53 protein-coding genes, 2 tRNA genes and 1 pseudogene (1 of these 56 cut by a window edge) are annotated in these 56,911 nt (G+C 72.7%); 16 read left to right on the forward strand and 40 right to left on the reverse strand.

Going from position 1 to position 56,911, the window contains the following annotated elements:
• The 4 genes and pseudogenes from LCD33_RS11810 to rsfS form a co-directional block, all read right to left on the reverse strand.
• Positions 1 to 464: pseudogene (locus LCD33_RS11810) on the reverse strand (hypothetical protein); the annotation flags it as partial.
• 158 nt (positions 465 to 622) lie between these two features.
• The gene (locus LCD33_RS11815; protein WP_224977843.1) at positions 623 to 1,483 is read right to left on the reverse strand and encodes a DegV family protein; all 861 of its coding nucleotides are present in this window, start codon (positions 1,481 to 1,483) and stop codon (positions 623 to 625) included.
• A 27-nt stretch (positions 1,484 to 1,510) separates the two neighbouring features.
• Entirely contained in the window at positions 1,511 to 2,122 is a 612-nt protein-coding gene (locus LCD33_RS11820; protein WP_224961949.1) for a histidine phosphatase family protein, read from the reverse strand.
• Positions 2,119 to 2,502, reverse strand: coding sequence for a ribosome silencing factor (rsfS, locus tag LCD33_RS11825; protein WP_224977844.1), 384 nt, complete (start codon positions 2,500 to 2,502; stop codon positions 2,119 to 2,121). Before rsfS ends, LCD33_RS11820 begins: the two co-directional genes overlap by 4 nt.
• Positions 2,503 to 2,649: 147 nt before the next feature.
• On the opposite strand from rsfS, the gene LCD33_RS11830 reads away from it, so the two are divergent.
• Positions 2,650 to 3,144: a GNAT family N-acetyltransferase gene (locus LCD33_RS11830; RefSeq protein ID WP_224977845.1), complete on the forward strand. Its 495-nt coding sequence runs from the start codon at positions 2,650 to 2,652 to the stop codon at positions 3,142 to 3,144.
• A 157-nt stretch (positions 3,145 to 3,301) separates the two neighbouring features.
• The gene (locus LCD33_RS11835; protein ID WP_224961942.1) at positions 3,302 to 3,808 is read left to right on the forward strand and encodes a GNAT family N-acetyltransferase; all 507 of its coding nucleotides are present in this window, start codon (positions 3,302 to 3,304) and stop codon (positions 3,806 to 3,808) included.
• Between the two features lie 52 nt (positions 3,809 to 3,860).
• On the opposite strand, the gene nadD is transcribed toward LCD33_RS11835, so the two are convergent.
• Entirely contained in the window at positions 3,861 to 4,484 is a 624-nt protein-coding gene (gene nadD / locus LCD33_RS11840) for a nicotinate-nucleotide adenylyltransferase (RefSeq protein WP_224961940.1), read from the reverse strand.
• 93 nt (positions 4,485 to 4,577) lie between these two features.
• Entirely contained in the window at positions 4,578 to 5,894 is a 1,317-nt protein-coding gene (locus LCD33_RS11845; protein WP_374108123.1) for a glutamate-5-semialdehyde dehydrogenase, read from the reverse strand.
• A gap of 97 nt (positions 5,895 to 5,991) precedes the next feature.
• Here LCD33_RS11845 and LCD33_RS11850 point away from each other — a divergent pair, with 97 nt between their 5' ends.
• On the forward strand, positions 5,992 to 8,109 hold the full coding sequence (locus tag LCD33_RS11850) for an ATP-dependent DNA helicase RecQ (protein WP_224977846.1): 2,118 nt from the start codon (positions 5,992 to 5,994) through the stop codon (positions 8,107 to 8,109).
• A gap of 84 nt (positions 8,110 to 8,193) precedes the next feature.
• Positions 8,194 to 9,474: an MFS transporter gene (locus LCD33_RS11855; protein WP_224977847.1), complete on the forward strand. Its 1,281-nt coding sequence runs from the start codon at positions 8,194 to 8,196 to the stop codon at positions 9,472 to 9,474.
• On the opposite strand, the gene proB is transcribed toward LCD33_RS11855, so the two are convergent.
• The 4 genes from proB to rplU all read right to left on the reverse strand — a co-directional run bounded on the left by proB (position 9,471) and on the right by rplU (position 12,772).
• Positions 9,471 to 10,595, reverse strand: coding sequence for a glutamate 5-kinase (gene proB / locus LCD33_RS11860; RefSeq protein ID WP_224977848.1), 1,125 nt, complete (start codon positions 10,593 to 10,595; stop codon positions 9,471 to 9,473). The two genes, LCD33_RS11855 and proB, sit on opposite strands and share 4 nt — an antisense overlap.
• Positions 10,592 to 12,079 (reverse strand): GTPase ObgE, encoded by a 1,488-nt coding sequence (gene obgE / locus LCD33_RS11865; RefSeq protein ID WP_224961953.1) that lies wholly within the window; start codon positions 12,077 to 12,079, stop codon positions 10,592 to 10,594. Before obgE ends, proB begins: the two co-directional genes overlap by 4 nt.
• Positions 12,080 to 12,188: 109 nt before the next feature.
• Positions 12,189 to 12,449, reverse strand: a complete 261-nt coding sequence (gene rpmA, locus LCD33_RS11870; protein ID WP_224961931.1) for a 50S ribosomal protein L27 — start codon at positions 12,447 to 12,449, stop codon at positions 12,189 to 12,191.
• Positions 12,450 to 12,463: 14 nt separating this feature from the next.
• Positions 12,464 to 12,772, reverse strand: a complete 309-nt coding sequence (rplU, locus tag LCD33_RS11875; RefSeq protein WP_224961929.1) for a 50S ribosomal protein L21 — start codon at positions 12,770 to 12,772, stop codon at positions 12,464 to 12,466.
• Positions 12,773 to 13,192: 420 nt separating this feature from the next.
• Here rplU and LCD33_RS11880 point away from each other — a divergent pair, with 420 nt between their 5' ends.
• The 3 genes from LCD33_RS11880 to LCD33_RS11890 all read left to right on the forward strand — a co-directional run bounded on the left by LCD33_RS11880 (position 13,193) and on the right by LCD33_RS11890 (position 16,753).
• Positions 13,193 to 14,932, forward strand: a complete 1,740-nt coding sequence (locus LCD33_RS11880) for a hypothetical protein (RefSeq protein ID WP_224961927.1) — start codon at positions 13,193 to 13,195, stop codon at positions 14,930 to 14,932.
• On the forward strand, positions 14,929 to 15,882 hold the full coding sequence (locus LCD33_RS11885) for a glycosyltransferase family 2 protein (protein ID WP_224967261.1): 954 nt from the start codon (positions 14,929 to 14,931) through the stop codon (positions 15,880 to 15,882). Before LCD33_RS11880 ends, LCD33_RS11885 begins: the two co-directional genes overlap by 4 nt.
• Before the next feature lie 160 nt (positions 15,883 to 16,042).
• Positions 16,043 to 16,753, forward strand: a complete 711-nt coding sequence (locus LCD33_RS11890; RefSeq protein ID WP_224977849.1) for a hypothetical protein — start codon at positions 16,043 to 16,045, stop codon at positions 16,751 to 16,753.
• On the opposite strand, the gene LCD33_RS11895 is transcribed toward LCD33_RS11890, so the two are convergent.
• Both LCD33_RS11895 and LCD33_RS11900 read right to left on the reverse strand, forming a co-directional pair.
• A complete protein-coding gene (locus tag LCD33_RS11895) occupies positions 16,635 to 19,760 on the reverse strand; it encodes a translation initiation factor IF-2 N-terminal domain-containing protein (RefSeq protein WP_224977850.1) in 3,126 nt (1,041 codons plus the stop codon). The two genes, LCD33_RS11890 and LCD33_RS11895, sit on opposite strands and share 119 nt — an antisense overlap.
• 173 nt (positions 19,761 to 19,933) lie before the next feature.
• Positions 19,934 to 20,767: a TIGR03936 family radical SAM-associated protein gene (locus LCD33_RS11900; RefSeq protein WP_373689977.1), complete on the reverse strand. Its 834-nt coding sequence runs from the start codon at positions 20,765 to 20,767 to the stop codon at positions 19,934 to 19,936.
• Positions 20,768 to 20,998: 231 nt separating this feature from the next.
• On the opposite strand from LCD33_RS11900, the gene LCD33_RS11905 reads away from it, so the two are divergent.
• The gene (locus LCD33_RS11905; protein WP_224977851.1) at positions 20,999 to 22,360 is read left to right on the forward strand and encodes a S8 family serine peptidase; all 1,362 of its coding nucleotides are present in this window, start codon (positions 20,999 to 21,001) and stop codon (positions 22,358 to 22,360) included.
• A 15-nt stretch (positions 22,361 to 22,375) separates the two neighbouring features.
• Here LCD33_RS11905 and LCD33_RS11910 read toward each other — a convergent pair whose 3' ends face one another.
• Positions 22,376 to 24,334: a TIGR03960 family B12-binding radical SAM protein gene (locus LCD33_RS11910; RefSeq protein WP_224959667.1), complete on the reverse strand. Its 1,959-nt coding sequence runs from the start codon at positions 24,332 to 24,334 to the stop codon at positions 22,376 to 22,378.
• Positions 24,335 to 24,493: 159 nt separating this feature from the next.
• Entirely contained in the window at positions 24,494 to 24,904 is a 411-nt protein-coding gene (gene ndk, locus LCD33_RS11915; RefSeq protein ID WP_224959664.1) for a nucleoside-diphosphate kinase, read from the reverse strand.
• Between the two features lie 288 nt (positions 24,905 to 25,192).
• On the opposite strand from ndk, the gene LCD33_RS11920 reads away from it, so the two are divergent.
• Positions 25,193 to 26,293: a zinc-binding dehydrogenase gene (locus tag LCD33_RS11920; RefSeq protein WP_224977852.1), complete on the forward strand. Its 1,101-nt coding sequence runs from the start codon at positions 25,193 to 25,195 to the stop codon at positions 26,291 to 26,293.
• Between the two features lie 66 nt (positions 26,294 to 26,359).
• Here LCD33_RS11920 and LCD33_RS11925 read toward each other — a convergent pair whose 3' ends face one another.
• From LCD33_RS11925 to LCD33_RS11945, 5 genes are all read right to left on the reverse strand, one after another.
• On the reverse strand, positions 26,360 to 26,518 hold the full coding sequence (locus tag LCD33_RS11925) for a hypothetical protein (protein ID WP_224959660.1): 159 nt from the start codon (positions 26,516 to 26,518) through the stop codon (positions 26,360 to 26,362).
• A 69-nt stretch (positions 26,519 to 26,587) separates the two neighbouring features.
• Positions 26,588 to 27,016, reverse strand: coding sequence for a TA system VapC family ribonuclease toxin (locus LCD33_RS11930; RefSeq protein ID WP_224977853.1), 429 nt, complete (start codon positions 27,014 to 27,016; stop codon positions 26,588 to 26,590).
• Positions 27,013 to 27,258 (reverse strand): ribbon-helix-helix domain-containing protein, encoded by a 246-nt coding sequence (locus tag LCD33_RS11935; protein ID WP_224959657.1) that lies wholly within the window; start codon positions 27,256 to 27,258, stop codon positions 27,013 to 27,015. The genes LCD33_RS11930 and LCD33_RS11935 overlap by 4 nt, the downstream gene beginning before the upstream one ends.
• A 53-nt stretch (positions 27,259 to 27,311) precedes the next feature.
• A complete protein-coding gene (locus LCD33_RS11940; RefSeq protein ID WP_224959656.1) occupies positions 27,312 to 27,749 on the reverse strand; it encodes a DUF4233 domain-containing protein in 438 nt (145 codons plus the stop codon).
• Entirely contained in the window at positions 27,746 to 29,113 is a 1,368-nt protein-coding gene (locus LCD33_RS11945; protein ID WP_224959655.1) for a folylpolyglutamate synthase/dihydrofolate synthase family protein, read from the reverse strand. Before LCD33_RS11945 ends, LCD33_RS11940 begins: the two co-directional genes overlap by 4 nt.
• A 126-nt stretch (positions 29,114 to 29,239) precedes the next feature.
• On the opposite strand from LCD33_RS11945, the gene LCD33_RS11950 reads away from it, so the two are divergent.
• A complete protein-coding gene (locus LCD33_RS11950) occupies positions 29,240 to 29,629 on the forward strand; it encodes a hypothetical protein (protein WP_224977854.1) in 390 nt (129 codons plus the stop codon).
• Positions 29,626 to 29,958, forward strand: coding sequence for a type II toxin-antitoxin system PemK/MazF family toxin (locus tag LCD33_RS11955; RefSeq protein ID WP_224959653.1), 333 nt, complete (start codon positions 29,626 to 29,628; stop codon positions 29,956 to 29,958). Before LCD33_RS11950 ends, LCD33_RS11955 begins: the two co-directional genes overlap by 4 nt.
• Here the strand turns inward: LCD33_RS11955 and LCD33_RS11960 are convergent, their stop codons facing one another.
• Positions 29,959 to 30,186: a DUF397 domain-containing protein gene (locus LCD33_RS11960; RefSeq protein ID WP_224959652.1), complete on the reverse strand. Its 228-nt coding sequence runs from the start codon at positions 30,184 to 30,186 to the stop codon at positions 29,959 to 29,961.
• Between the two features lie 138 nt (positions 30,187 to 30,324).
• Positions 30,325 to 32,961 (reverse strand): valine--tRNA ligase, encoded by a 2,637-nt coding sequence (locus tag LCD33_RS11965; protein WP_224967268.1) that lies wholly within the window; start codon positions 32,959 to 32,961, stop codon positions 30,325 to 30,327.
• A gap of 123 nt (positions 32,962 to 33,084) precedes the next feature.
• On the opposite strand from LCD33_RS11965, the gene LCD33_RS11970 reads away from it, so the two are divergent.
• Positions 33,085 to 35,421, forward strand: a complete 2,337-nt coding sequence (locus LCD33_RS11970) for an FdhF/YdeP family oxidoreductase (RefSeq protein ID WP_224977855.1) — start codon at positions 33,085 to 33,087, stop codon at positions 35,419 to 35,421.
• Positions 35,422 to 35,521: 100 nt separating this feature from the next.
• Here the strand turns inward: LCD33_RS11970 and LCD33_RS11975 are convergent, their stop codons facing one another.
• Entirely contained in the window at positions 35,522 to 36,148 is a 627-nt protein-coding gene (locus tag LCD33_RS11975) for a hypothetical protein (RefSeq protein ID WP_224959647.1), read from the reverse strand.
• A gap of 635 nt (positions 36,149 to 36,783) precedes the next feature.
• Here LCD33_RS11975 and LCD33_RS11980 point away from each other — a divergent pair.
• Positions 36,784 to 38,001: a hypothetical protein gene (locus LCD33_RS11980; RefSeq protein WP_224959646.1), complete on the forward strand. Its 1,218-nt coding sequence runs from the start codon at positions 36,784 to 36,786 to the stop codon at positions 37,999 to 38,001.
• The gene (locus LCD33_RS11985; protein ID WP_224959644.1) at positions 37,998 to 38,495 is read left to right on the forward strand and encodes an NUDIX hydrolase; all 498 of its coding nucleotides are present in this window, start codon (positions 37,998 to 38,000) and stop codon (positions 38,493 to 38,495) included. Before LCD33_RS11980 ends, LCD33_RS11985 begins: the two co-directional genes overlap by 4 nt.
• 3 nt (positions 38,496 to 38,498) lie before the next feature.
• Here LCD33_RS11985 and ligD read toward each other — a convergent pair whose 3' ends face one another.
• From ligD to LCD33_RS12000, 3 genes are read right to left on the reverse strand one after another with little or no spacing between them, the layout of a single operon-like run.
• Positions 38,499 to 39,389, reverse strand: a complete 891-nt coding sequence (gene ligD / locus LCD33_RS11990; RefSeq protein WP_224959642.1) for a non-homologous end-joining DNA ligase — start codon at positions 39,387 to 39,389, stop codon at positions 38,499 to 38,501.
• On the reverse strand, positions 39,386 to 39,976 hold the full coding sequence (locus LCD33_RS11995; RefSeq protein WP_224959640.1) for a DNA polymerase ligase N-terminal domain-containing protein: 591 nt from the start codon (positions 39,974 to 39,976) through the stop codon (positions 39,386 to 39,388). The genes ligD and LCD33_RS11995 overlap by 4 nt, the downstream gene beginning before the upstream one ends.
• Positions 39,977 to 40,030: 54 nt before the next feature.
• On the reverse strand, positions 40,031 to 40,630 hold the full coding sequence (locus tag LCD33_RS12000; RefSeq protein ID WP_224967271.1) for a DUF1963 domain-containing protein: 600 nt from the start codon (positions 40,628 to 40,630) through the stop codon (positions 40,031 to 40,033).
• Between the two features lie 209 nt (positions 40,631 to 40,839).
• Here LCD33_RS12000 and fdhD point away from each other — a divergent pair, with 209 nt between their 5' ends.
• On the forward strand, positions 40,840 to 41,685 hold the full coding sequence (gene fdhD / locus LCD33_RS12005) for a formate dehydrogenase accessory sulfurtransferase FdhD (RefSeq protein ID WP_224959636.1): 846 nt from the start codon (positions 40,840 to 40,842) through the stop codon (positions 41,683 to 41,685).
• A gap of 20 nt (positions 41,686 to 41,705) precedes the next feature.
• Here the strand turns inward: fdhD and LCD33_RS12010 are convergent, their stop codons facing one another.
• The 8 genes from LCD33_RS12010 to LCD33_RS12045 all read right to left on the reverse strand — a co-directional run bounded on the left by LCD33_RS12010 (position 41,706) and on the right by LCD33_RS12045 (position 48,941).
• Positions 41,706 to 42,602: an alpha/beta hydrolase family protein gene (locus tag LCD33_RS12010; protein WP_224959634.1), complete on the reverse strand. Its 897-nt coding sequence runs from the start codon at positions 42,600 to 42,602 to the stop codon at positions 41,706 to 41,708.
• Between the two features lie 118 nt (positions 42,603 to 42,720).
• Positions 42,721 to 43,389, reverse strand: coding sequence for an alpha/beta hydrolase (locus LCD33_RS12015; protein ID WP_224967272.1), 669 nt, complete (start codon positions 43,387 to 43,389; stop codon positions 42,721 to 42,723).
• A gap of 181 nt (positions 43,390 to 43,570) precedes the next feature.
• Positions 43,571 to 44,851: an ATP-dependent Clp protease ATP-binding subunit ClpX gene (clpX, locus tag LCD33_RS12020; protein WP_224959630.1), complete on the reverse strand. Its 1,281-nt coding sequence runs from the start codon at positions 44,849 to 44,851 to the stop codon at positions 43,571 to 43,573.
• Between the two features lie 431 nt (positions 44,852 to 45,282).
• A complete protein-coding gene (locus tag LCD33_RS12025) occupies positions 45,283 to 45,912 on the reverse strand; it encodes an ATP-dependent Clp protease proteolytic subunit (protein WP_224959627.1) in 630 nt (209 codons plus the stop codon).
• A gap of 37 nt (positions 45,913 to 45,949) precedes the next feature.
• Positions 45,950 to 46,522: an ATP-dependent Clp protease proteolytic subunit gene (locus tag LCD33_RS12030; RefSeq protein ID WP_224959666.1), complete on the reverse strand. Its 573-nt coding sequence runs from the start codon at positions 46,520 to 46,522 to the stop codon at positions 45,950 to 45,952.
• 286 nt (positions 46,523 to 46,808) lie between these two features.
• Entirely contained in the window at positions 46,809 to 48,233 is a 1,425-nt protein-coding gene (gene tig / locus LCD33_RS12035) for a trigger factor (protein ID WP_224959625.1), read from the reverse strand.
• 254 nt (positions 48,234 to 48,487) lie between these two features.
• A complete protein-coding gene (locus LCD33_RS12040) occupies positions 48,488 to 48,715 on the reverse strand; it encodes a hypothetical protein (RefSeq protein WP_224959622.1) in 228 nt (75 codons plus the stop codon).
• 152 nt (positions 48,716 to 48,867) lie between these two features.
• Positions 48,868 to 48,941: transfer RNA gene (locus LCD33_RS12045), tRNA-Pro, on the reverse strand.
• Between the two features lie 126 nt (positions 48,942 to 49,067).
• On the opposite strand from LCD33_RS12045, the gene LCD33_RS12050 reads away from it, so the two are divergent.
• A tRNA-Gly gene (locus tag LCD33_RS12050) sits at positions 49,068 to 49,141 on the forward strand.
• A gap of 301 nt (positions 49,142 to 49,442) precedes the next feature.
• On the opposite strand, the gene LCD33_RS12055 is transcribed toward LCD33_RS12050, so the two are convergent.
• The 7 genes from LCD33_RS12055 to LCD33_RS12085 all read right to left on the reverse strand — a co-directional run.
• Positions 49,443 to 50,081, reverse strand: coding sequence for an aspartate/glutamate racemase family protein (locus tag LCD33_RS12055; RefSeq protein WP_224960913.1), 639 nt, complete (start codon positions 50,079 to 50,081; stop codon positions 49,443 to 49,445).
• Positions 50,082 to 50,092: 11 nt separating this feature from the next.
• Positions 50,093 to 51,421 (reverse strand): MmgE/PrpD family protein, encoded by a 1,329-nt coding sequence (locus LCD33_RS12060; RefSeq protein WP_224966785.1) that lies wholly within the window; start codon positions 51,419 to 51,421, stop codon positions 50,093 to 50,095.
• Positions 51,418 to 52,704 (reverse strand): MFS transporter, encoded by a 1,287-nt coding sequence (locus LCD33_RS12065; protein ID WP_224966786.1) that lies wholly within the window; start codon positions 52,702 to 52,704, stop codon positions 51,418 to 51,420. Before LCD33_RS12065 ends, LCD33_RS12060 begins: the two co-directional genes overlap by 4 nt.
• A gap of 91 nt (positions 52,705 to 52,795) precedes the next feature.
• On the reverse strand, positions 52,796 to 54,223 hold the full coding sequence (locus LCD33_RS29380; RefSeq protein ID WP_224966787.1) for an MmgE/PrpD family protein: 1,428 nt from the start codon (positions 54,221 to 54,223) through the stop codon (positions 52,796 to 52,798).
• Positions 54,220 to 55,032: a cyclase family protein gene (locus tag LCD33_RS12075; RefSeq protein ID WP_224966788.1), complete on the reverse strand. Its 813-nt coding sequence runs from the start codon at positions 55,030 to 55,032 to the stop codon at positions 54,220 to 54,222. The genes LCD33_RS29380 and LCD33_RS12075 overlap by 4 nt, the downstream gene beginning before the upstream one ends.
• On the reverse strand, positions 55,029 to 55,883 hold the full coding sequence (locus LCD33_RS12080) for a CoA ester lyase (RefSeq protein WP_224977856.1): 855 nt from the start codon (positions 55,881 to 55,883) through the stop codon (positions 55,029 to 55,031). The genes LCD33_RS12075 and LCD33_RS12080 overlap by 4 nt, the downstream gene beginning before the upstream one ends.
• Positions 55,880 to 56,911: the 3' portion of a CaiB/BaiF CoA-transferase family protein gene (locus LCD33_RS12085; protein ID WP_224966790.1), read on the reverse strand. The gene runs 180 nt beyond the window's last position; the window shows 1,032 of its 1,212 coding nt (coding positions 181-1,212); its start codon lies off the right edge, out of view; it ends in the stop codon at positions 55,880 to 55,882. Before LCD33_RS12085 ends, LCD33_RS12080 begins: the two co-directional genes overlap by 4 nt.

The following is a 56,911-nucleotide window of genomic DNA, read 5'->3' on the forward strand; positions in this document are numbered from 1 at the left end:
GGGGGGGGCGCGGCGGGGGCCGCGGCCAGCGGGAGCGGCGGGGTCGGCGCGGGCTCGGCGACGGGTCGATCCAGCCAGGTCGTGACCGCGACGGCGAGCAGCGCCAGCACGGCCGCGAGCAGCAACCCGATCCGCCCCGCGCGTCCGGGGTCGATTCTGGCGCGCAGCACGGAATCGGGCAGCCACCTCTGCAAGTGCCTGCGCATTCCGGCGAACTGCCCGTGGGACGGTTCACGGGCGGAATGCCTACCGGTGGAATCGGGTCCGGCGCGCGATTCCGGTTCGCCCGCCACATCGGGTGGATCGGTGATTTCGTCGTCGGACGGGCGGAACCGGAGCGCTCGCCCGGTGCCCGCACCGTCGCGCTCCGCCTGCTGCTTCAACGCCAGCAGGCGGCTGCGCGGGGTGTCGTCGGGGGCGGCGGAATCGTCGAGGATGCCGCGGAAGAGAGTGGGGACGGCCATGAATTCGACGGTAAGAACGGACGCCGACTTCGACCAGCCCCGAGTTCGACATCTGTGGATGGATCGCCGACCTGTGGACAACTCGGCGCAATTCATCACGAACAGGCGACGGAGAATTCCCCCGAAAGGAATCGAATCCGAATTCGCCTACTGGAAATTCAACGCGCGAGCCGCCAGCCACCGGGCAGCACCACGGCCCCGAGCGCACCGGGACCGATGTGCGCCCCCACCACCGGCCCCACCTCGGAGACCACGCAGTCCAGCGCGACCGAAGCCTGGCGCCGCAACTGCTCGGCCAACCGCTCCGCCCACTCCGGGGCGTCCAAGTGGTGGATCGCCACCGACAGCGAACCCGACTCCGCCCCCCGGGCCACCAGGTCGAGCAGGCGGGCGTGCGCGCGAGCCGTCGTCCGCACCTTCTCCAGCAGCTCCACGCGGCCCTCGTGGACGTGCAGCAGCGGTTTGATGGCCAGCGCCGTGCCCAGCACCGCCGCCGCGGCACCGATCCGGCCACCGCGGCGCAGGTGTTCCAAGGTCTGCACGGAGAACAACGTGCGGGTCCGCTGCGCGATCAAGGCCGCCCGGCTCTCCACCGCCGACAGCCCGGCTCCGGCCCGGGCGCTGTCCGCCGCGCCCAGCGCCGCGAACCCCAGCCCCATCGCCGCGGACCGCGAGTCGACCACCCGGATCCGATTCGGATCGACCTCGCGAGCCGCCAGCCGGGCCGCGTCCCAGGTACCCGACAACCGGCGGGACAGGTGCACCGACACGACGCCGTCCGCCCCGCTCTGCAGCGCTTCCCGGTAGGCGGTGGCGAACTCGCCCGCACTCGCGCCGGACGTGGTCACGCGCTCCTTGCGATCCCAGGCGGCCGTCAACCGGCCCGAGTCGAACTCGTGCTCCGGGATCGAATCGGCGCCCTGCACGCTCACGTGCAGCGGGACCACCCGGAGCGCGTGCCGCTGCGCGAAACCCGCGGGCAGGTACGCGGTCGAATCGGTGACGACGGCTACGGACACGCGCGCAACCCTAACCAGGAGCGGTGCTCAGGCGGGGACACCACCGTTGTACGTGGTCAGCCGCCACCGGTCGGTCCCGGTGCGGCGCGTCAGCACCACCCAGTGGCAGTTGGAGATCCCGCCGAGGCTCGGCCACAACTCCACCGGCAGCTCCAGCATCCGGGCGGTGAGCCCGGTGATGAGGCCGCCGTGCGCGCAGACCAGCGCGGTCTCCTGGTAGGTGGTGTCCAGCTCCGACACGACTTCGAAGGCCCGCTCCGCCACCTCGACGCGGGACTCGCCGCCCGGCGGGGACCAGGTGGCGTCCGAGCGCCACACGGCCATCGAGCCCGGCCAGCCGTGCTCCACCTCGGCGCCGCTGAGCCCCTGCCACTCGCCCAGGTGCGTCTCCCGCAACCGCTTGTCCTGGCGCACCGGCATCCCGGAGAGCTCGGTGAACGCGGCCGCGGTGGCGCTCGCGCGACGCAGGTCCGACCCGACCGCGACCTCCGGTTCGAAGGCCGCGACGACCGGGGCGGCCCGCTGCGCCTGCGCGATGCCCGCGTCGGTCAGGGAGGTGTCCAGGTGCCCCTGGATGCGGCCGGCGGCGTTGTAGTCCGTCTCGCCGTGCCGCCAGAGCACCAGGCGAGCCAAGCTCACTCGTCGCCGTCCCGCTGCTCGGCGCTGTCCACGAAGTCGATCCGCGGGCAGTCCTTCCACAGCCGTTCCAGCTCGTAGACGGCGCGTTCCTCGGTGTGCTGCACGTGTACGACCACGTCGACGAAGTCGAGCAGCACCCAGCGCCCCTCGCGGGCGCCTTCGCGCCGCACCGGCTTGGTGCCCGCGGCGCGCATCTTCTCCTCGACGTTCTCCACGATCGAATCGACCTGGCGCTCGTTCGCCGCCGAGGCGATCACGAAGCAGTCGGTGATGACCAGCTGCTCGGAGACGTCGAGCAGCACGAGATCGTTCGCCTTCTTGTCGGCCGCGGCCTGCGCCGCGACCAGGGCCAGCCTGCGGGCTTCCTCAGTGGCTGCCACGTCTCTCCTCTCAGGCGGGCACGGTTCCGCCCACGCGACCCAGGATAGCCAGCGCGTGCACGCCTCCCGCGACCCGCCGGGGTCGGACGGCGGAACGGGAAAACCGGTTGCCGCCGATCGGACACTGGAACGGTGCGAGGAGGCGAGATGCGGATACGTCCGGCGCGGCAGGACGACGAGCGGGCGCTGGCGCGGATCTCGCGCGCCGCGTGGACCCCGGAATCGTCCGTGTTCCCCCGACCCGCCGCCGACGCCCCGTTCTTCCGCGAGCCGGTCGTCCCGGAGAACGTGCTCGTAGCGCTCGCCGCGGACGAACCGATCGGCTTGATCAAGCTCGTCCCGATGGCGACCGCCCAGCCCAGGCTCGGCGCGGCCGCCGCGCACGTGCAGCAGATCTACGGCCTGTCCGTGGTTCCGGAGTACCAGGGCCGCCGGGCCGGGACCGAGCTCCTCGGGGCCGCTCGCGCGGAGGCGGTCGCCCGGGGCGCGCGGCGCATCACCCTGCGGGTGCTCGGCGGCAATCCGCGGGCGCAGCGGTTGTACGAGCGGCTCGGCTACCGGGTCGAGGGCGTCGAGCGCGAGCAGTTCCTCCTGGGCGGGACCTACGTCGACGACGTCCTGCTCGCCTTGGACCTGACCTGACGGCCACCCCGCGCAGTCGGGGCGGCGCACCGAATCCGGTGCTCGAGCGCGTACCGCTGCCGACAGCCCACCGGCCGAGCGCCCGGCACGGTCTTGACGGCGGCGAAGTGGTTCCACTACGGCCGCACGAGGGCTCCGGACCGCTACGTTGGCTTGCGTGACTCCGGAGCGGACGCCGCCACTCGAACCGGCGATATCGGCGGACGTCCACGGTCTCCACCGGCTTCGGCGAGAGCTCGAGGACTGGCTCCAGGCGAAGGACGTCGACCAGTGGCAACCCGGCGAAGTGAGCCCGCACGACATCGCGTCCCAGATCGCGCGACACGAGTGGTACGTCCTGCGAGACGCCGATCTCGGTCTCGTCGCCGCCTTGCGGATCCTCCGTGCCGACCCGGCCTTCTGGGGCGACGACCCCACGCCGGCCGTCTACGTCCACGGCCTCATGGTGAGTCGGCGGAAAGCGGGACACGGGCTCGGTTCTTCGTTGTTGCGCTGGGCCGGTGATCGAGGTCGGGCGAGTCGGGCTCGGTTCCTGCGGCTGGACTGCGACGAGTCGAACGAGGTCCTCCGCGCCTTCTACCGCGACCTCGGTTTCCGCGAGGTGGGACGCCGCGATTTCACCGACGGGCAGTTCAGCGTCACCCTGTTCCAGAAGGTGCTCTGACCGCGCCGGGGACGGCTCCCGGTCTGAGTTGTACCGAGGTCGTACCGGCTGCTCACGGCCCCCACTCCGGTGCGGGTCCGGCGTCGTCGGGGCGGTAGAGGCCGCGCTTGGTGATGTACTGGACGATCCCGTCGGGGACGAGGTACCAGACCGGCAGTCCGGCGTGGACGCGTTGGCGGCAGCCCGTGGAGGAGATCGCCATCGCCGGGATCTCCACCAGCGACACCGACCCCTGCGGCAGGTGCGCGTCGTCGAGCGAGTAGCCGGGACGGGTGACGCCGATGAAGTGGGCGAGCTCGAACAGCTCCTCCACCCGGTGCCAGGACAGGATCTGCTCCAGCGCGTCGGCGCCGGTGATGAAGTACAGCTCGGCATCCGGGTACAGCGCGCGCAGGTCGCTGAGGGTGTCGGCGGTGTAGGTGGGGCCGCTGCGGTCCACGTCCACCCGGCTCACCGAGAACCGCGGGTTGGAGGCGGTGGCGACCACCGTCATCAGGTAGCGGTCCTCGGCGGGGCTGACCGCCTCGTGACCCTTCTGCCACGGCTGACCGGTCGGCACGAAGATCACTTGTTCGAGGCCGAACTGGGCCTGCACTTCACTGGCCGCTACGAGGTGGCCGTGGTGGATCGGGTCGAAGGTGCCACCCATGACCCCGATACGGCGCCGACGAGACATGACTGCAGACCCTAAACGAGCGACGCCCCGACCAGCCCCGATGAACGTCGTGACGGTGACCGATCCCACCCCGGGGACGGGTCACCGGCGGACTCAGCCCGCGGGCCGCACGTGCCCGTCGCCGTACACGAGCCACTTGGTGGAGGTCAGCTCCGGCAGCCCCATCGGGCCGCGCGCGTGCAGCTTCTGGGTGGAGATGCCGATCTCGGCGCCCATCCCGAACTCGGCGCCGTCGGTGAACGCGGTCGAGGCGTTGACCATGACGGCCGCCGAGTCGACGCGGGCGGTGAAGGACCGGGCCGCGCGCACGTCGTCGGTCACGATCGCCTCGGTGTGCCCGGAGCCGTGCGCGCGGATGTGCTCGGTGGCGGCCTGCAACGAGTCGACGACGGCGGCGGCGATGTCCAGCGAGCCGTACTCGGTGTCCCAGTCGGAGTCCTCGGCGGCGAGGACGCCGGAACCACCGAGCCGGGCGACCTCCTCGTCGCCGTGCACGGTGACGCCCGCGGCGCGCAGTTCGGCGACGGCGCGGGGCACGAACTCGGCGGCGATGTCCCGGTGCACCAGCAGCGTCTCGGCCGCGTTGCACACGCTGGGACGGCGGGCCTTGGAGTTCAGCAGGATGCGCAGCGCGGTGTCGATGTCGGCGCGCGCGTCGACGTAGACGTGGCAGTTGCCGACGCCGGTCTCGATGGTGGGCACGGTGGACTGCTCGACGACCGTGGAGATCAGCCCGGCGCCGCCGCGCGGGATCACCACGTCGACCAGCCCCCGCGCGGTGATCAGATGCCGCACCGAGGCGCGGTCGTGGCTGGGCAGCAGCTGGATCGCGTCCGCGGGCAGCCCCTGCTCGACGAGGACGTCGCGCAGCACCCCGACGAGCGCGGTGTTCGAGCGCTCGGCGGAGGCCGATCCGCGCAGCAGCACCGCGTTCCCGGACTTCGCGGTGAGCCCGGCCGCGTCCACGGTCACGTTGGGCCTGCCCTCGTAGACGATGCCGACGACGCCCAGCGGCACCCGGACCTGCTGCAGCTGCAGCCCGTTGGCGAGCACGCTGCCGCGCACCACCTCACCGGTCGGGTCGGGCAGCCCGGCGACGGTGCGCAGGCCGTCGGCGATGCTCGCGACGCGATCGTCGGTCAGGCGCAGCCGGTCGATCAGCCCGGCGGCGGTGCCGTTCTCCTCGGCCCGCGCGACGTCGAGCTCGTTCGCCGCCAAGATCTCCGGGGCCCGTTCGACCAGCGCGTCGGCCATGGCGCGCAGTGCGGAGTCCTTGGCGCCGCGCGGCAGCAGGGCCAGTTCCGCGGCGGCGTCGCGGGCGGCGCGGGCCGCCGCGCGCACCTGCTCGCGGAGCTCGTCGCCGGAGGCCTGCGCGTGCTGGTCGGTGGAGGCATCGATGCTCGTCGTCACGCACCCCAGCCTAGTGGGGCGGCGCAACGGAGTTCCGCTGGTGAGGAACCGGCGGGCGGTGCCGGGCGCGTCGGGGCCGTCCGGTAGGAATCGTGGCGTGGACGAACAAGCCCTGCGGGAACTCGCCGACGAACGGCTCCGCGCGCTGGCCGGTCCGGACGCCGTGCTGCGCGACGACCAGTGGCGCGCCATCGAAGCGCTCGTGCTGCACCGCCGCCGCGCGCTCGTGGTGCAGCGCACCGGCTGGGGCAAGTCGGCGGTGTACTTCCTGGCCACGGCGCTGCTGCGCGAACTCGGCGAAGGCCCCACGGTGATCGTCTCGCCGCTGCTGGCGCTGATGCGCAACCAGGTCGAAGCCGCCGAGGCCGCCGGGGTCCGCGCCGCCAGCATCAACTCGGCGAACCCGCAGGCGTGGCAGGCCATCGAGGAGCAGATCGCCGTCGGCGACGTGGACGTGCTGCTGGTGAGCCCCGAACGGCTGAACAACCCGGATTTCCGGGACACCGTGCTGCCCGAGCTGACGCACAGCGCGGGCCTGCTCGTGGTGGACGAGGCGCACTGCATCTCCGACTGGGGCCACGACTTCCGTCCGGACTACCGCAGGTTGCGAACGCTGCTGGGCGAGCTCCCCGAGGGCGTGCCGGTGCTGGCCACCACCGCCACCGCCAACGACCGCGTCGTGCAGGACGTGTCCGAGCAGCTCGGCGTCGGCGGCGAGTTCAGCGACCCGCAGGAGACGCTGGTGCTGCGCGGCACCCTCGACCGGGAGAGCCTGCGGCTCGGCGTGGTGGAGCTGCCGACGGCGCAGGCGCGGCTGGCGTGGCTGGCGAGCAACCTCGGCGAGCTCACCGGTTCCGGGATCATCTACACGCTCACCGTCGCGGGGACCGAGGAGGTCGCCGGCTACCTGCGCGACCAGGGTTTCGAGGTGGCGTCCTACTCGGGCCGCACCGACCCGGAGGAGCGGCAGCGCGCCGAGGAGGACCTGCTGGCGAACCGGGTGAAGGCGCTGGTCGCCACCTCGGCGCTGGGCATGGGCTTCGACAAGCCCGACCTGGGGTTCGTGGTGCACCTGGGGGCGCCGTCCTCGCCGATCGCCTACTACCAGCAGATCGGGCGGGCCGGCCGCGGCGTGCGGCGGGCGGAGGCGCTGCTGCTGCCCGGCCCGGAGGACCAGGAGATCTGGCGCTACTTCGCATCACTGGCGTTCCCACCGGAGGCCACGGTGCGCGCCATCCTCGCCGCCCTCACCGAAGCAGGCACGTTGTCCACGGCCGCGCTGGAGCCCCGCGTCGACCTGGGCCGCTCCCGGCTGGAGATGGTGCTCAAGGTCCTCGACGTGGACGGCGCGGTGCGCCGGGTCAAGGGCGGTTGGGAGGCGACCGGCGAGCCGTGGACCTACGAGGCGGAGCGCTACGGGCGGATCGCCGCGGAACGCGCCGCCGAGCAGCAGGCCATGCTGGACTACCTCGCCACCCCGGACTGCCGGATGGAGTTCCTGCGCCGCCAGCTCGACGACCCGCACGCGCAACCGTGCGGCCGCTGCGACAACTGCACCGGGCAGCGCCACTCCGCCGAGGTCGACGAGCAGGTGGTGCAGCGGGCGACCGAACGGCTGCACCGGCCCGGCGTGGAGCTGGAACCGCGCAAGATGTGGCCCACCGGGATGGACGCGCTGGGCGTGCCCGTGTCGGGGCGGCTACCCGCGGCCGAACGCGCCGAGCAGGGCCGGGCCGTCGGCAGGCTGACCGACATCGGCTGGGGAAACCGGCTGCGCGAGCTGCTGGGCAACGGCGTCCCGGACCAGGAGCTGCCGGAGGACCTGTTCCAGGCGTGCGTGCAGGTGCTCGCCGCGTGGAAGTGGGAGCAGCGGCCGGTCGGCGTGGTCTCCGTCGGCTCGAACAGCAGGCCGCTGCTGGTGCGCAGCCTCGCGCAGCGCATCGCCACCATCGGGAGGCTGCCGCTGCTCGGCGAGGTCGCCACCAACCCGGACAGCACGCCGCGGCGGGGCAACAGCGCGCAGCGCGTCGGCACGCTCCGCGGCCAGTTCAAGATCCCCGACGAGCTCGCGTCGCGGATCGCCGAGCTGGACGGCCCGGTGCTGCTGATGGACGACTACGCCGACACCGGCTGGACCGCGGCGATCGTGGCCCGCACGCTGCGGCTCGCGGGCGCCCCCGCGGTGCTGCCGTTCACCCTCGCCTCGACGGGCTGACCGCGGTTCCCGGGAGCTGGGAAGGGTTCCCAACCGGGCACGGACCGCCATAGTGTGACGCGGTCTGTGCGGGGGAGGCTGCGGATGGTGACGTCGAGGTCGGAGGTGCCGGAGCGGCACCGGCTTCCGGTGCGCAAGCTGGTCGCGGCCAGCATCGGCAATGCGATCGAGTGGTACGACTGGACGATCTACAGCGCGTTCAGCGTGTACTTCGCGAGCCGCTTCTTCCCCGGTGAGCTGGCGCTGGTGAACACGCTGGCGACGTTCGCGCTCGCGTTCTTCTTCCGCCCGCTCGGCGGCTGGCTGCTGGGCCGGTTCGCCGACCTGCGCGGGCGCAAGACGGCGATGCTGCTGACGATCGCGCTGATGGCGGGCGGCTCGCTGCTGATCGGGGTGCTGCCCACCTTCGACCTGATCGGCTGGGGCGCACCGGTGCTGCTGGTGCTCGCGCGCATCGGGCAGGGGCTGTCGCTGGGTGGTGAGGTCTCGAACGCCTCCGCCTATCTGGCCGAGATCGCCCCGGCGAGCAGGCGCGGCCGGTACTCGTCGTTCTTCTACATCTCCACCGGGGCGGCGCTGCTGGTGGCCTCGCTGCTGGGGTACCTGCTGACCTCGGTGCTGACCGAGCAGCAGCTGACCGCGTTCGGCTGGCGCATCCCGTTCGTCATCGGCGGGGTGCTCGGCCTGATCGGCATCTGGTTGCGGCGGTCGCTGGAGGAGACCGAGCAGTTCGCCGACAACCGGGAGAAGGCGCGGGCGCTGCGTAGTCCACTGTGGACGACGCTGCGGCTGCACCCCCAGGCCGTGGGCATGCTCATCGGGTTCAGCATGCTCTCCACGCTCTGCTACTACACGTTCTTCAGCGCGCTCACCCCGTTCGCCGTGGACACCCGGCACGCGGACGCGACGGACGTGTTCCTCGCGCTGTCGGTGGCGACGGTGCTGTTCATCGCGCTGCAGTACCCGATGGGGGCGCTCTCCGACCGGTTCGGCCGCAAGCCGCAGCTGCTGGTGTGGTCGGCCGCGACGGCGGTGCTGATCGTGCCGCTGTCCGCGCTGGTCGGGCCGGGACTCGGCGGGCTGCTGGTGGTGTTCTGCGTCGGCGTCGGGCTCTACTCGGCGATGACCTCGATCGCCCCGGCGATCATGTCGGAGCTCTTCCCGACGGAGCTGCGCGGCCTCGGCATCGGCGCTTGGTACAACCTGACCGTCGCGGTGTTCGGCGGGACGGCGCCCCTGGTGATCCAGGCGTTCGCCGCGTTCGGCGCGGAGGCGCTGTTCTTCTGGTACATCGCGGCCGCGGCCGTCATCGCGTTCTTCGTGATCCTGGCGCTGCCGGAAACCCGGGGCAGCGAACTGCGCTAGCGCAGCGGCACCAGGTCGTCGGCGTGCACCACTTCGCGGCGCTGCTCGGCGGGCAGCTCGTGGCTGGACCGGCCGACGAGCTCCGGCAGTTCCGCCGCGTCGTAGGCGACGACGCCGCGGGCCACCACGGCTCCGGCCGGGTCGACGAGCTCCACCACGTCCCCGCCGTCGAACGCGCCCTCCACCGAGGTGATCCCCGCGGCCAGCAGCGAGCGGCGCCGCCGCACCACGGCCGCGACCGCGCCGTCGTCGATCCACAACCTGCCGCGCGCACCCGCCGCGTGCGCCAGCCAGAAGCGCCGGGCGGAGAGCCTGCTGCCGGTGGTGGCGAACGCGGTGCCCACGTCGGCGGCGCCGAGGGCCCGTGCGGCCTGCGCCGCCGAGGTCAGCAGCACCGGGATGCCCGCGGTGCACGCGACCCGCGCGGCCTCCACCTTCGAGGCCATGCCACCGGTGCCCACCCCGGAACCCGAGGCGCCGGCGTCCACCCCGGCCAGGTCGGCGGCGCTGGTGACCTCGCGGATCGCCGACGCCCCACCGCCGCGCGGATCCCCGTCGTACAGGGCGTCCACATCGGACAGCAGCAGCAGCGCGTCGGCACCGACCAGGTGCGAGACCAGCGCGGCCAGCCGGTCGTTGTCGCCGAACCGGATCTCCGCGGTGGCGACCGTGTCGTTCTCGTTCACCACCGGCACCACGCCGAGGGTGAGCAGCCGGTTCAACGTGCGCTGCGCGTTGCGGTAGTGCGCGCGCCGCACCACGTCGTCGGCGGTGAGCAGCACCTGCCCCACGGTGCGCCGGTAGCGGGCGAAGGACTCGGCGTAGGCGTGCGCCAGCGCCTGCTGCCCCACGCTCGCCGCGGCCTGCTTGGTGGCCAGGTCGCGCGGACGGCGGCGCAGCCCCAGCGGGGCGATGCCCGCGGCGATGGCACCGGAGGACACCACCACGACCTGGCCGCCGGTGGCGACGCGTGCTTCCACCGCGTCCACCAGGGCCGCGAGCCGCGCCTGGTCCAGCGCTCCCCGGCCGGTGGTCAACGAGGACGAGCCGACCTTGACGACGATGCGGTGCGCCGCCGCGATCGAGTCGCGGGTCGGCGAGGACTGCACCGCGCCGGTCACTCGTCCTCCTCGGCTCCCCCGGCGTAGCCGCCTTCCGCGTCGAGGTTCCCGCGGCGGGCCTTCTTCGCCGCCTTCCGGTCGGCCGCGCCGATCCGGTCGGTCGCGTCCAGGCGCGAGTCGGTGCCGCGGCCGGTGAGCACGGCCGCGACCCCCGCCGGGGTGGACGGCTCCCAGTCGAACGTGACGCCGCCGATGGTGACCTGGCTGCCCGGTTCGGCACCGGCCTTGCCGAGCGCCTCCTCCACGCCGAGCTTCGCGAGCCGGTCGGCGAGGAAGCCCACCGCCTCGTCGTTGTCGAACGCGGTCTGGCGCACCCACCGCTCCGGCTTCTCGCCGCGCACGACGAACGCCTCGTCGTCCTCCGGGTCGGTCTCCACGGTGAAACCGCTGTCGCCGATGGCGCGCGGGCGCACCACGACCCGGGCCGGCTCCGGTTCGGGCAGCGAAGCCCGGTAGCGCTCGACCTCCTCGGCCATCGCGAACGACAGCTCACGGAGACCTTCGTGGCTGGCCGCCGACACCTCGAACACGCGCAGGCCGCGGGACTCCAGGTCGGGACGGATCAGCTCGGCCAGCTCGCGGGCCTCCGGCACGTCCACCTTGTTCAGCACCACCAGCCGCGGCCGGTCGCCGAGGTCGCCGTGCTCGCCCTGCAGCGCGGGCGTGTACCGGGCCAGCTCTTCTTCCAGCGCGTCGATGTCGGACAGCGGGTCGCGTCCCGGCTCCAGCGTCGCGCAGTCCACCACGTGCACCAGCACCGCGCACCGCTCGATGTGCCGCAGGAAGTCCAGGCCGAGCCCGCGCCCGTCGCTGGCGCCGGGGATCAGGCCGGGGACGTCGGCGACGGTGAACACGGTCTCGCCCGCGGTGACCACGCCGAGGTTCGGCGCCAGCGTGGTGAACGGGTAGTCCGCGATCTTCGGCTTGGCCGCGGAGACCACCGAGATCAGCGAGGACTTGCCCGCGGACGGGAAGCCGAGCAGCCCCACGTCGGCGACGGACTTCAGCTCCAGCACCAGGTCCTGCTCGTCCCCCGGCTCGCCGAGCAGCGCGAACCCGGGCGCCTTGCGCGCCTTCGAGGCCAGCGCCGCGTTGCCCAGCCCGCCGCGGCCGCCTTCGGCCGCGATGAACGTGGTGCCCGGCCCGACCAGGTCGGCCAGCACCTCACCGCTCTCGGTGAGCACGACCGTGCCGTCCGGGACGGGCAGCACCAGGTCTTCGCCGATGGCGCCGTTGCGCAGGCTGCCGCGCCCCTGCTTGCCGCTGGCCGCGGTCGCGTGCGGGCGGTGGTGGAAGTCCAGGAGCGTGTGCACGCCGGGGTCGACGACGAGCCGCACGTCGCCGCCGCGGCCGCCGTTGCCGCCGTCGGGGCCGCCGAGCGGTTTGAACTTCTCCCGGTGGACCGAGGCGCAGCCATTGCCCCCATCGCCAGCGGCGATGTGGATGGTCACGCGGTCAACGAACCGCGACACGAGTCCCTCCAGGTGCGGGGAGTGCTGACATTCGATGCGTTCCGCGAACGCGAACGAGGGGCGGGCCGGTGCAGAGACCGGACCCGCCCCTCGTCGGGAACTGCTGGTGCCGAGAGCCGGGTCAGACGACCTCGGCCGGCACGATGTTGACGGTCTTGCGACCGCGCTTGCTGCCGAACTCGACCTCACCGGCCGACAGCGCGAACAGCGTGTCGTCCTTGCCGCGGCCGACGTTCAGGCCGGGGTGGAACTTGGTGCCGCGCTGCCGAAGCAGGATCTCACCGGCCTTGACGACCTGGCCGCCGTAGCGCTTGACCCCGAGGTACTGGGGGTTCGAGTCGCGGCCGTTGCGAGAGCTGGAAGCGCCCTTCTTGTGTGCCATGACTACTCAGGTCCTCACTTGGTGATGCCGGTGACCTCAACGCGGGTCAACTTCTGACGGTGACCCTGGCGCTTCTGGTATCCGGTCTTGTTCTTGAACTTGTGGATGCGGATCTTGGGGCCCTTGGTCTGCTCGACCAGCTTCCCGGTCACCGAAACCTTCGCCAGTGCGTCGGCGTCGGCGGTGACGTCGGTGCCGTCGACGACCAGAACAGCCGGGAAGGTGACCTCGGTGCCGGAGTCGCCTTCGAGCTTCTCGACCTCGACGACGTCCCCGACCGCCACTTTGTACTGCTTGCCGCCGGTCTTGACGATCGCGTACATGAGTCGGAAGTCTCCTGCTACTCGGTTCGCTTGGTTCACCCGTTGACGCCCTCTCCGGCGAACCGGAGTTCCTACCGCCCGGCCGAGCCGGGCTTCGGGGGGTTCCTGCGTCGCGACCCTCGTCCCCACGAGGGGCACACCGGGTTCTACAGGCGTTTTGCCTCTCCGCCCGTCCGGCGGCGAGAAGTGCTCACACAGCATACAGACCACCCGGTGGCGCCCGACCACGAGGGGTCGGAGCAGCCGCGAGCGGGCAGGACGACAGCGTATGCCAGGCCGGATCCGGCCCGACGCGCACCCCCGGAACGGCCCGTCGGACGTGGCGAACGGCGCACCGATCAATGCGGGCGAAGGCCCCGGAACCCGCCGGACCGCTTGCTACGGTGGGTCGCCGTTCTACCGTGACATGGGGAAATTCGCGTGACCGAGATCGCAGCCGAGTCCGTTCCGGGGCGCGACGAGCACACCGAATCCGAGGGCCGGGACGACCTGCCGCGCGACCGCTTCCGGCGGCTGCGCGAAGGTCCGCTCGGGCCCCGGTTGCTGCTGCTGTCGGCCCTCGTACCGCCGCTGATGATGCTGCGGGAGGTGCTGCGCGCGCCCCAGCTGCACTTCTACGACTACTGGTGGGTCCTGCTGGACATCACCGGCGAGGACGGCTCGCTGCGGCCGGAGGCGCTGTTCGGCTTCCGCAACGAGCACCCGTTCGTGCTGCCGAGCCTGCTGTTCTGGCTCAGCGCCCGGTTCGGGCACGGGCTCAACCACCCGCTGGGGCTGGTGGTGCTGGCGTTCGGCGTGGGCTGCGTGCTGCTGGTGCTGGCGATGCTGCCCGCCTCGCTGAGCCGGTGGCAGCGCGCGGCGCTGGTGGTGGCGACCTCGACGCTGGTGTTCAACCCGCACGGCATCCACAACTTCGTGCGCTCGATGAGCGGCGCCTCGTGGATCTTGGCGATGCTGCTGGTGCTGGGCGCGCTGCTGGCGATGCAGCGGGGGCGGCTGCTGCCCGCGGTGGTGCTGGGGCTGCTGGCCTCCATCAGCTACGGCACCTCGTTCGCGGTGTGGCCGGCGCTATCGGTGGTCGGCTGGATGCGCGGGGAGCGGCGCGGCCGCGTCGCCACCCCGATGGTCGTCGGCGTGCTCGTGGTCGCCACCTGGCTGCTGCTGCGCGGCCCGCAGGGCGGCGGCGGTTCCTCCCCCACCGACGATCCGGCGCAGGCCCTGCTGGCCGGGCTGAGCATGCTCGGCATGGTGTGGACCGGCACCGAGCCGTCGCTGGCGCTGGTCGCCGGGGTCGCGGGGCTCGCGGTGCTGGCCCTGCACCTGCCCGGCTGCCTGCGCCCGGAGCACCGCGCGGCCAGCGCGCCCTGGTGGGGCCTCGCCGTGTACGCCGCGGGCTGCGCAGTGATGATCTCCGGTTCGCGGGCCGCGTTCGGCGAGTCCGCCGGGTTGCAGAGCCGGTACAACAGCATGACCGCGGCGCTGTGGATCGCGGTGCTGGTCATCGCCGTCGCCTGGGCGCGGTGGCCCGGAGTCCGGTCGATCGCGGTGTTCACCACCGTGCTCAGCACCGTCGCGCTGGGCGCGCCGATGGCGCAGGCGGTGCGCGAGGACGCGCCGAACCAGGACCTGCTGGCGGTCGCCGCGAAGGTCGGCACGACCGACGCGTTCACCGACCGCTTCCCCTCCCCCGAGCGGCTGCTGCCGCGGCTGCGGGCGCTCGGGCACTACCCGTTCTCCGACGAGTTCACCCTCGGCTGCGGCGACGACGTCGAGATCGGGACCCGGGTCAACACCGCGGACTGGCGGGTGCCCAGCATCGGCAGCTACCGGGAACCGCGGCCCGCCGGCTGGGACGTCGTCCTCAACGTGGAGACCGACCAGGTGCAGGGCGGCGCCCGGATGCTCAAGGGCTGGGCGATCTCCGGCATCGAACGCGCCCGCTGCGTCGCCGTCCTCGACCAGCGGGGCGAGGTCGTCGGCGGCGGTGTGGTCGACATCCCGCGCTCCGACGCCGAGAGCCAGACCCCCGGCATCGAGATCGGCCTCGGTTACCGCGCGGTGGTCCCCGCCGACACCGCCGGGCCGCTGCGCGTCGCGTTCCGCTTCCCCGACGGCTGGTGGATCCGCCCGCTCACCGAACAGCCGGAGGTGGTGTCGTGACCGAGCCCGCCGCGACCGTCGAGGTGTCCCTGCTGACCCCGGCGAAGGACGAGGCCGAGAGCCTGCCGAGGCTGTTCGCCGAGATCACCGCCGTGATGGACGCCCAGCAGCGCAGCTGGGAGCTGCTCGTCGTCGACGACGGCAGCTCGGACGGCAGCTGGCGGGTCATCACCGAGCACGCGGCCGCCGACCCGCGGATCCGCGGCCTGCGGATGCGGCGGAACTTCGGCAAGGCCGCCGCGCTCGCCGCCGGGGTCGCCGAGGTGCGCGGGCGGCTGCTGGTCACGCTCGACGCCGACCTGCAGGACGACCCGGCCGAGGTGCCGCGGCTGCTCGCCGAACTCGACGCGGGCGCCGACCTGGTCAGCGGGCACAAGGCGCAGCGCAAGGACCCGCTGGGCAAGCGGCTGCCGTCGAAGTTCTTCAACTGGATGACCGGGGTCATCACCGGGCTGCGGCTGTCCGACCACAACTGCGGGCTCAAAGCGGCCCGCACCGAGGTGTACCGGCGGGTACCGCTGTACGGCGAGCTGCACCGCTACATCCCGGCGCTGGCCCACCAGCTCGGCTACCGGGTGCGGGAGCTGCCGGTGCACCACCGGGCCCGCGAGCACGGCACGTCGAAGTACGGGCTGGAGCGCTACGTCCGCGGCGCGCTGGACCTGCTGACCGTGGTGGCGCTGACCCGCTACGGGCGGCGGCCCGCGCACCTGTTCGGCGGGCTGGGCATGGCCGCGGGCTCGGCGGGGACGCTGATCCTGCTGTACCTGACCGGGGTGTGGGTGTTCACCGAGCAGTCGATCGGGACGCGGCCGCTGCTGACGCTGGGCATCCTGCTGGAGATCTTCGCGGTGCAGATGATCTCCACCGGGCTGCTCGCCGAACTGGTGCTGCACCGCACCGGGCGCGACGCGGACGTCACCGACCTGGTCGCCGAGGACACTCGCTGACCCTGTTGTGCGGTGCTCGGGTGGCGGGTGGTCGTGCTGCGTGCGTGGTCGGCTGCTCAGCGGCTTCGCCGCTGACAGGAAACAGCCCAGGCCCGCGTGCGCCTCGGCTGCTGCGAAATCGAGGGGACGAGGTGGGGGCCTGCGCCTAGCATCGGGCCCCATGCTCACCGATGCGGACCTCGAACTGGTGCGGCGGGCCACCGCCGTGCTCGACCGCGCCACGCTCGACGACGGCCACCAGGTGTCGGCCGCCGCCTACGACGAGCGGGGCGCGGTGTTCACCGGGATGAACGTCTCGCACTTCACCGGCGGCCCGTGCGCGGAACCCGTCGTGATCGGCCAGGCCGCCGCCTCCGGGTCCGCGCCGCTGACGACGATGGTCGCGGTCCTGGCGACCGGCAGGCAGGTGATCCCGCCCTGCGGCCGGTGCAGGCAGCAGCTGTTCGACTACTTCCCGCGGTCGCGGGCGATCATCCGCGGCAAGAACGGGCTGGAAGCGGTCCCGATCACCGACCTGCTGCCGTTCCCCTACGACTACCGGAACTACGAACCGGGCGGGCCGGCCCCGGAACTGCACGTGTGGGACCGCTACCTGGACGCGGCCCGCGACGGCGCCAAGCGCAGCACCGTGCGGGTGCACGATCCGGTGCGGCCCGGCCCGGTACGGCTGGTGTTCGAGCACGCGGACGGATCGGCGACGACGTTGGCGGCCGAGGTGACCGGAGTGGAGCGCAAGCCCGCGGAGGTGCTGCTCAGCTCTCGGAGCTCGCTCCGGCGGTGGCGTCCGCGGCGTCGCCGGGGACGGCCTCCGGGGAGTTCGTCGGCGCGCCCGCGGCCCGGGACGCCGCCCGGCGCCGCGGCCTGCGGGTGACCGAGGCCGTCGCGGGCGCCGGCGCCTCCGGGACCCCGTTGGTGGCGGGCTCGGCCGGCTTCTCCACCGCGAGGACCACCGGCTCGGCCGATGCTCCCGCGCTGCCCGCCGGGCGGCTGACCTTGCGCCGCCGGGAGCGGCCGTTGGTCTCACCGGACTCCGGCTGCTGGGCGGCCGGGGATGCGGGCTGCTGCTGCGCGGAGTGCTGCGCGGGCCGCTGCTCGACCGGGGCGGCGGGTTCGGCCGCCTGCTCCTGCTTCGCGGGCTTGCCGCCGTGCTCGCCAGGGGCCTGCTCGGCGGTGTCCTGCTTGCCGCCGTCCTTCCGGCCCGAGTCCTGCTCGGCGGGCTTGCCCTGCTCGCGCTTGCCGCCGCCGTGCTTGCCGCCGTCCTGCTTGCCGGAGTCCTTGGCCGACTCGTGCTTGCCGGAGTCCTGCTTGGCGGAGTCCTTGCCCGACTCCTGCTTGCCCGAATCCTTGCCGGACTCCTGCTTGCCGGACTCCTGCTTGGCAGAGTCCTGCTTGCTCTGGGCGTCCTTCGAGGACTGCTCCTGCACGGCCCCGTTGCGCTCGCCGTGCTGCGCACCGTCCGAGTCCCCGGAGCCGTCGTGCTTGCCCTTGTTGCGGTTCCGGCGCGAGCCGCCGCCACCGCCGCCGCCGGAGTTCCCACCGCCGTGCTGGTGCACCACCGGGTCCGTCGAGACCATCAGGCCCCGTCCGCGGCAGTGCTCGCACGTGCTGCTGTAGGCCTCCAGGAGACCGGTGCCGACCCGCTTGCGGGTCATCTGCACCAGCCCGAGCGAGGTCACCTCGGCGACCTGGTGCCGGGTGCGGTCCCGCCCGAGGCACTCGGTGAGCCTGCGCAGCACCAGGTCCCGGTTGGACTCCAGCACCATGTCGATGAAGTCGATCACGATGATGCCGCCGATGTCGCGCAGCCGCAGCTGGCGCACGATCTCCTCGGCCGCCTCCAGGTTGTTCCTGGTGACCGTCTCCTCCAGGTTGCCGCCCGAGCCGGTGAACTTGCCGGTGTTGACGTCGATGACGGTCATCGCCTCGGTGCGGTCGATCACCAGGTAGCCACCGGAGGGCAACCAGACCTTGCGGTCCAGCGCCTTCGCGATCTGCTCGGTGATCCGCTGCTCGGTGAAGACGTCGCCCTTGCCGGTGTGCTTGGTGAGCCGGCTCATCAGGTCCGGCGCCACGTGCTGCACGTAGGCCTCGATGGTGTCCCACGCGTCGCCGCCCTGGACGACCAGCGAGGAGAAGTCCTCGGTGAACAGGTCCCGCACGACCTTGATCAGCAGGTCGGGCTCCTCGTAGAGCAGCTGCGGCGCCTGGGCCTTCGGGGTGTCGGCCTTCTCCTTGATGACCTCCCACTGGGCCTGCAGGCGGCGCACGTCGCGGTCCAGGGCCTCTTCGCTGGTGCCCTCGGAGGCGGTGCGGATGATCACACCGGCGTTGTCCGGGACGATCCGCTTGAGGATCTCCTTGAGCCGCTTGCGCTCGTTGTCCGGCAGCTTCCGGCTGATGCCGGTGGCACCGCCGCCGGGCACGTACACCAGGAACCGGCCGGGCAGGCTGATCTGGGTGGTCAGCCGGGCGCCCTTGTGACCGACGGGGTCCTTGGTGACCTGGACCAGGACGCTGTCGCCGGTGGACAGGGCCTGCTCGATGCGGCGCGCCTTGCCCGCGAGCCCGGCGGCGTCCCAGTCGACCTCGCCCGCGTACAGCACGGCGTTGCGGCCGCGGCCGATGTCGACGAACGCGGCTTCCATGCTGGGCAGCACGTTCTGCACGCGGCCCAGGTACACGTTGCCGACGAGCGAGCCGGAGCCGGAGGCGGTGACGAAGTTCTCGACGAGGACGTTGTCCTCCAGCACCGCGATCTGGGTCTGGTCGCCGTTCTCGCGCACCACCATGCTGCGGTCCACCGCTTCGCGGCGGGCGAGGAACTCGGACTCGGACAGCACCGGGGCCCGGCGGCGACCGGCTTCGCGGCCGTCGCGGCGGCGCTGGCGCTTGGCCTCCAGCCGCGTGGAGCCCTTGATCGCGCGGACCTCGTCGTCGCTGCTCTCCTGGCGGCCGTTGTCCTGCCGCTCCTCCCGGACGTGCACGACGGTGTTCGGCGGATCGTCGTCCCGCGACGGTCCGTCGTCGTCCCCGGCGCCCTTGCGGCGGCGGCGACGGCGGCGACGGCGGCTGGAGTCCTCACCGCCGCCCTCGGCGGGCGCGTCGGCGGACTTGGTGTCCTTCTCGTCCTCGGCGGCCGCGTCGGCGGAGTCCTCGCGGGTGTCGTCCTTGCGGCCGCCGTCCTTGCGGGAGTCCTTCCGACCCTTGCCGGGCTTGTCCTGCTTGCCGGGCTTCTCGGCCTCGTCCTCGGGCTGCTCGTCGCCCGCTTCGGACTGCTCGCCTTCGCCGCCCTTGCCGCGGCCGCGGCCGCGGCGCCCGCGGCGGCGACGGCGGCGGCCGCCGTTCTCGTCGTCGCCCTCGGCCGATTCCTCGCCGTCGGCGGAGTGGTCGGAGTCGTCGCCCTCGTCGTCGGTCTCGGCGACCGGTTCCGGCTTCGGCGCGGCGGGCGCGGGGCGGGCCGCGACGGGCTCCGGGGCGAGGAACATCGCCTGCGGGGCCGCGAACACCGGGTTCAGCGGGGTGGTCTCAGCCGGCTGCTCGGGCGTCTCGTCCTGCTGGGCGGGCTGCTCCGGCGCCGGATCCTGCTTCGCGGTCGCGGCGGGCTGCTCGGCGGCGTCCTCGGCGACGATCTGCTCGGGACGCAGCTGCTGCACCACCCGGAGCGCGACCTCGCGCGTGATGTTGGACTGCGCGCTGCGCACGGCCTCGCCGAGCGAATCGAGGGAGGTGATGACCTCCCGGCTGCTGGCCCCCAGCAGCTTCGCCAGCGCGTGCACTCGCAGCTTGGCGGGCAGTTCGAAGGTGCCCGAGCCGCTTTCCTGCGTGGATGTGGGCGATGGCCCGCTGGCGTTCCCAGCGGGCGTTTCCGTGTTCGACATTCAACTCCTCCGCCCCCGGGCGCGTCCGTTGGACGCGGCCGCACAGGAGCATGTGCGTTCTGCGGTCTTCCGTCGCCCGGGGGCGACGGCAATTCTGCTGGTCCCCTCCGTCCCGGATCTGGGTGAACCGGGAAGTCCCACGGTGGGTCCGACGGTGTCCGCGCCTTGGCACGTCACCCGGCCGGGATTGTCTCCCGCTGGGCCACGGCCGTCGCCCTGTCCTGGGCGAACGGGTCGGCGAGCCCTCCCTCGTCGTCGAGCCGACCTTGTTCCCACCGGGTCGCTCGAGCGGCCGTGGACGGGTCCAGATCGGCGACGACGCGCAGGGCGTTCAGCACATCGTCGGGTCGAACGACGGGTGTTGTCTGCCGCACGACCGTTACGAGTATCCCATACGGTGCAGGACCCTTCGGCCAATCGTCCACTTGGGCGACGGAAGCGGAAGATTGGTCACACACCGCAGCCGGATCTGCACTGTCCAGGACTTCCGCCGACACGAGCGCCGCTCGCGCGTCCAAGGTCCGGCGCCCGTCCTTGGTCATCCGCTCCACTTCGACCGACTCGGCGGCGAGCAGGGCGGCGACCGCGGCGCGCAGCGGTTCGACCCCGACGTCCGGCAGTTCGACCGCCCAGCGGCTCGCTGTGAGGCGTTCGGCCAGCGCGCCCGGCCCGGCCTCCACCACTTCGACGAGCTCCATCCCGGGCGGCAGCACCCGGTTCAGCTCCGCCCGCAGCAGGTCCGGTTCCACCCGCTGCACCAGCTGCAGCTCGACGTACTCGGCTTCGCTGGCCACGCCCGTCGGCACCGCACCGGCCCAGGAGATCTTGGGATGGGGGCTGAACCCCTGCGAGTACGCCATCGGTACCCCCGCGCGGCGCAGCGCCCGCTCGAACACCCGGGCGAGGTCGCGGTGCGAGCTGAACCGCAGGCGCCCTCGTTTGGTGTAGCGCAGGCGCAGCTTCTGCACCGGCGCCGCGGACGGGTTGGGGTGGTCGCGGCGACTCACCAGGGCTCCTCCCGGGTGCGGCCGCACGTGTCGGCCGATCGTGATCAGCGCCGGCCCGGGAGCGGAGCCACCGGGCCGTGCCACGACGGTACCGCCTGGTTCCGCGCAGGTGGTCGAGCACCGCGCGGTATGTTCTTCCGGCCCTTGTACCGCCGGGTGCGGGCCGCCTAACGTCGCGCGTGTCCCGGCGGCCGCCAGCGGGCGATCGCCCGGTCACGTGGGAGGTTCGACGTGCCCCTCGCCCGGTCGGCCGGTGCCGCCGCGGCCAGCCTCGCGTTGCTGGGCCTGCTGGCCGGACCCGGCCCCGCCGCCACCGCGGAACCGGACCCGTCCTGCACCGCGGGCGGTCCCGCGCTGCGCTACGTCGTGCTGTTCGACCCCGGCCTGCCCCGCGCCACCGCGGAATCCGAGGCAGCGGGTCAGTGCGGGTCGACGGCGGCGTACTACCCGGAGATCGGCGTGGCCGTCGTGGACTCGGCCGAACCGGACTTCACCGGGCGGATGGGGCGGGACCGCGCCTACAGCGCCGAGCGGCAGGTCCTCGCGGACCGCGTCGACGCGGAGCGCGGCGAGCAGGCAGCGGATGCGGGCACCGCCCCGGACCAGCAGTGGAACCTGCGCGCGATCCACGCCGCGGACGCGCACCCCACGACCCGCGGCGCGGGCGCGCTCGTCGGGGTGCTCGACTCCGGCATCGACGCCGCGCACCCGGAGCTGGCGGCCGCGCTGGACGTGCGGCGGTCCGCGAACTGCCTCACCCCGGAGGACCCGGAGCTCGACGCCCCGCCGGAGGGCGACGCGCACGGCACCCACGTGGCGGGCATCATCGCCGCCGCGGACGACGGCGCGGGCGTCACCGGCGTCGCCCCCGAGGCCCGGCTGGCGTCGATCCGGGTGGTCAACGCGGACGGGTACGTGCACCCGGAGGCCGCGGTGTGCGGGTTCGTGTGGGCCGCCGAGCACGGCGTGGACGTGGTGAACAGCAGCTTCCTGGTGGAGTCCGCGCAGCTGGGCTGCACCCGAGCCGGATCCCCGGTGCCGCGGGAGGCGGTGCGCCGGGCGGTGCGCTACGCGACCGAGCGGGACGTGCTCACCGTCGCGGCCGTCGGCAACGAGAGGGCCGACCTGACCGCGGTGCCGCCGGAGCGCGAACCGGTGTGCGATGCGGTGCCGACCGAGCTGGACGGGGTGGTGTCGGTGGCCGCGGTCGGTCCCGACGGGGTGAAGTCCGGTTACAGCTCGTACGGGCTCGGCGCGGTGGACGTGGCGGCGCCGGGCGGCGAGCAGCGCGACGAGCAGTGCGTGCGCTCGACGGCGCCCGGTGGGGACTACCGCTCGACCTGCGGCACCTCGATGGCCGCGCCGCACGTGGCGGGCGTGGCGGCGCTGCTGGCGTCCCGCGATCCGGACGCGGGCGCCGCCGAGCTGGGCCGCAGGCTGCTGGAGACGGCCCGGCCGCTGCCGTGCCCGGCGGACTACGACCTCGACGCGGACGGCGCGCAGGACGCGCTGTGCCGCGGCTACGCCACCTACAACGGCTTCTACGGCCACGGCCTCGTCGACGCCCGGGCCGCCCTCGCTCCGCCGGGCTGACACCCGAGCGGTCGGTCAGCCGAACGCGGGGTTGCTGACCGGGGAGCCCTTGCCGACCGGGCTGATCGGCAGCAGCGCGCGCCCCGACGGCCCGATCTCGATGTCGGTGCCCATCGTCGGGCACACCCCGCAGTCGAAGCACGGCGTCCACCGGCAGTCGTCCTGCTCCCGGGCGTCGAGCGCGTCCTGCCAGTCGGCCCAGAGCCATTCCTTGTCCAGCCCGGAGTCCAGGTGGTCCCAGGGCAGGATCTCCTGCTCCCCGCGTTCCCGGGTGGTGTACCAGGCGACGTCGACGCCGAACCGCGCGAGCTCCTCGGCGGCGCAGTCCACCCAGCGCTGGTAGGAGAAGTGCTCGTTCCACCCGTCGAACCGGCCGCCCTCGCGCCACACCCGCTCGATGACGGTGCCGAGCCTGCGGTCACCGCGGGACAGCAGCCCTTCGACCAGCGAGGGCTTGCCGTCGTGGTAGCGCATGCCGATGTTGCGCCCGAGGGAGCGGTCCGAGTTGACGGCGTGGCGGAGCTTGCGCAGCCGCTCGTCCACGGTGTCCGGATCGCACTGCGCGGCCCACTGGAACGGGGTGTGCGGTTTCGGCACGAACCCGCCGATCGAGATGGTGCAGCGGATGTCCTTGCGCCCGCTGACCTGCCGTCCGGCGCGGATGACCTCCTTGGCCATCTCGGCGATCTGCAGGACGTCCTCGTCCTCCTCGGTGGGCAGGCCGCACATGAAGTAGAGCTTGACCTGCCGCCAGCCGTTGGCGAACGCGGCGGACACGGTCCGGATGAGGTCCTCTTCGGACACCATCTTGTTGATGACGCGGCGGATGCGTTCGCTGCCGCCTTCGGGCGCGAAGGTGAGCCCGGAGCGGCGGCCGTTGCGGGACAGCTCGTTGGCGAGGTCCACGTTGAACGCGTCGACGCGGGTGGACGGCAGCGACAGGCTGGTGTTGGAGCCCTCGTAGCGGTCGGCGAGGCCCTTGGTGACCTCGGCGATCTCGGAGTGGTCGGCGGAGCTCAGCGACAGCAGCCCGACCTCCTCGAACCCGGTCGCTTCGAGGCCCTTCTGCACCATCTCACCGATGCCCTCGGGCGAGCGCTCCCGCACCGGCCGGGTGATCATCCCGGCCTGGCAGAACCGGCAGCCGCGGGTGCAGCCGCGGAAGATCTCCACGCTCATCCGCTCGTGGACGCTCTCGGCGAGCGGCACCAGCGGCTGCTTCGGGTACGGCCACTCGTCGAGTTCCATGGTGGTGCGCTTGAACACCCGGTAGGGCACGCGCTCGTGGTTCGGCACGACCTCGGCGATGGTGCCGTCCGCGGCGTAGCGCACGTCGTAGAACTTCGGCACGTACACGCCACCGCTCTCGGCGAGCCGCAGCAGCAGCTCGTCGCGCCCGCCGGGGCGCCCCTCGTCCTTCCAGCGCCGGATCGCGGCGGTGATCTCCAGGACGGATTCCTCACCGTCCCCGAGCACGGCCGCGTCGAGGAAGTCGGCGACGGGCTCCGGGTTGAACGCGGCGTGCCCGCCCGCGAGCACCACGGGGTGCTCCTCGGTGCGGTCGACGGCGTGCAGCGGGATGCCCGCGAGGTCCAGCGCGCTGAGCAGGTTCGTGTAGCCGAGTTCGGTGGCGAAGCTGACGCCGAGCACGTCGAAGGCGCCGACCGGGCGGTGCGCGTCCACGGTGAACTGCGGGATGCCGTGCTCCCGCATGAGCTCCTCCAGGTCCGGCCACACCGAGTAGGTGCGCTCGGCGAGCACGTCGGAGAGCTCGTTGAGGATCTCGTAGAGGATCATCACGCCCTGGTTGGGCAGCCCGACCTCGTAGGCGTCGGGGTACATCAACGCCCACCGCACGGTGGTCGCGTCCCACTCCTTGACGGTCGCGTTGAGCTCCCCGCCCACGTACTGCACGGGTTTGGAGACGCGGGGCAGCAGCGGCTCCAGGCGGTCGAACACGGACTCCACACTCACACCGGCCAGGGTAGTGGCCGGGGTCGCAGCAGGTCCGGGGGCGGTGGGCGCGACCCCGATCAGCGGTGTCGGGGCCGCGCCGCGGTCCGGTCCCGGCGGCGGTCCAGCCGGGTGGCCGGACCGGGCCGGAGACCGTCCGGGTTCAGCGGCGTCCCGGTCTCAGAGGCTGGGGAACCAGAGCTTGATCTCGCGCTCGGCGGACTCCGGCGAGTCGGAGCCGTGCACCAGGTTGTACTGCACCTCCAGGCCGAAGTCGCCGCGGATGCTGCCCGGGGCGGCCTTCTCGACCGGGTCGGTGCCACCGGCGAGCTGGCGGAACGCCGAGATGGCGCGGGGGCCCTCGACGACGGCGGCCAGCACCTGGCCGGAGGTGATGAACTCCAGCAGGGAGCCGAAGAACGGCTTGCCGTCGTGCTCGGCGTAGTGCTGCTTGGCGAGGTCCTCGTCGACCTGGCGCAGTTCCAGCGCGACCAGCTTGAGGCCCTTGCGCTCGATCCGGCCGATGACCTCACCGACCAGGCCGCGCTCGACCCCGTCGGGCTTGACCAGGACCAGGGTGCGCTCGCTCACGTTGCTCTCCTTCGGGTGGGCGGCGCGGGTTCTCCGCGCCCGTTTTGCGGAAAAGGGTATCGGCGCAGGTGACGCGGCCTCCCCCGGGGCGACCGGGCACCGCTGACCTCGACCCCGGTGATCATCGGGGTCGCGGGGCCCGCGCTCGCCGGTGCACCCGGGTCCGGCGTCGGCCCGGTGACCTGCGGACGACGAGCGGCCGGACCTCCGGTCCCTGGTGTCCCCGGAGATCGCGGGCTAGATTCGCCCCCGGCCGTACCGACCGGCCGGTCCGACGAGGAGGTCCGGATGCGAGCAGCCGTGCACACCGCCGTGAACGAGCCGATGACCATCGAGGAGATCGCCGACCCGCACCCGAAGGCCGGGGAGGTCGCGATCGACGTGCTCTCCTGCGGCGCCTGCCACTCGGACCTGCACGTGCTCAAGGGGGAGCTGCCGTTCCCGACGCCGGCCGTGCTGGGCCACGAGGTCGCCGGCGTCGTCTCCGAGGTCGGACCGGGCGTGACCGGGGTGCGGGTGGGCGACCGAGTGGTCACCAGCTTCATCATGCCGTGCGGCCGGTGCGCGCAGTGCACGCGCGGGAACTCCGAGATCTGCCTGGAGTTCTTCGCGCACAACCGGGCGAAGGGCCTGCTCTACGACGGCCAGACCCGGCTGTTCCGGCCCGGTGGCGAGCCGGTGTGGATGTACTCGATGGGCGGGCTGGCCGAGCGGTCGGTGACGCCGGTGACCTCGGTCTACCAGGTGCCGGACGAGGTGGAGCTGGCGGACGTGGCCTCGGTGGGCTGCTCGACGATGACCGCCTACGGGGCGCTGCGGCACGCCGCGGACGTGCGGGTCGGCGATGCGGTGGCGGTGGTCGCCGCGGGCGGGGTGGGCAGTTCGCTGATCCAGCTGGCCGCGCTGTTCGGGGCGTCGACGATCGTGGCGGTGGACATCTCCGCGGACAAGCTGGACGCGGCGAGCGCGCTGGGCGCCACGCACGTGGTGAACTCGGCGGAGGTGGACGCGCCGGAGGCGATCCGGGAACTCACCGGCGGTCGCGGCGTGGACGTGGCCTTCGAGGCGCTGGGCAGCCCGGCGACGTTCGGCGTGGCCCGCGACTCCGTGGTGGAGGGCGGTCAGGTCGTGGTGGTCGGCATCGCCCCGAAGGGCAGCGTCGGCGAATTCGACCTGGCGACCATCGCGCGGCGGAAGCTGCAGATCAAGGGCTCCTACGGCGCGAAGCCGCAGCGGGACATGCCGGTGCTGCTGGACATGGTGGCGCGCGGGCAGCTGCGGCCGCAGGACACCGTGAGCCGCCGGTTCGCCTTCGACGAGGTGCAGGACGCCTACGACGCGCTGAACCGCCGCGAGATCCGCGGCCGCGCGGTCATCGACATCGCCTGAGTCCCCGGGCACCCCTGAACACCCGGACGCTCCTGAACACCCGGACGCCCCTGAACACCCGGACGCTCAGCGCCGCCGGTCGGTGTCCAGGCATTCCACCAGCGCGGCGTCGTCGTTGACGACGATGCCGGGCCGGGGTTCGGCGAGTTCGCCGGGCGGGAACGGGAAGCTGCGGGTGCGCAGCGGCGGCTGCCGGTCCTGCGCGCGATCTTTGTTGATCTCCATGTGCCATGGATACCGATGATCAACACCGGCGTCGAGGCCACGATCAGGTGCCGTCGCCGAACGGCGCGGCTAGTCCAGCGGATGGCGCCAGCGCAGGCCCGGGTAGCGCGCGAAGCCCCGATCGGCCGTGATCCACTCGGCGCCGTGCTCGATCGCGATGGCCGCGAGGTAGGCGTCGGGGACGTGGTTCGCCCGCGCCTCGGTCTTCCTGCACAACTCGCTGAAGATCTCCCAGTGCGCCTCTCCGGGCTCGATCTTGGCCGCGTTCCCCGCGTGTGCGAGTTCGTCGGCGAGATCGGCGGCCGTGTGCGTGAGCAGTGGATCTCGGAGGATCTTCCGGTTCGTCATGATGCGCACGAAGCCGCTCAGGACCAACGAGGGGAGACCGACGAGCTGGGGACCCGACAGCGCCTCGCTCAGCCAGTCCGCGTACTCGGGCTGCCGTGGATCATCCAGGTTGTACGCCGACACCAGGATGTTGACATCGCACGCGATCATTCGCGTTCCATGAGGTCGTGCAGCGCCGCGCTGTCGGTGATGTCGACCCCCGGCTGGTAACCGCCCGTGCGCACGGCCCGCACCGTGAACGGCGCCGATCGCTGGCGCATCTTGGCGAGGCGCTCCCGGACGCTGTCCTGGATGAACTCGCTCACGGTCATGCGGTTCTGGAGCGATTGACGCTTGACCTCGTTCAACAGGTCGGCATCAACGGTGATCGTGGTTCTCGTACTGTGCGCCATACACCGAAGTGTACGAGCACTGCATCATGATGCAGCACTACGCGCTCCGGTGTTCACTGCTCCGGCGGGTAGCCCTCTGGGTGTCCGAGCTGGTCGTACAGCCGACCTTCGCGCATCCGCTTCGCCACGTCGTGGCGCAGGTACAGCATGTAGCCCCACACGGCCGCGAACAGCAGCCCCATGATCCCGACGGCCGGGTGCACCAGGTAGCAGGCGACCATCGCGACCTGCAGCACCAGCGCGAACGGCAGCCCCCACGGCTTCCGCTGGGTGAACCCGGCGATGAGCATGAGCACGGTGAGCACCGCGACGGCGGAGAACCCGACGCCGGTGACGCCGCCGCCGAACTGCCACACGACGGGCAGCGCGAGCCCGAAGGTGAGGAACTCCATCACCAGCGTGCCCGCCATGACGCCGCGCAGGCCCTTCCACGGGTCGCGCACGCCGTCCGGCGCGGTGGGCAGGGACAGGAACGATCCGGATTCGGTCACAACGGCTCCTTGCCGAACAGGGCGCGCCCCTCACCGGCGGTCACCACGGACCCGGTGATCACCACGCCGCCGCCGGAGACGGTGTCGGAGTCCCCGGTGGTCTCCTCCGCCATCTGGATGGCGGTCTCCACGGCGTCGTCCAGGCGGGGCTCCACGACGATGCGTTCCGCGCCGAAGATGTCCTTGGCCAGGGCGGCGAGCTCGTCGGGGTCCATCGCCCGCGGCGAGGAGTTCTTGGTGAGCACGACCTCTTCCACGACGGGTTCGAGTTCCCGCAGCAGCCCGCGCACGTCCTTGTCGGACAGCACGCCGATCACGGCGACGAGGCGGCGGAAGGAGAACTCGGAGCTGAGCGCGTCGGCGAGCGCGCGGGCGCCGTGCGGGTTGTGCGCGGCGTCGACGAGCACGGCCGGGGCGGCGCGGACCCGCTCCAGGCGGCCGGGGGTGATGACCGCGGCGAAGGCCTCCTGCACGGCTTCCGGGTCGAGCTTCTGCTCGGCCCCGGCGCCGAAGAAGGCTTCGACCGCCGCGAGCGCGAGGGCGGCGTTGCGCGCCTGGTGCTCGCCGTGCAGCGGCAGGAAGATCTCGTCGTAGGTGCCGCCGAGGCCCTGCAGCTTCAGCATCTGGCCGCCGACGGCCACGGTCCGGGACAGCACGCCGAACTCGTTGCCCTCGCGGGCGACGGTGGCGCCGACCTCGGCGACCCGCTCCAGGATCGGGGTCTGCACCTCGGCGGTCTGCGCGGCGAGCACCACGATCGAGTCCGGCTTGATGATCCCGGACTTCTCCCGGGCGATGCCCGCGAGGTCGGTGCCGAGGTAGTCGGCGTGGTCCAGCGCGATCGGGCAGAGCACCGCGATGTGCGCGTCGGCGACGTTGGTGGCGTCCCAGCCGCCCCCGAGGCCCACTTCCAGCACGGCGGCCTCGACGGGCGCGTCGGCGAAGGCGGCGAAGGCCATGCCGGTCAGCACCTCGAACTTCGACATCTTCACGTCGTGGTTCGAGTCCACGATGGACACGTACGGCGCGATGTCGCGGTAGGCCTCGACGTAGGCCTCCGGGGTGATCGGCTTGTTGTCGATGCTGATGCGCTCGGTGGCCAGTTGCAGGTGCGGGCTGGTGTAGCGGCCCGTGCGCAAACCGATTCGGGTCAGCAGCGAGTCCACCATCCGCGAGACCGAGGACTTCCCGTTGGTCCCGCCGATGTGCACCACCTGGTAGCTGCGCTGCGGCTCGGCCAGCAGGTCGGTGAGCGCCCGGATCCGGTCCAGCGACGGCTCGATCTTCGTTTCCGGCCAACGCTCGTTGAGCTCGGCCTCCACCACGCGCAGCTCGTGCAGCGCACCGGACTCGGTGCCGGACAACTGGCACACTCCCCTACCCCGACGACAAACGTCCAGCTCAAGTCTACGTCGGTAGGTGCACGCACCCGGCCTGCGCCCCCAGGGCAGCCGCGCACCACCCGCAGCGAGCACACCACGATCCCACTCATGACCCAGATGGATGATTCAAATCATGAGTCATTGCACGGGTCGTTTCGGGCGTGCAACATGGGAGTCATGTCGATACCAGGAGCGCACACCGTCTCCAAGCGGGAGAACCTGCCCCTGCTTCCCGATGAGGTTGACCTCGTCGAGCGCCTGATGACCCCGGAGAGCCCGGAGCGCATCGCGCTGGAGAACCTGGTGCCAGAAGTCGGCACCAGCAAAGCGGCGGTGCTGCGTGCGGCCTTTCACGCCGGCATCGACAACGTCCGCGCACAGGCGCTGGACGAGTCCTACCGGCGAATGGCCGCCGAGATGACCGACACCGAACACGCGGAACGTCGCGCGCACACCTCCGCGCGGCGCGAACGCCTCGCAGCGAGGAATGACGAGTGAACGCTCAGCGCCATCGCACCATCGTTCGCGGGCGCATCTACGGCGCGACGATCGGCGATCGCGGGGAGAAGTTCTACCTCGCGGTGTCCAACAACAGCCGGAACGCACGGCTCGGCGACTTCCTCGCGGTGCGGTTGACCACGACCCGCAAGCCGAATTACCCCAGCATCGTGGTGCTCGACGACAAGGACTCCGACTGGGTGGGGTCGGTGCTCTGCGACGACATCGAACCGATCTTCCACGAAGAGATCAGCCGGGACGCGGGCGCGTTGCACCCCAAGGACATGCAACGGGTGGACCAAGCTCTGCGCGTCGCGTTATCACTCTGATCAACAGGCGCCTGCACGAGTGGGAGCCGAGAAGTCGAAGCGGCCCGCCTTCGCACCCGCCACGAAGGCGCCCCACGCCCCCGCCGAGAACGCGAACACCGGACCCGACCGCTCCTTCGTGTCGCGGACGCCGACCTCGTCGGAGCCGAACCGAACCTCCACGCAGTTGTCGCTGGCGGCCGCGCTGCGACTGCTCGTGAACCATCCGTCGTTCGCTGCACCTGTCACCGGCTCATCTCCTCCTCCGGACGGTCGGTCAACCTCGCCGCCCCGGCGGCCGAGCGCTGAGCCCGGAGAGGCGAACGGCCCGCCCGACCGATGCGGCTGGTCGAACGGGCCGTTCACCTCAGGTGCGGACGGGAGCGGTCACGCCGTCGGCAGGGCCGCCAGGCGGGATTCGATGCGGGTGATGTCGGTCTGCGCCGTCTCGCGGCGGACCTTGATCTTCTCGACGACCTCGGCGGGTGCCTTGTCGGTGAAGGAGGGGTTGCCGAGCTTCTTCTCGGTGCCCTCCAGCTCCTTGCGGGCCGCCGCCAGGTCCTTCTCCAGTCGCTTGCGCTCAGCGGCCACGTCCACGGCGCCGGAGAGGTCCAGCTCCACCTCGACGGTGCCGCCGACCAGGCCGATCTCCAGCGACGCCGAGGAGGTGAAGTCCGCGCCGGGCTCATTCAGCTTCGCCAGCGACCGCACCGCGGGCAGGTGCTCGACCAGTCCGAGCGCGTCCAGGCCGCTCAGCCGGGCCGCGACCCGCTGGCCGGGCTTCAACCCCTGGTCCGAGCGGAACCGGCGGATCTCGGTGATGAGTTTCTGGGTGGCCTCCACCCGCCGCGCCGCGTCCTCGTCGGCGGGCGTGCCCGCCGCCTTCGGCCAGTCGGCGATGACCACGGACTCGCGGCCGGTCAGCGTGGTCCACAGCGTCTCGGTGACGAACGGGATCGTCGGGTGCAGCAGCCGCAGCAGCACGTCCAGCACGTGCCCCAGCACCTCGCGGGTGCGTTCCGCGCGGTCACCGCCCGCGTCGATCTGGACCTTGGACAGCTCCAGGTACCAGTCGCAGAACTCGTCCCAGGTGAAGTGGTAGAGCGCCTCGGTGGACTTGGCGAACTGGAAGTCCTCCAGCAGTTCGTCCACATCGGACGTCAGCTGGTCGGTGCGGTCCAGGATCCAGCGGTCCGCGTCGGTCAGCTCCGCGCGGTCCGGCAGCTCGGACGGCACCCGCGCCCCGTTCATCAGCGCGAACTTGGTGGCGTTGAACAGCTTCGTGCAGAAGCTGCGCGACCCGGCGACCCACTCCTCGCTGATCGGCGCGTCCGCACCCGGGTTGGCGCCGCGCGCCAAGGTGAACCGGAGCGCGTCGGTGCCGTAGGTGTCCATCCACTCCAGCGGGTCGACCGTGTTGCCCGCGGACTTGGACATCTTCTTGCCGTGCGCGTCGCGGACCATGCCGTGCAGCGCGATCACGTCGAACGGCGGCACGCCGTCCATCGCGTACAGGCCGAACATCATCATCCGGGCGACCCAGAAGAAGAGGATGTCGTAGCCGGTGACCAGCACGCTGGTCGGGTAGAACTTCGCCAGGTCCGGCGTCTCGTCCGGCCAGCCCATCGTGGAGAACGGCCACAGGCCCGAGGAGAACCAGGTGTCGAGCACGTCCTCGTCCTGGTGCCAGCCCTCGCCGGACGGCGGCTCCTCGTCCGGGCCGACGCACACGACCTCGCCGTTCGGGCCGTACCAGATCGGGATCCGGTGGCCCCACCACAGCTGCCGCGAGATGGCCCAGTCGTGCAGGTTGTCGACCCAGTCGAAGTAGCGCTTCGCCATCTCCGGCGGGTGCACCGCGACCCGGCCGTCGCGCACCGCGTCCCCGGCGGCCTGCGCGAGCGGGCCGACCTTGACGAACCACTGCAGCGACAACCGCGGCTCGATCGGCTCCTTCGACCGGGAGCTGTGCCCGACGCTGTGCAGGTACGGGCGCTTCTCGGCGACGATGCGGCCCTCGGCGCGCAGCGCCTCGCGGACGGCGACGCGGGCCTCGAAGCGGTCCATGCCGTCGAACTCGGTGCCGGTGCGGGCGATGCGGCCCTGCTCGTCCATGATCGTGAGCATCGGCAGGTCGTGGCGCCGGCCGATCTCGAAGTCGTTCGGGTCGTGCGCGGGCGTCACCTTCACCGCGCCGGTGCCGAACTCGGGGTCGACGTGCTCGTCGGCGACGACCGGGATGCTGCGGCCGGTCAGCGGCAGCTCCACCTCGGTGCCCACGACATGCCGGTAGCGCTCGTCGTCGGGGTGCACCGCGATCGCGGTGTCGCCGAGCATCGTCTCCACCCGGGTGGTGGCCACCACGATCTCCGCGTCCCCGGAGCCGTAGCGCATCGAGACGAGCTCGCCCTCGACCTCGCGGTGTTCCACCTCGATGTCGGAGATCGCCGAGCGCATCGCGGGCGACCAGTTCACCAGGCGCTCCGCCCGGTAGATCAGGCCGTCGTCGAACAGCTTCTTGAAGATGGTCTGCACCGCGCGGGACAGCCCCGAGTCCATCGTGAAGCGCTCGCGGCTCCAGTCGACGCTGTCCCCGAGGCGGCGCATCTGGGACAGGATCGAGCCGCCGTGCTGCTCCTTCCACTCCCACACCCGCTCCAGGAACTTCTCCCGGCCGAGCTCGCGGTGGTCGACGCCCTCCTCGCGGAGCTGCCGCTCCACCAGGGCCTGGACGGCGATGCTGGCGTGGTCCATGCCGGGCAGCCACAACGCCTCGTAGCCCTGCATCCGGCGACGACGGGTGAGCACGTCCATCAGGGTGTGCTCGAAAGCGTGGCCGATGTGCAGGCTGCCGGTGACGTTCGGCGGCGGGATCACGATCGAGAACGGCGGCTTGTCGCTGTGCGCGTCGGCGGTGAAGTACTCGGCGGCTACCCAGCGCTGGTACAGCTCGGCCTCGACGTCGGCCGGGTTCCAGCTCGACGGAAGTTCACGGGGCTGTGCGGGTGCGCTGGTCTGTGTCACACGCCGATTCTACGAACCGCCCGCAGCGGCCTCACCGGGCCTCACCTCCCGCGTTGAGCCAGGCGTGTGAACCACATCACGCGGACTGTGCCGAGTCGACCTCGACGGGGGACCCTGGGAAGCATGTCGCGCAAAGCCCCCGAACAGGACATCGACGAGTCGGCGCTGTCCACGCACCACCCGAAGGACCACGCAGCAGGCGTGAAGGCGGTGATGGTGTCGTTGCGCCGCGGCTGGGAGCAGATGGGCGCCGGCCGCACCATGCTCACGTTGCCGCTGCTCAACCAGCGTTCCGGGTTCGACTGCCCGGGTTGCGCATGGCCCGACCCGCAGGAGGCGGACGGGGACAAGCGCAGCGTCGCCGAGTTCTGCGAGAACGGCGCCAAGGCCGTGGCCGAGGAGGCCACCACCCGGCGCGTCGACGCCGAGTTCTTCGCGAAGCACTCCGTCGCGGAGCTCGCGGACAAGAGCGATTACTGGCTGGGGCAGCAGGGGCGGCTCACCCAGCCGATGATCAAGCGCAGCGGTGACACGCACTACCGGCCGATCGACTGGGACGCCGCGCTCGACGTCGTCGCCGAGGGGCTGCGCGCGCTGGACTCGCCCGACGAGGCGGCGTTCTACACCTCGGGCCGCACCAGCAACGAGGCCGCGTTCCTGTACCAGCTGCTGGTGCGCAGCTTCGGCACCAACAACCTGCCGGACTGCTCGAACATGTGCCACGAGTCCTCCGGCTCGGCGCTCACCGAGACGATCGGCATCGGCAAGGGCTCGGTGTCGCTGGCCGACGTCGAGCACGCCGACCTGGTCATGGTGGTGGGGCAGAACCCGGGCACCAACCACCCGCGGATGCTCTCCACCCTGGAGAAGGTCAAGGGCCACGGCGGCAAGATCATCGCGGTGAACCCGCTGCCCGAGGCCGGGCTGATGCGGTTCAAGAACCCGCAGAACGTGCGCGGCGTCGTCGGCAAGGGCACCGCACTGTGCGACGAGTTCGCGCAGATCCGCATCGGCGGCGACCTCGCGCTGTTCAAGGCGCTCACCGCGCTGCTGGCGAAGGCCGAGCTGGACGCGCCCGGCACCGTGCTGGACCGCGAGTTCATCGAGCAGCACACCCACGGCTTCGACGAGTTCTACGCGCAGGCCACCGACATCGACTGGGACGCGACGCTCAAGGCGACCGCGCTGTCCCGCGAGCAGATCGAGAAGATCGCGCGGATGCTCATCGAGTCCGAGCGGACCGTGATCTGCTGGGCGATGGGCCTCACCCAGCAGAAGAAGGCCGTGCCGACGATCCGCGAAGCGGTCAACCTGCTGCTGATGCGCGGCATGATCGGCAAGCCGGGCGCGGGCGTCTGCCCGGTCCGCGGCCACTCCAACGTGCAAGGCGACCGGACGATGGGCATCTGGGAGAAGATGCCGGAGAAGTTCATGGACGCCATGGAGGCCGAGTTCGGCATCCCCATGCCCCGCAAGCACGGCTACGACACCGTCGACGCGCTGCACGCGATGCAGGCGGGCGAGGTGAAGGCGTTCTTCGCCGTCGGCGGCAACTTCGTGTCCGCCACGCCCGACACCGCGGGCACCGAGCGGGCGCTGCGCGGCTGCGACCTGACCGTGCAGGTGTCGACGAAGCTGAACCGCTCGCACGCGGTCGCCGGGGACACCGCGCTGATCCTGCCGACGCTGGGCCGCACCGAGAAGGACGTGCAGGAGTCCGGGCCGCAGTTCGTCACCGTCGAGGACTCGATGTCGGTGGTGCACGCCTCGCGCGGCAGGCTCTCCCCCGCCTCCGACACCCTGCTGTCCGAGGTGGCGATCGTGTCCCGGCTGGGCCGCAAGCTGCTCGGCGACGGGCACCCGGTGCAGTGGGAGGAGTTCGAGAAGGACTACGACGCGGTGCGCAGGCACATCGCCGCCGTCGTGCCCGGCTGCGCCGACTACAACGAGAAGGTGCGCCGCCCGGACGGCTTCGTGCTGCCGCACCCGCCGCGGGACAGCCGCACCTTCACCACCACCACCGGCAAGGCCAACTTCACGGTGAACGAGGCGGAGCCGCTGGAGGTGCCGGAGGGCCGGCTGCTGCTGCAGACGCTGCGCAGCCACGACCAGTACAACACCACCATCTACGGGCTCTCGGACCGCTACCGCGGCATCGAGGACGCGCGCCGGGTGGTCATGGTCAACGAGAAGGACATCGCCGCGCTCGGCTTCGCCGAAGGCGACCTGGTGGACATGGTCTCCGAATGGCCGGGCAAGCCCGGGCCCGACGGCGAGTCCACTGTGGAGGAACGGCGGGCGGAGGCGTTCCGCATCGTCGCCTACCCGACCGCGCGGGACTGCGCCGCCGCCTACTACCCGGAGGCGAACCCGCTGGTGCCGCTCGGCGCGGTGGCGGAGAAGTCGAACACGCCGGTCTCGAAGGCCGTGCTGATCCGCCTGGAGCGCTCCGCGGGCTGATCCCCCGCACCCGAGGACCGGGCCGCCCCGCACCGCGCGGGCGGCCCGGTTCCGCGTTCACGGCCCGCCCGCGGCCGCGCGTCGGGGCGGGGCCGGCCCGTCAGGCGGCGAGGCGTTCCGGCAGTCCCCTGGCCAGCTTGTCCGCCACGACGCGCGGACCGAAGCGCTCCACCACCGCGCGGCGGCACGGGCACCGCTCGACCTCGGCCGCGGACGCGCAGCAGAACACGCCCAGCACGCGAACCGCGAACGCCACCTCCGCCGGATCACCGACCCGCCGGGACACGGCGACCGCCACCGCCGCCGCGACCCGCCGCACCGCGTCGTCCCGCTCCGCGCCGCCGAGCACCAGGTCGTGCAGCCGCGCCGCCGAGAGCCGGTCGGCCCGCTCGACCCGGGCGGCGACGTCGGCGAGCACGCGACAGGCGCGGTTCGCGCGCTGCGCCAGGAACTCCTCCCACGTCGCACCGTCCACGACCGCCAGGCAGCGCTGCTGGACGGTGCGCGGCCACGGGTCGGCGACGAGCACGGCGACCGCCTCGCGCTCCCGGCGCCGCCGGTCCCGGACGTCGTCCGCGTGCACCCGGAACGCCCCCCGGCGTCCGCAGAACCGGTGCTCCTTGCAGTACCGCGACGGGTAGCTCGACCTCACCTTGTTCCGGCAGGGCCGCCCGGACAGCGTCCGCGCGCTGCCGCACAGGTGGGAGCGCCCTCGTTTGATCCCCATCCCCCCGGGATCGGCAGGCCCCGCGAGCCCGCGTACCGCCCATCCAGCGGTCCCGCTCGGCCGAACGTGGGCATCGCGCGGGCGGGACCGGCACGGGCGGGGCGCGCGTCGGAGGTCACCGCCCGTGCCGGTCGGGCCCGGCCTGCGTGCCGCGCGGGGACACCGGGCCGCAGCACCCCCACCGGGCCGGGGACCGGCGTTCGGCCGGTTCGCCGGGAGCGACGGGATCGCGGCGGCCGGGGCGCCGGTCGGCTTCCCGGCACCACGGGCACGGGAGCGCCGGCGGCCGGGACAGCTCCGCCGCCAGCACCAGGAGGCCGCAGCGCGCGGTACCGCCCCTGCCGACCGGCGAGCCCCTCGGCCATCTCCGCTTCGCCCACGAGGTGGTCGCGACCGTCGTGCGCGCTGGTCATGCGGATCAGCCGATCCCCTCGTCGCCCCATGCAGCCAGCATCGGCGCCCGCACCGCGGCGCACCAGGGAACGCGCCGGGGCAACTCGGGGAACGTCGGCGAATGCGCGGCCACCTCGGCTTTCGGCGCAGCGGTACCGACCGATCGGGGCAACTCGGGGCAAGATCGGCGACGCTGCGAAGCAAGGTGTATACACTCCGTACTCGTTGGGAGGCTGATCATCATGACCGGCGATTCCTCCGCCCGGCCCCGACCGGAGCGCAACGAGCGGCTGCGCCGCACCCGGGAGGCCCTGCCCTCGCGGCTGGCGCCCGGCGAACCGCTGTCCCGCGCCGAACTCGCCGAGGCGGTCAACGACTACCTGCTGGAGACCACCGGCAAGCGCTGGGCGCTCGACGCGCACCACATCGCCAAGTGGGAGCGCGGCGCGGTCCGCTGGCCCACCGCCGCCTACCGGGCCGCGCTGCGCGCCGTGCTGGGCGCCGTCGACGACGCGGCGCTCGGCTTCCGGCCCCGCGGCTCGACCGGGGCGGCGCGGAGCAGAGTGCCAGCGTCCACAGTGGACTCGATCCGGGTGGTGTCCGCGTCCTTCCAGTCCGCCGACCGCAGGGTGGGCGGCGGCACGCTCTACGAGACGGTCCGGCACTACTTCACCACCGCGGTGCTGCCCCTGGTCCGGGAGGAACCGCGGCAGGCGGAGGTGCTGTCCGCGGCGGCCTCCGTCGTCGAGCTCGCCGGGTGGATGGCGCACGACAGCGGCGGCGACGTTCCCGCGCGCGAGCACTTCCACACCGCCTACCGGCTCGCGGCGGCCGCCGAGGACCACGCGCTGCAAGCCGAGGTGTGCGCCTCGCTGTCCCACCTGTCCACCGAGCTCGGCCAGCCGCGGTCCGCAGCGGACTACGCGCTGAACGGGCTCACCCACACCATCGGCACCGGAGGCACGGCCCGCCTCGTCGCCCGGCTGCACGCGCTGCACGCACGGGCGCTCGCCGCGCAGGGCGACCGGTACGGCACCGAACGGCACCTGGCGCTGGCCGGGGAAGAACTCACCGTCCGCGACGAGGCCTGCGGCTGGATCGCCCCGTTCGACCGGGCCTCGCTGGCCAGCGAGACCACCGAGTGCTGGCGCAGCCTCGGCGACCTGCGCCGCGGCGAACGGCACGCCCGCGAAGCGGTCGGGTTGCGCCCCCCGGAGCGCGTGCGCAGCAAGGCGTTGAGCCTGACGTCCCTCGCGCAGGTGCTCTTCGACGCCGGGCGCTACGACGAGGCGGCCGCGGCGGGCAGCACCGTGCTCGCCGAAGCCCCCGCCCTGTCCTCGGCCCGCGTGCACGAGCGGCTCACCGGCCTGGCGAACGCGCTGCTGCCGCACCACCGCGACCCGGCCGTGGCCGACTTCCTCGCCGCCCGCGCCACCCACCCACTGCGCGACTCCGCTTGAACGGGACCCGGACCGCGCGGCCGGAGGGGACGCACGCGCACCTCGCCGAGGGCAACGCGCGGCAACCCCGCAAGCGGGTCACCACCGACGTGCTGCTGCGCGACCGGCAGGACCGGGTGCTGCTGGTCGACCCCAGCTACAAGGAGCACTGGGACCTGCCCGGCGGGATGGCCGAGGCCAACGAACCACCCCGGCTCGCCGCTGCCCGCGAAGTCCGCGAAGAGCTCGGCATCCGCGCGCCCGTCGGGCGGCCGCTGCTGGTCGACTGGGTGCGCCCGCGCGGACCGTGGGACGACCACCTGCTGTTCGTCTTCGACGGCGGCAGGCTGCCCTGCGAGCACATCGCCGCGCTGCGGATCACCGACCCGGAGATCACCCGCTTCCGGTTCGCCACGACCGCCCAGGCCCGCGCGCTGCTGCGCCCCGACATGTACTGCAGGCTCCGCCGCGCCCAGCACGCGCTGCGCACGGGCACCACCTCCTACGCGGAATGACGCTCAGGAGCGCGGGAAGTCGGCGGCGGTGTCCGGGAGGTCGGTCCACGGGTCGGCCTTGCGGGCCAGGCGGCGCGGCAGGTTCCGGAGTCCGTAGGACCGCGGGGTCGCCTTCGACAGCTCGGCGAAGTCCAGCGGCGTCGCCGCCGGGGCGCCGTCGCGGGCTCGCAGCGAGCAGGGCGCGATCATCGTCTGCCCGTAGGCGTTGCGCCCCACGTCCAAGAAGATCCGGTCGCCGCGCTCGTCCTTGCGCTGCTCGGTGGTGAGCCGGTCCGGGGCGGCGCGCACCGCGTCCTGCGCCATGTCCCGCACCGCCGCGCGCACCTCGTCGAAGCCGCGGCGGCCCGCCAGCGGGGCCACCACGTGGAAGCCCTTGCCGCCGGTGGTCTGCAGGTGCGGGGCGAGGCCCGCGTCGGCGAACCGGTCCCGGAACTCGCGCACCACCGCCCGCAGCTCCGCGATCCCGGTCCCCGGCGGCGGGTCGAGGTCCACCACCGCCAGCACCGGCCGGTCCGGCTCCGCCGCCGCGGCCAGGCCCACGTGGAACTCCAGGCACGCCTGGGTCGCCAGGTAGACCAGCGTCGCCACGTCGTCGCACACCACGTGGTGGACCGGCCCGCCCGCGCCGCGCTGCGGCACCGGCACCACCCGCACCCAGTCCGGGAAGTGGCCGGACGCCTCCTTCTGGAAGAAGCCCGCCGCACCCACCCCGTCCGGGAAGCGGCGCATCGTCAGCGGTTTCCCGCGCAGGTGCGGCACCATCCGGTCGCCGACCGCGCGGAAGTACTCGGCGACGTCCCGCTTCCGGTAGCCGTCCGCCGGGTACAGCACCTTGTCCGGGTGGGTCAGCTCGACGCGTTCGGCACCGGCGGACAGCACCTCCGCCCCGCTCATCGGCCGTTCTCCCGCTCGGCGGCGAGGTCGGCGTTGGTGCGGCCGGAGAGCACCGACTCGGGCTGGGTGCGCGCCGGGTTGCGGCGCCGGTCGGCGCCCTCGTCGTCGACCTTCACCAGCAGCCACTCCTCCCGGCCGCGCATCGGGGTGCGGGTGAGGGCGAACGCGCCGGTCAGCTTGCTGCCCTCCAGCAGCACCTTCACGTGGCCGCGTTCGAGCGCGTCGGCCATCTCCACCGGTTTCCCGCGGTGCTCGGTGAGGTTCCGGTACGACCCGGTGTCCCACACGACGACGGTGCCCGCCCCGTAGCCCTCCGGGATGGTGCCCTCGAAGGACGCGTAGTCCAGCGGGTGGTCCTCGGTGGGCGTGGCCAGCCGCTTCTGCCGCGGGTCGGTGGACGGTCCCTTCGGCACCGCCCACGACTTGAGCACGTCCCCGACCTCCAGCCGGAAGTCGAAGTGCACCGTGGAGGCGTCGTGGCGCTGCACCACGAACCGCGGCAGCTCCCCCGGCGCGCCACCGCCCGGTTCGCCGGACCGCGCCAGGTCCCGCTTGCTCCGGTATTCGCCGAGCCCGTCCCGTGCCATGCCGCAGCCCTACCCGGCGCGGGCGCGCGGCACACCCGCGTCAGCCGCCGCTGCTCAGCTGCACTGCCAGAGGAAGCGCCCCTGCCCGCTGGCCTCGTCGAGGAACGCGTACCCGACCCCCGCGTCGCCGAAGTCCACCTCGAACGGGAAATCGACCGAGCTGTCGAACTGCCCCACGAACCGGAACGGCTCCCCTGGCGACTCGTCGCCCTGCAACCACTGCGGCGCCCCGCCGAGCCTCGTCGCGAAGTCGTCCACGTCCACCTCGCCGTCGAACGGCGCCAGCTCCACCCGGTGGTCCGGCCCGAACGTCGGCCCCTTGGCGATCGTCGCCACCTGGTAGAAGTCGGCCGGCTCCCCGGGCTGGGCGAAGAACGCGTTCTCCCCCGAGTCGGGCGCGAACGTGTCCACCACCTCGTCGGCCTCCTCCGGGTAGTCCTCGGTGAGGAACAGGTAGGCGAGCCGCACCTGCTCCCCGGGCAGCCGGAGCTGCCCGAGGAACCGCATCGGCCTGCCCAGCGCCTCCGACATCGGCCACGCCGGCGTCGACAGCCACACCGGCTGGCCACCGAACTTCGTGACCGGTTCGGTGATGGGCTCCTCCGATTCGACGAAGCGGAGGCTCTGGCGGGGCTGGGCGGCGAGGTCGGGCATCGGAATCCTTGCTGTAGCGGGGTTCCCCGGGGCGTGTCGGGCGTCCGGCGAGACCCTAGCGATCTCACCCGGCGGAACCATCCTCCTCCGGGTGGGCGGTGCCGATGTCACACCCGAACGGAGCAGCCCACGACGGCCCCACCGGCGGGCCGAGCACGCGGCGCATACTGGTCCCGGCATCCGAGCAGAGCCGACCCAGGAGGCTGACGATGGGACGAGTCACCGTGCGGCGCCCCGTGCTGCGAGTGACCGAGAGCGGTTCCCGAACCCGGCCGGACACCCTCGCCGCCGAAGAACCGCTGGAGATCCGGGTCAACGGCCGCGCCCTGTCGGTGACCATGCGGACCCCCGGCCACGACGTGGAGCTCGCCCACGGCTTCCTGCTCACCGAACGCGTCATCGCGGACAAGGACGACCTGCACAGCGCCCGCTACTGCGACAGCCCCGGGCCGGACGGACGCAACACCTACAACGTGCTGGACATCCTGCTCGCGCCGGGCGTCACGCCGCCCGACACGTCCGTGGAGCGCAACTTCTACACCACCTCCTCCTGCGGGGTGTGCGGGAAGGCCGCGCTCGACTCGGTGCGGCTGAGCACCCGGCACTCGCCCGAGCACGACCCGCTGGAGATCACCCCGGAGACGCTCGCCGCGCTGCCCGACCGGCTGCGGGCCGCGCAGAAGGTCTTCGACTCGACCGGCGGACTGCACGGGGCCGCGCTGTTCGACGGCGACGGGAACCTGCTGGTGTGCCGGGAGGACGTGGGGCGGCACAACGCGGTCGACAAGGTGCTCGGCTGGGCGGTGCTGGAACGCCGGGTGCCGCTGCGCGGGTGCGTGCTCATGGTGTCCGGCCGGGCCTCGTTCGAACTGGTGCAGAAGGCGGCGATGGCCGGGGTGCCGCTGCTGTCCGCGGTGTCGGCGCCGTCCTCGCTGGCGGTGGAGCTGGCCGCCGAGCAGGGCATGACGCTGGTCGGCTTCCTCCGGGGCAGCTCGATGAACGTCTACACCGGCACGCACCGCATCCTCGAACCCGATGCCGCCCCGGTGCCCTGACCGGTGCCGGGCCGCCGGTCTCAGCCGTGGTCGGACTTGTCCGGGGCGTAGCCCCCCACGAAATCGACGACCTCCGGCAGCGCGAGCCGGTAGTACCGGCTGTTGTGACCGCCCGGGGTGGACACCGAGGCCACCTCCGGGCGAGCCTTGCGGACGAACTTGCGGGTGCCGGTGATGAACCGGTCCCGGGTGCCGCACCACACGCCCAGCGGCACGTCGCCGAGCTCGGGGATGTGCCGCATCGGGTCGATGGCCCGCCAGTCGGCCTCGTCGGCGAACGCGCGGCGCCGCGCCATCTCCGGCCAGTTCGTGATCAGCGCCGGGGAGACGACGGCGGTGGCCTCCACCGGGATCTCCAGCTCGTTGCGGCGCCGCGTGTAGAGCAGCGCGCCGAACCCGCCCATCGAGATCCCGGAGACCGCGAACGGCTGGCCGTCGTCACCACCGATGCCGCGCTCCGCTAGCCAGCGCGGCACCTCGTCCAGCAACATCCACATCGGGTCGTCGCCGAACCGCTGGTGCCAGTAGCTGTTGCCGCCGCCGTCGACGGCGAGGAACGCGAACGGCGGCACCTTGCCGGTGGCGACCGCGGTGGTCAACCAGCTCGGCAGGCCCCCCGCGGACTTGCGGGCGTCGCCGAACCGGCCGTGCAGCATCAGGCACACCGGGATCCGATCGCGGGACACCCCGCTCGGGTACATGGTGACGATCTCGACCTCGCGGTTGCGGGCCTGCGAGTGCACCCGTTCCACCGAGACGTTGCTCTGCTTGGCCAGTGGGAGCGGTTCGGCGGGGACCAGCGCGCCACCGGAATCGCTGCTCAGCCCCAAGCCGAGCGCGCCCGCTCCGACCAGGCCGGAAGTGAGCAGGGTGCGCCGGTTCGGCATCGGGACGTTCCGCGGCTTCCCGCGCTGCATGGCACCTCCGGGCCTCGTTCCCTCCGAGCCGTCCATCGTGCCAACGACCGTCTGCGCTACCGGACGGGCCCCGCCACCACCGAGAGCTCACCCACGTCGCACCGGTCGTGACCTCCGGTCAGCGGACCGCTTCCGGCACCGCGGACCAGCCGGCGACGTGCGGCGCGGTGTCGAAGCGGTCGGCCACCGGCACCGAGCCGTACAACGCCCAGCGCAGCAGCGCGGGCCACGGGCCGTAGCCCGCGGCCAGGTCCAGCGCGCGACCGTCGGCGAGCACGTCCAGCTCCACCCGCAGCCGGTGCGCGAGCGCGTGCGCCGCGCACACCGACAGCTCCGGGTCGTCGGTGCCCACCACCATCCGCGTCGGGCCGCCCGCCGCGCGCAGCGCCGGCGCATCGGGCTCCGCCGCGCGTGCTCCCCGCCCGTCGGCTTCCGCCGCCTGCAGCCCCCGTTCCACCGCGCGCGGACCCGGTCGGCCCGGGGACACGTCCGGCTCGGCCGGGGCGACCAGCAGCACCCGGTCCGCCCGGCGCGTCTCCGGTCCGCCCGGCGCGGCCGCGTGCCGCAACCAGGTGCGGGCCCCGCCGCGGTGCGCCACCACGGCCAGCTCCGCCTCCGGCAGTACGCGCGCCAGCTCGGCCCGCAGCGCCGCCGTCGACTCCACCGGGCCCGGGCACCGGGTGACGACGGCGCCCGCTTCCCGCAAGCGTGCCGCCAGCCACTGCTGCCAGTGCCAGGGCCCGGAGCCGGACCCGTCCGGCACCAGCAGCACGTGCAGCTCGCTCATCGGGCCCTCCCCAGCCGGACGATGCAACCTCCGCTCCGCATGATCATGCATCGCGCGGGACGCCGCTGGGCGATCCGGGGAACAGGAGCGGGAAACCACCCGCGCGGGCGCACGACGCACACCGCCGCCACCCCGGAACGGGACGGCGGCGGTGGGTGGTGCTGCGTGCGGTGCTCGGGTCTCAGGCGGACTTCTCGCGGCGCTCCCGCCGCGTCGCCTGCCTGGCCACGATCGTGGGGTTGACGTTCTCCCGGACGGTCTGCTCGGTGATGACGACCTTCGCCACGTCGGTGCGGCTCGGGATGTCGTACATCACCGGCAGCAGCACCTCTTCCAAGATGGCGCGCAGGCCACGAGCCCCCGTGCCGCGCAGGATCGCCTGGTCGGCGACCGCCTCCAGCGCGGTGCGGGTGAACTCCAGCTCCACGTTGTCCATCTCGAACAACCGCTTGTACTGCTTGATCAGGGCGTTGCGCGGCTCGGTGAGGATCTGCACCAGCGAGGGCTTGTCCAGGTTCGTCACGCTGGCCACCGTGGGCAGCCGGCCGATGAACTCGGGGATCAACCCGAACTTGATCAGGTCCTCGGGGAGCACCTCGGCGAACCGGTCCGCGGAGTTCGCCTCCTCCTTCGACCGCAGCTGGGCGCCGAAACCGACGCTGGCCTTGCCCACCCGGTCCTCGACGATCTTCTCCAGCCCGGCGAAGGCACCGGCCACGATGAACAGCACGTTCGTCGTGTCGATCTGGATGAACTCCTGGTGCGGGTGCTTGCGGCCGCCCTGCGGGGGCACGCTCGCCGTGGTTCCCTCCAGGATCTTCAGCAGCGCCTGCTGCACTCCCTCGCCCGAGACGTCCCTGGTGATCGACGGGTTCTCGCTCTTGCGGGCGATCTTGTCGACCTCGTCGATGTAGATGATGCCCGTCTCGGCCCGCTTCACGTCGTAGTCGGCGGCCTGGATGAGCTTGAGCAGGATGTTCTCGACGTCCTCGCCGACGTAGCCCGCCTCGGTGAGCGCGGTGGCGTCGGCGATCGCGAACGGCACGTTGAGCATCTTCGCCAACGTCTGCGCCAGGTAGGTCTTCCCGCAGCCCGTGGGACCGAGCATCAGGATGTTCGACTTCGCGAGCTCGACGTTCTCCTCGCGGCTGTCCCGGGCGCGCTCACCCATCTGGATGCGCTTGTAGTGGTTGTAGACCGCGACCGACAGGTTGCGCTTCGCCGGGTCCTGTCCGATGACGTACTGGTCGAGGAACTCGTGGATCTCGGTCGGCTTGGGCAGCTCGTCGAGCTTGACCTCACCGGCCTCCGCCAGTTCCTCCTCGATGATCTCGTTGCAGAGATCGATGCACTCATCGCAGATGTACACGCCGGGGCCGGCGATGAGTTTTTTCACCTGCTTCTGGCTCTTCCCGCAGAAGGAGCACTTCAGCAGGTCGCCGCCGTCACCGATACGTGCCATGACCGCTGACCCCGTCCCCTCCGGCACGCCGTCCGGTGACGTGCCTGACCGTATGTGCTCGTTCCGACGGTACCTGCCGCTCCCCCGGTTCGGGGAGACTCGCAGACTCCGCTGCTCGCCAGTCTCCGGCATGCACCGGGTGCGACGGCCGGTGGCCGCGCTCCCGGCGTGTCGCGGACGCCGGTGCGCCGAGCGCACCACAGCATCCCACTTCCCGGAACGCTCCCGCGACCGGCTTTCCGCACCGCACCGCGCTGATCAGCGGAGCGGCCCCGCCGGAGATCAACATCTTCTCAGCGGCGGCACTCCGTGCCGCGACCGCCCCGGGTGCGCGGCGACCCCCTCACCTCGGACCGGCCGGCCGAACCGCCGGGCCGGGCGCGAGGAGGCCGCCGGAGCACCACCTCCGGTCGCCACGCGGGCCGACCGGATCAGGACTGCGCGGACAGCTTGCGGTAGGGCAGGACCTCGTCGACGATCCCGTACTCCCGCGCCTGCTCCGCCGTCAGGATCTTGTCCCGCTCCACGTCCCGGCGGACCTGGTCCTTGTCGTTGCCGGTGTGCGTGGCCAGCGTCGTCTCCATCAGGTCGCGCATCCGCTGCACCTCGTTGGCCTGGATCTCCAAGTCGGAGACCTGGCCGTAGATGCCCTCGGTGGACGGCTGGTGGATCAGGATCCGGGAGTTCGGCAGCGCGAGCCGCTTGCCCTTCGTGCCCGCGGCCAGGATGACCGCCGCCGCCGACGCCGCCTGGCCCAGGCAGATCGTGCGCACGTCCGGGCGGACGTACTGGATGGTGTCGTAGATGGCCATCAGGGCCGTGAACGAACCACCCGGCGAGTTGATGTAGATCTGGATCTCGCGGTCCGGGTCGTCGGACTCCAGGAACAGCAGCTGCGCCATCACGTCGTTCGCCGAGGCGTCGTCCACCTGGACGCCGAGGAAGACGATGCGCTCCTCGAACAGCTTGTTGTACGGGTTGGACTCCTTCACCCCGTACGCGGTGCGCTCGACGAAGGAGGGCAGCACGTACCGGGACTGCGGAAGCTGGAATGAGCTCACGACAGGTGACTCCTCGTTAGTGGTTCCGGGCGCGCGGTCAGCTGGGCAGGTTCGCCGCGGAGGCGATGTGGTCCACGAAGCCGTAGTCGCGGGCCTCCTCCGCCGTGAACCAGCGGTCGCGGTCGGAATCGGCCGTGATCTTCTCCACCGTCTGCCCGGTCTGAGCGGCGATCAGCTCCGCCATCTCCCGCTTGTGCTTGGTGAACACCTCGGCCTGGATCGCGATGTCCGAGGCCGTGCCGCCGAGACCCGCCGACGGCTGGTGCATCATGATCCGCGCGTGCGGCAGCGTGAACCGTTTGCCGCGAGCACCGGCGGACAGCAGGAACTGGCCCATCGACGCCGCGAAGCCCATCGCGACGGTCGCCACGTCCGGCTTGATCAGCTGCATCGTGTCGTAGATCGCCATGCCCGCGGTCACCGAACCGCCCGGCGAGTTGATGTAGAGCGAGATGTCCCGCTCCGGGTCCTCGGCCGCGAGCAGGAGCAGCTGCGAGCAGATCTGGTTGGCCATGGTGTCCTCGACCTGGGAGCCCAGGACGATGATCCGCTCCCGCAGCAAGCGCTCGTAAACCGAGTCGTTGAGCGAGAGCCCGTTCGTCGACCGCATGTGCGGCGTCGAGTCCGACGCCGGAACAGTCAGGTGCTGCGTCACGTCTCCCCTGCCTTCTTCCACGATGAGGGCTTCCACAATGGACCGGTCACACCGGCCGTCGGCCGCCGACCCGCTGGGAACGCCTTGCTTTTCCGTATCCGGTGATCCGCTTGCAACCGACCCTAACGAACGTGGGCGGCACCAGCTTCCCGGTACCGCCCACGTTCGCTCAGAGCTTGTGCATTGCTCCCGCCGTTCGCAGAATCCTTCCGCTCACGGCGAAATCACCGCGAAAGAACCGTCACTCGGACTTCGTCGCGGCGGACTCGTCCTTCGCATCGGACTTCGCGTCCTCGGCCTGCTCGACCTCGCCCTGCACGACCTCCGGCTGCTCGCCGGCGTCGTCCTGCGAACCGAACAGCTCGTCCAGGTCCAGCTCCGCGCCGGACGCGTCCACCACGGTGGCCTGGCGCACAACGGAGAACAGCGCCTTGCTGCGCCGCACGTCCGCGTAGATCGCCCCGAGCTGGCCGGACTGCTGCGCCTGCTGGACGTACTGGTCCGGGCTCACGCCGAAGCGCTGCGCCTGGTAGATGATCCGCTCGGTCAGCTCGTTGTCCGAGACGGAGACGTTCTCGGCGTCGGCGATCGTGTCCAGCACCAGCTGGGTGCGGACCGCCTTCTCCGCCTCCTCGCGGGTCTCCGCGTCGAACTGCTCGCGGGTCTGGTCCTGCTGCTCCAGCCACTCCGCGAACTTCGCCTCGTCGTGGTCGAACGGGTGGATCGCGTCGTGCTCGCGAACCTCCACCTCGGACTTCACCACGTTCTCCGGCAGCGGGACCTCGACGGTCTCCAGCAGCGCCTCCAGGACCTTGTCCCGGGCCTGCATGCCCTGCTGCATCCGCTTGACGCGGCCCAGCCGCTCCCGCAGGTCGGCGAGCAGCTCCTCGGCCGTGTCGAACTCGCTGGCCATCTGGGCGAACTCGTCGTCCGCCTCCGGCAGGTGCCGCTCCTTCACCGACGCCAAGGTCACCGTGACCTCGGCCTCGCGGCCCGCGTACTCGCCGGCCACCAGATCGGTGTTGAAGGTGTTCGTGTCACCCGCCGACGCGCCGATCAGCGCGTCGTCGATGCCCTCGATGAGCTGGCCGGAGCCGATCTCGTACGACAGGCCGCTGGTGCGCGCCTCCTCGACGTCCTCGCCGTCGACCGTGGCCGACAGGTCGATGCTGACGAAGTCGCCCTGCTGCGCCGGACGGTCCACGCCGGTCAACGTGCCGAAGCGGGCGCGCAGCTCGTCCAGCTGCTCCTGCACCTCGTCCTCGGTCGTCTCGACGTCGTCCACCGACACCGACAGCTCGCCGAACGCCGGAACGGTGATCTCCGGACGCACATCGACCTCGGCGGTGAACTCGATCTGGTCCCCGTCCTCGATCTTGGTGACCTCGATCTCCGGACGCCCGAGGGTGCGCACCTCGGTGCCGTTGATGGCCTCCATGTACTTGGCCGGAACCGCCTCGTTGACGACCTCGTCGAGCACAGGACCCCGGCCGATGCGGCTCTCCAGCACCCGGGCGGGAACCTTGCCCGGCCGGAAGCCCGGGATGCGGACCTGGTTGGCCAGTGCCTTGTACGCGCGGTCGAAGTTCGGCTTGAGCTCGTCGAACGGCACCTCGACGTTGATCCGTACGCGCGTCGGGCTCAGGTGCTCGACGGTGCTCTTCACGTGGTCTCCTAGTGCGAACGTGCTTCGGACCCCGGCGGTGCCGGCGGGAGCGCCACCCCACGTCGGGGGCGCGCCGGCGACGCCGGGCTGACCTCCGAGTCTATTGCCCAGGCGAGACCGGAGCCCCCGGGGGTTGCCTCAGGGCGCCACCCGCTACCCACCGGCCGCGAGCGCGCGGGCCCGCGCGAACCGGGCCCCGCGGCCGATTCCACGCCAGGAGCGCGAATTCCCGCCGCGGCGCGCCGGGCGAGCCGTCACCTCGGCGCCGAGAACACCGCGTCACCGGCCACCTCACCGGCACCGCCCACCGAACCCAGCGGCGTCGGGATCACCGCCGTCCCGATCCCCACCGTCGGCGGCGCGACGTGCCCGCCGGGAACGTCCACGAACAACGACACCCCGACCAGCAGCAGCACCGCGAGCGCCAGCAGCACCCCCACCACCAAGGCGGGGAGCCGGACCCGGCGCGCGGCCCTCGACACAGCAACGTGAACGTGCACGACCGCGAAATCGGGCGGCGGCTGCTCACCGTTACCGGAAGTCGAACGAATCACCCGGGAAGATCACGTTCCGTGAGACCACCCGGACGTGAAGAAGGAGGCGCGGCCGCACGACCACGCCTCCCGGAGGACCGTCGGGGTGGCGGGATTTGAACCCACGACCCCTCGCACCCAAAGCGAGTGCGCTACCAAACTGCGCCACACCCCGTCCTACCTGCACCGCACCCCCACTGCCCGGGTGCGTTGCGGAGAGCCTATCGCGACGCGTTAAGCTGGGGCACGCAAGGTCGGGAAGACCTCGGCGGAACACCGCCGGGACACGTCGACCGAGCACGCGGGCGTAGCTCAATGGTAGAGCCCCAGTCTTCCAAACTGGCTACGCGGGTTCGATTCCCGTCGCCCGCTCCAGGTCGTGGGAAAGGTGTGCCGAGATCTTTGATCTTGGCCCCTCTCCCTTTCGCATTTCCGTACGGGGGCCGAGCCCCCGTAGGCCCCCACGGTGCGGTGGGCACCTGTGGACGGCGCGGCGGGTCTCGCACTGAGACGGGCTGAGGGGACGGCGGGAAACTCCGCGAGGGCGACCGGTCGACCTCCCGGCACCTCGTCCCTCGGGTGGCGATTCGAAATTGCCGATGTCCCGCGGTCCTCCCCTAGCGCAGGCTCCTGCACGGGTCGGCGGGGGTTCTCCTGTTCGGACTTCGCGGGGGTGTCAGGGGGGCGGGGTGAGCGCTCCCAGGACCGCCAGGGCCGTTCGGATCGGGTCCAGGACCACGGGCGCGTCGGGGTGCTGCTCGGTGTCCACTGCGGAGCAGCCGTTGATGACGGCGGTGACGCCCGCGGCCGCGAACGCGGCCAGGGGGTCGCGCATCGCCGCCGACCAGCGGGCCGGGTCGGTGATGTCCTCGACCGCCAGGTCCAGGACCGCCACTTCGGCGAAGGAATTCGACCAGCCGTAGTCGTCGATGCGGTGGCGCAGCTCGGCGGCGATCGCCGCGTTGCGGGTCACCGCACCGATCCGATGCCCCGCCGCGACCGCGGCCCCCACCGCCAACCGGAGCAGGCCCAGCGCGGGACGGCCCCCGAGCAGGCCCCCGTCCGCGGGCACCGCCGGATCCAGCACGCAGTCCGGCAGCACCGCGTCGCACTCCGGCGCGGCGGCCAGCGACTCCGCGACCAGCTCCGTCGACCGGCGCACGTCCGCCGCGGACTCCAGGGCGCGCGGGCCGCCCGAGGGCAGGTCCGACAGCACCACGCGCACCCCCGCGGGCGAGAGCGCGTCGTAGCGGGCCTGCCTGCGGGCGACCTCCCGCGGCCCGACGACGATCGGCGTGACGGCGTGCACGAGCATGGTGTTCCTCCTCATCGGACCTGGCACGAAGCGCCGAGCGCGCGCAGCTCCGCCGCGGCGTCCACCGCGTCCGGCAGCGCGGCGCACCGCTCCCGGACACCGGCCACCACCTCCGGCGCGCCCAGCAGCTCGCCGAGGACGCGGACCCGGTCCGCGGCGGAGAACGGGTGGAAGGCGGCGTCGCCGACCGGGTTCGGGCGCTCCGCCACGACCCCGGCCGCGGTGAGCCGCACCGGCCGCTCCGCGGGCAGCCGGGCGTCCAGGTCCGGCGCCGCGCGCACCACGACCCGGCGGGCCAGCTCGGCGGTGCCCGGGTCGGCCAGCGCCGCCGCGGAGAACTCGGCCGGGCCCACCCGCCCCCGCCGCAGCGCCGTCGCCACCACGAACGGCAGCGAGAACCGCGCCGCCAGCGGCGTCGGCCAGCTCGTCCGGTCCAACCCGGCGCCGAGCGAGTGGATCTCGACCAGGACCTCCGCCGGGTCCGGACCCACCTGCTCCCGCACCGACAGCGCCGCGTCGATCGCGGCGTGGGTGAACGAGCACGAGGAGTGCTGCTTGAAGTAGCCGCCGAGGACCTCCCAGCCCCCGCCGGTCAGCACCGCCGGGTCCAGCTCGCCCAGCAGACCGCCCAGCGCGTCCGCCGCGACCCCGGTGACCTGCCCGGCCCCGGACGCGGCCAGCCGCGCCGCCGCCAGCCCGGACTGGTTCGCCGCACCCACCCAGGCGTCCCGCACCGGGTTGCCGTCCAGCGCCGCCGAGAACGGGCCCGCGACCGGCAGGCCACCGCCCGCGTCGATCGCCGCCGCCGTCTCCGCGGGCCCCAGGCCGAGCAGCCGCGCGCAGCCCGCCGCCGCACCCGGGACGCCCCAGTTGCCGTGCGGATGGGTGCCCGGCCGCAACCGCGTCGCCCGGCCGAACCGGGCCGCGACCTCGTACGCCGCCAGCAGGGCGCAGCACAGCTCCGCGCCGCGCACCCCCCGCCGCGCGGCCAGCGCCAGCACCGCGGGGAAGCCGTGCGCCGCCGGATGCCCCGCGGCGAGCCGGTGCCCGTCGTCGAGCTCCAAGCGCACCGCGGCGACCGCGTTCAACCAGGCCGCCGCGTCCACCGCGACCGCACGGCCCGTCCCGAACAGCGGGGACGGCCCGTCCGGGGCGTCCCACGCGGCGACCAGCGCCCGCTGCGCCGGGTCCCGCGAGCCGAGCGCGGTGACCGCGATCGAATCGGTGAGCACCACCAGCAGGCGTTCCCGCACCTCGGCGGGCACCTCAGCCCAGCTCAGCTCCGAGACCCACCGGCCGAGCCCGCCGACGGCCTGCCGGAGCTCCGCCGCCCCGCTCATGCCCGCTCGCGCACGACGCGGCCCGCCGGTGCCGCCGCGGCGACCGGCTCGCGGGGCACCAGCAGCATCAGCAGCGCACCCGCCACCGCCAAGCCGGCCATCACGACGAATCCGCTGGTGAAGCTCCCGGTGCCGGCGACGATGAAGCCCATCACCGACGGGGCCACGATCCCCGAGGACGCGAACGCCGCATCGGCGAACCCGGCGGCGCTGCCCGGCTGGTCCGGTGCCGCGTCGATCGAGGCCACCCACCAGATGCCGCCGGTGACGAACCCGAAGCCGACGCCCAGCGAGATCGAGAGCAGCGCCACCGTCAGCGTCGGCGCGATCGCCAGCGGGATCAACGAGCACCCGGCCAGCAGCAGCGCCGCGCCCATCACCGCGAACCGGGTGCGGATCCGCGGGCTGCGCCGGTACACCCGGTCCACCACGTAACCGCCGACCAGCGCGCCGACGATGCCGCACGCCCACGGCGCGATGGAGAACGCGCCCGCCTGCTCCACGCTCAGGCCGTAGGCGTTCGAGAGGAACGACGGCAGCCAGTACATGAAGCCCCAGAACATGAAGCCCCACGCGAAGTACCCGCCCGCGACGACCCACAGGTTCCGGTTCGTCAGCAGCGGCCGCCACCGCACCCGGGACCGGCCCGGCGCCGAATCGGACTCCTGCCCGGCCGCGATCAGCTCCCGCTCCGCGTCGTTCACCCGCGCCGACTCCGAGGGCAGGTCGCGCAGCAGCAGCACGGCGAGCACCGCCCACACCACGCCGAACAGGGCCAGCGTCCAGAACATGCCGCGCCAGCCCACCAGGTCGGTCAGCCCCGTCAGCAGCGGACCGGAGATCAGCAGGCTCCCGGAAACCGCGACCCCGCCGCACAGCGCCAGCGCCACCCCGCGTTCGCGGATCGGCAGCCACCGGCTCACCGTGCGGGTCGCCGCCGGGAACGCCGGTGCCTCCCCGATGCCCAGCAGCAACCGGATGACCAGCAGCCCGGCGAACGAACCGGCGATCGGGATGAGCGCGGTGGTCACCGAGAACAGCGCGATCGCCGACAGCAGCACCCGCCGCGTCCCGAACCGGTCCACCAGCGGCCCGGACAGGAACGCCGCGACCATGTAGCCGATGGAGAAGACGGAGCTGATGATCCCGTACTGCGCGGTGGTGATCCCGAACGCCTGCTCCAGCGGTTCCACCGCGTAGGAGACCGCGCTGCGATCGATGTAGTTGATGACGATGAGGCCGATCACCAGCCCCAGCGTCACGAAGCGAAACCGTGTGCTCATGGCGTGTTCCTCGATTCCGGGAGGGGAATCGTTCGTTCCGTTCGAACGGAGCGGACGAGACGTCGTTGTCTGCCAGTGCTCGGTGCGCGGATCAGCCGTCCAGGTCGGACGCGGCGAGCGCGGCGTGGACGCCGCCCATCACCTCGGCGACCGCGCGGTTCGCGCGCAGGTCCCACACCGCGGCGACGACGTCCGCCGCCCGGTCCGGCCCCACGGCCCGGCTCGCGTTGCCGGTGAACTTCGCCGCCAGCTCGTCGGCGGACAGCGGGCGACCGGGGCCGCCGCGGTTCTCGGTGATCCGCTCGGTGACCGCGCTGCCGTCGGTGAGCTCGGCGGTGAGGACGGCGGGGAACTGCCGGGGGAATCCGGCGGTGGCCTGCTCGTCGGCGACGACCCGCACCCGCCCGGCCAGTTCGAGGCGGCGCGGATCGGCCGCGGCGGCGTCGGTGAAGTCCTCGTGGAACACGCCGAGCCCGCCGCCGCCCAGCAGCGCCGCCGCCACGGTGTACGGGCCGGAGAACGCGGCGTGGTACCCGGAGCGCGGGTGGCGCTTCTCCGCGGCCGGTTCGGCGATGGTGCGCAGCACCGGGGCGGGCACCCCGAGCACCAGCTCGCGGACCTGCTCGGCCGCCACGCCCCGCTCCCGCAGCCGCAGCGCGGCGTCGATGCCGGCGTGCGTGAAGTGGTTGCACGGGTAGGGCTTGAAGAACACGCCCGGCGTCTCCCAGTGCTCGCCGAGCCCGTCGGTGACGCGTTCCGGGTGCACCCGCTCGCCGCAGAACGCGCGCAGGAACCCGAACCGGCCTTCGAGCACGGTGGGCGGGCCGGTGAGCCCGTGCCGCGCCAGGTCGGCGGCGGCGACCCCCGAATGCGCGGCCCAGCCGCAGTGCACCCGCTTGATGGTGCCGCCGGTGCGGTTCGCCTCGATGACGCCAGCGCCCATGCTCGCGGCGATGCCGACCGCGGACGCCAGCGCCTCCGCGTCGAGCCCCTGCAGCATCCCGGCGGCGACGGCAGCGCCGATCGCGCCGCAGATCGCGGTGGCGTGCTGCCCGTGCTCGAAGAACACCGAGTTGCCGAGCTCCTCGTCGTAACCGGCCATGCCGAGGCGGCAGGTGACCTCGATGCCCATCGCCGCCGCGGCCAGCAGGGCGCGGCCACCCGCGCCGGTGCGTTCCGCGGTGGCCAGCGCCGCGGGCACCACCGAGGCCGACGGGTGCAGCACCGACGGCAGGTGGGTGTCGTCGAAGTCCAGGCTGTGCGCCAAGGTCCCGTTGACCAGCGCCGCCGACGGCGCGGGAACCCGGCCGGGCAGGCCGATCGCGGTCGCCGCCGGCTGCCCGCCCCACTCGGCGACGACCGCCCCGGCGATCCGCGCCGGTTCCTCGCGGACCGCGGCGAGGGAGTTGCCGAGCACGTCGACGATCCGGCCGGCCACGTCGTCGGCCAGCGCGTCGTCGATGCCGTCCGCGGCCAGCCGGGCGCCGACCTCGCCGATCCGCTGCGCGGGAGTGGTCACGGCTGCACCACCGCCAGCGGCCGCACCGGGGCGCCGGTGCCGCCGACGATGCGCAGCGGGGCGAACACGGCGAGGAACTCGCCCAGGCCGGCTTCGGCGGCGTCCTCCAACGCCAGGTGCTCCACGATGTGGATGCCGTGCTCCACCAGCAGCACCCGGTGCACCGGCAGCACGCGGTGTCCCGCGCCCGCCGGGATCTGCTCGTAGGCGGTGGTGTCGCCGCCGGTGGCGACGATGCCGCGTTCGACGAGCCATTCGGCGCCGTCCACGGTCATCCCGGGCACCCCGGTCTCCTTGCCGACGTAGGCGACCGGGTCGCCGAACAGGCGGCCCCACCCGCTGCGCACCACGGCGACGTCGCCGGGGCCGGGTTCGGCGCCGGCGCGCTCCGCGGCCCGCGCCAGGTCGCCGGCGGTGATGCCGTAGCCGGGTTCCAGCACGTCCACGCCGTGCACGGCGGCCACGTCGAGGAACACCCCGCGGGTCACCATCGGCGGGATCGTCTCGGCGCCGTGCACGGTGTGCTTCCCGCCGCGCTGCGCTTCGGCCGCGTCGGCGCCGCCGTGCAGCTTGCCGTCGTGGCTGACGTGGGCGAGCGCGTCGACGTGGGTGCCGGTGTGCCCGCCGGTGACGATCACCTCGTTGGACGCCGAGCCGCCGTCGGGGCGGACCGCGTCGCCGTGGCGGCGCTCCAGGGTCATCCGGAAACCGGGGTGGTTCGGCGAGCCCGCCATCCCCGTGTACAGCGGGTGGCCGAGCTCGATGATGCGGGTCCCGGCGCGCACGGCGCCGAGCAGGGCGTCGGTCACGGGTTCTCCTTCCCGGCCGCGGCACGGCCCGGTTCGTGGTGCTGCTGCAGCTCATCGGCCAGTTCGGTGACCCAGCGGGCACCGGCGACGACGGCCGGATCGACGAAGCGGCCGGCGGCGTCCACCCAGGCGGCCGCACCCGCGGCGCCGACCGAGGCGAGCAAGGACCGCGCCCGCGCCACCTCGTCCTCGCCGGGGGTGAAGGCCTGGTGGACGGGGGCGATCTGGCCGGGGTGGATCACGGAGCGGCCGAAGAACCCGGCGTCGCGCAGGGCGGCGCTGTCCGCGGCGAGTCCGGCGGTGTCGGCCAGGTCGGTCCACACGCTGGCGATCGGGCTGGGCAGCCCGGCCGCCCGGTTCGCGGTGACGATCCGGGCCCGCGCCCAGCCGAGTTCGGCGCGGTCCCGGATCCGCAGGTCCGCGGCCAGATCGGTCTCGCCAGGGGAGATCCCGGCGACCAGCGGGTGGCAGGTGGCGAGTTCGAAGGCCCGCTCCAGGCCGCGGGCGCTCTCCACCAGCAGGTGCAGCGGCAGCCCGGTCCGCTCGGCCAGCGCGGCGACCGCGGCCGGGTCCTCGGCCTTCGGCACCCGCAGCCCGGCGGCGCCGGACCAGGCCAGCGCTGCGGCGTCGGCCTCGGCCCACGGGGTTCCGGAACCGTTGATCCGCACCCAGGTCCGCTCGCTCGCGCGGGCCGCCGCGCAGGTGCGGGCCCGGTCCTTCGCCGCGGGCGGGACCGCGTCCTCCAAGTCCAGGACCACGGCGTCGGCCGCCCCGCCGAGGGCCTTGTCGATCAGGTCCTCCCGGTGCGCGGGCACGTACAGCCAGCTCCGCGCCCGGCCGAGGGCGCTCACACGACCCCCTGCTCGCGCAGCCGGTCCAGCTCACCGGCGTCGACGCCGAGGGAACCCAGCACCTCTGCGGTGTGCGCGCCGAGCCGCGGGCCGGTGGTGCGGACCGAACCGGGCGTGTCCGAGAGCCGGAACGGGGTGTTCTGGAAGCGGACCGGGCCCAGCTCCTCGTCGTCGATCGTCACGATGCTGCCGAGCGCGTTGAAGTGCGGGTCGGCGAGCACGTCCGCCGCGGTGTAGATCGGGGCGACCGCGGCCTGCGCCTCCTCGAAGGCGGCGACGACCTCGTCGCGGTCGCGGGCGGCGATCCAGGACCCGACGGCCGCGTCCAGCTCCTCCACGTGCTCGGCGCGGCCCGCTCCGCTGGCGAACCACGGCTCGTCGATCAGCTCCGGGGCGCCGACCAGCCGCACCACCCGCTCGGCGATCGACTGGGCGCTGGTGGAGACCGCGACCCAGCGGCCGTCGGAGCAGCGGTAGGTGTTGCGCGGCGCGTTGTTCGACGAGCGGTTCCCGGTGCGCGGCTGCAGCACCCCGAGCTGGTCGTAGGCGATCAGGCCCGGCCCGAGCAGGTGCAGCAGCGGCTCGATGATCGCGGTGTCCAGCACCTGGCCGCGCCCGGTGCTCTCCCGCGCCCGCAGCGCGGTGAGGATGCCGAACGCGGTGGTGAGCGCGGCGACGCCGTCGGCGAGCCCGAACGGCGGCAGCGTCGGCGGGCCGTCCGGTTCCCCGGTCATGGCGGCGAATCCGCTCATCGCCTCGGCGAGGGTGCCGAAGCCGGGCCGCGACGAGTACGGGCCGGTCTGCCCGAACCCGGTCACCCGCGCCAGCACGAGCCGCGGGTTGCGGGCGGACAGCTCCTCCCAGCCGAGGCCCCAGCGCTCCAGCGTGCCGGGCCGGAAGTTCTCGATCACCACGTCGGCGTCGGCCGCGAGGTCGAGGAACAGCTCCCGGCCGCGCGGCGTGGACAGCACCAGGGTGATCGCCCGCTTGTTGCGGGCCAGCATCTTCCACCACAGCCCGACGCCGTC

Origin of the sequence: Saccharopolyspora sp. 7B (assembly GCF_020177435.1) — a bacterium.
Lineage (GTDB): Bacteria > Actinomycetota > Actinomycetes > Mycobacteriales > Pseudonocardiaceae > Saccharopolyspora_C > Saccharopolyspora_C gregorii.

Bases quoted from the DNA above. Each gene is read 5' to 3' on its own strand.
- LCD33_RS11830 (WP_224977845.1), top strand. From the start codon at position 2,650: ATGCGGATACGTCCGGCGCGGCAGGACGACGAGCGGGCGCTGGCGCGG.
- nadD (WP_224961940.1), bottom strand. From the start codon at position 4,484: ATGTCTCGTCGGCGCCGTATCGGGGTCATGGGTGGCACCTTCGACCCG.
- LCD33_RS11855 (WP_224977847.1), top strand. From the start codon at position 8,194: ATGGTGACGTCGAGGTCGGAGGTGCCGGAGCGGCACCGGCTTCCGGTG.
- rpmA (WP_224961931.1), bottom strand. From the start codon at position 12,449: ATGGCACACAAGAAGGGCGCTTCCAGCTCTCGCAACGGCCGCGACTCG.
- rplU (WP_224961929.1), bottom strand. From the start codon at position 12,772: ATGTACGCGATCGTCAAGACCGGCGGCAAGCAGTACAAAGTGGCGGTC.
- LCD33_RS11890 (WP_224977849.1), top strand. From the start codon at position 16,043: ATGCTCACCGATGCGGACCTCGAACTGGTGCGGCGGGCCACCGCCGTG.
- LCD33_RS11895 (WP_224977850.1), bottom strand. From the start codon at position 19,760: ATGTCGAACACGGAAACGCCCGCTGGGAACGCCAGCGGGCCATCGCCC.
- LCD33_RS11920 (WP_224977852.1), top strand. From the start codon at position 25,193: ATGCGAGCAGCCGTGCACACCGCCGTGAACGAGCCGATGACCATCGAG.
- LCD33_RS11925 (WP_224959660.1), bottom strand. From the start codon at position 26,518: ATGGAGATCAACAAAGATCGCGCGCAGGACCGGCAGCCGCCGCTGCGC.
- LCD33_RS11930 (WP_224977853.1), bottom strand. From the start codon at position 27,016: ATGATCGCGTGCGATGTCAACATCCTGGTGTCGGCGTACAACCTGGAT.
- LCD33_RS11935 (WP_224959657.1), bottom strand. From the start codon at position 27,258: ATGGCGCACAGTACGAGAACCACGATCACCGTTGATGCCGACCTGTTG.
- LCD33_RS11950 (WP_224977854.1), top strand. From the start codon at position 29,240: ATGACCCAGATGGATGATTCAAATCATGAGTCATTGCACGGGTCGTTT.
- LCD33_RS11970 (WP_224977855.1), top strand. From the start codon at position 33,085: ATGTCGCGCAAAGCCCCCGAACAGGACATCGACGAGTCGGCGCTGTCC.
- LCD33_RS11975 (WP_224959647.1), bottom strand. From the start codon at position 36,148: ATGGGGATCAAACGAGGGCGCTCCCACCTGTGCGGCAGCGCGCGGACG.
- LCD33_RS11980 (WP_224959646.1), top strand. From the start codon at position 36,784: ATGACCGGCGATTCCTCCGCCCGGCCCCGACCGGAGCGCAACGAGCGG.
- ligD (WP_224959642.1), bottom strand. From the start codon at position 39,389: ATGAGCGGGGCGGAGGTGCTGTCCGCCGGTGCCGAACGCGTCGAGCTG.
- LCD33_RS11995 (WP_224959640.1), bottom strand. From the start codon at position 39,976: ATGGCACGGGACGGGCTCGGCGAATACCGGAGCAAGCGGGACCTGGCG.
- LCD33_RS12000 (WP_224967271.1), bottom strand. From the start codon at position 40,630: ATGCCCGACCTCGCCGCCCAGCCCCGCCAGAGCCTCCGCTTCGTCGAA.
- fdhD (WP_224959636.1), top strand. From the start codon at position 40,840: ATGGGACGAGTCACCGTGCGGCGCCCCGTGCTGCGAGTGACCGAGAGC.
- LCD33_RS12010 (WP_224959634.1), bottom strand. From the start codon at position 42,602: ATGCAGCGCGGGAAGCCGCGGAACGTCCCGATGCCGAACCGGCGCACC.
- LCD33_RS12015 (WP_224967272.1), bottom strand. From the start codon at position 43,389: ATGAGCGAGCTGCACGTGCTGCTGGTGCCGGACGGGTCCGGCTCCGGG.
- clpX (WP_224959630.1), bottom strand. From the start codon at position 44,851: ATGGCACGTATCGGTGACGGCGGCGACCTGCTGAAGTGCTCCTTCTGC.
- LCD33_RS12030 (WP_224959666.1), bottom strand. From the start codon at position 46,522: ATGCGGTCGACGAACGGGCTCTCGCTCAACGACTCGGTTTACGAGCGC.
- LCD33_RS12055 (WP_224960913.1), bottom strand. From the start codon at position 50,081: ATGCTCGTGCACGCCGTCACGCCGATCGTCGTCGGGCCGCGGGAGGTC.
- LCD33_RS12060 (WP_224966785.1), bottom strand. From the start codon at position 51,421: ATGAGCGGGGCGGCGGAGCTCCGGCAGGCCGTCGGCGGGCTCGGCCGG.
- LCD33_RS12065 (WP_224966786.1), bottom strand. From the start codon at position 52,704: ATGAGCACACGGTTTCGCTTCGTGACGCTGGGGCTGGTGATCGGCCTC.